Source organism: Teichococcus deserti (assembly GCF_001982615.1).
Taxonomy (GTDB): Bacteria; Pseudomonadota; Alphaproteobacteria; order Acetobacterales; family Acetobacteraceae; genus Pseudoroseomonas; species Pseudoroseomonas deserti.
Genome location: NZ_MLCO01000016.1, coordinates 1 through 55,009 on the forward strand (window position 1 = coordinate 1; position 55,009 = coordinate 55,009).

The 55,009-nt window shown below is 70.8% G+C and carries 54 protein-coding genes (1 of these 54 cut by a window edge); 23 read left to right on the forward strand and 31 right to left on the reverse strand.

Features of this window, described 5'->3' with window-relative positions:
- From BKE38_RS32760 to BKE38_RS02455, 6 genes are all read left to right on the forward strand, one after another.
- A partial coding sequence (locus tag BKE38_RS32760; protein WP_207553466.1) for a hypothetical protein occupies positions 1-326 on the forward strand: 326 nt, incomplete at its 5' end.
- Positions 304-1,512, forward strand: a complete 1,209-nt coding sequence (locus tag BKE38_RS02435) for an ABC transporter substrate-binding protein (protein ID WP_207553467.1) — start codon at positions 304-306, stop codon at positions 1,510-1,512. The genes BKE38_RS32760 and BKE38_RS02435, both read left to right, overlap by 23 nt.
- 7 nt (positions 1,513-1,519) lie before the next feature.
- Complete coding sequence (locus BKE38_RS02440) at positions 1,520-2,392, forward strand: branched-chain amino acid ABC transporter permease (protein WP_242662138.1); 873 nt, start codon at positions 1,520-1,522, stop codon at positions 2,390-2,392.
- Between the two features lie 41 nt (positions 2,393-2,433).
- Positions 2,434-3,327: a branched-chain amino acid ABC transporter permease gene (locus BKE38_RS02445; protein WP_165694094.1), complete on the forward strand. Its 894-nt coding sequence runs from the start codon at positions 2,434-2,436 to the stop codon at positions 3,325-3,327.
- The gene (locus BKE38_RS02450; protein WP_076955783.1) at positions 3,324-4,073 is read left to right on the forward strand and encodes an ABC transporter ATP-binding protein; all 750 of its coding nucleotides are present in this window, start codon (positions 3,324-3,326) and stop codon (positions 4,071-4,073) included. Before BKE38_RS02445 ends, BKE38_RS02450 begins: the two co-directional genes overlap by 4 nt.
- Positions 4,070-4,771: an ABC transporter ATP-binding protein gene (locus BKE38_RS02455; protein ID WP_076955784.1), complete on the forward strand. Its 702-nt coding sequence runs from the start codon at positions 4,070-4,072 to the stop codon at positions 4,769-4,771. The genes BKE38_RS02450 and BKE38_RS02455 overlap by 4 nt, the downstream gene beginning before the upstream one ends.
- Here BKE38_RS02455 and BKE38_RS02460 read toward each other — a convergent pair.
- The 8 genes from BKE38_RS02460 to BKE38_RS02495 all read right to left on the reverse strand — a co-directional run bounded on the left by BKE38_RS02460 (position 4,745) and on the right by BKE38_RS02495 (position 13,411).
- Positions 4,745-5,572 carry an alpha/beta hydrolase gene (locus tag BKE38_RS02460; RefSeq protein ID WP_076955834.1) on the reverse strand — a complete coding sequence of 276 codons (828 nt, stop codon included), beginning with the start codon at positions 5,570-5,572 and terminating at the stop codon, positions 4,745-4,747. The two genes, BKE38_RS02455 and BKE38_RS02460, sit on opposite strands and share 27 nt — an antisense overlap.
- A gap of 4 nt (positions 5,573-5,576) precedes the next feature.
- On the reverse strand, positions 5,577-6,338 hold the full coding sequence (locus BKE38_RS02465) for a 2,3-dihydro-2,3-dihydroxybenzoate dehydrogenase (protein WP_076955785.1): 762 nt from the start codon (positions 6,336-6,338) through the stop codon (positions 5,577-5,579).
- A gap of 17 nt (positions 6,339-6,355) precedes the next feature.
- On the reverse strand, positions 6,356-7,474 hold the full coding sequence (locus tag BKE38_RS02470; RefSeq protein ID WP_076955786.1) for a YncE family protein: 1,119 nt from the start codon (positions 7,472-7,474) through the stop codon (positions 6,356-6,358).
- Between the two features lie 38 nt (positions 7,475-7,512).
- On the reverse strand, positions 7,513-7,836 hold the full coding sequence (locus BKE38_RS02475) for a DUF3325 domain-containing protein (protein ID WP_076955787.1): 324 nt from the start codon (positions 7,834-7,836) through the stop codon (positions 7,513-7,515).
- Positions 7,833-9,395 carry a PepSY-associated TM helix domain-containing protein gene (locus BKE38_RS02480; protein ID WP_076955788.1) on the reverse strand — a complete coding sequence of 521 codons (1,563 nt, stop codon included), beginning with the start codon at positions 9,393-9,395 and terminating at the stop codon, positions 7,833-7,835. The genes BKE38_RS02475 and BKE38_RS02480 overlap by 4 nt, the downstream gene beginning before the upstream one ends.
- Positions 9,392-9,688, reverse strand: coding sequence for a DUF3649 domain-containing protein (locus tag BKE38_RS02485; protein ID WP_242662139.1), 297 nt, complete (start codon positions 9,686-9,688; stop codon positions 9,392-9,394). Before BKE38_RS02485 ends, BKE38_RS02480 begins: the two co-directional genes overlap by 4 nt.
- Before the next feature lie 27 nt (positions 9,689-9,715).
- Positions 9,716-11,956: a TonB-dependent siderophore receptor gene (locus BKE38_RS02490; protein ID WP_083747249.1), complete on the reverse strand. Its 2,241-nt coding sequence runs from the start codon at positions 11,954-11,956 to the stop codon at positions 9,716-9,718.
- A 477-nt stretch (positions 11,957-12,433) separates the two neighbouring features.
- Positions 12,434-13,411: a Bug family tripartite tricarboxylate transporter substrate binding protein gene (locus BKE38_RS02495; RefSeq protein WP_076955790.1), complete on the reverse strand. Its 978-nt coding sequence runs from the start codon at positions 13,409-13,411 to the stop codon at positions 12,434-12,436.
- Positions 13,412-13,535: 124 nt separating this feature from the next.
- On the opposite strand from BKE38_RS02495, the gene BKE38_RS02500 reads away from it, so the two are divergent.
- From BKE38_RS02500 to BKE38_RS02515, 4 genes are all read left to right on the forward strand, one after another.
- On the forward strand, positions 13,536-14,225 hold the full coding sequence (locus tag BKE38_RS02500) for a GntR family transcriptional regulator (RefSeq protein WP_076955791.1): 690 nt from the start codon (positions 13,536-13,538) through the stop codon (positions 14,223-14,225).
- Positions 14,216-15,322, forward strand: coding sequence for an isocitrate/isopropylmalate dehydrogenase family protein (locus BKE38_RS02505; RefSeq protein ID WP_076955792.1), 1,107 nt, complete (start codon positions 14,216-14,218; stop codon positions 15,320-15,322). The genes BKE38_RS02500 and BKE38_RS02505 overlap by 10 nt, the downstream gene beginning before the upstream one ends.
- Before the next feature lie 122 nt (positions 15,323-15,444).
- Complete coding sequence (locus BKE38_RS02510) at positions 15,445-16,755, forward strand: autotransporter strand-loop-strand O-heptosyltransferase (protein ID WP_083747250.1); 1,311 nt, start codon at positions 15,445-15,447, stop codon at positions 16,753-16,755.
- Positions 16,756-16,767: 12 nt separating this feature from the next.
- Entirely contained in the window at positions 16,768-18,654 is a 1,887-nt protein-coding gene (locus BKE38_RS02515; RefSeq protein ID WP_076955794.1) for a Hint domain-containing protein, read from the forward strand.
- 9 nt (positions 18,655-18,663) lie between these two features.
- Here BKE38_RS02515 and BKE38_RS02520 read toward each other — a convergent pair whose 3' ends face one another.
- A complete protein-coding gene (locus BKE38_RS02520; RefSeq protein WP_083747251.1) occupies positions 18,664-20,289 on the reverse strand; it encodes a putative bifunctional diguanylate cyclase/phosphodiesterase in 1,626 nt (541 codons plus the stop codon).
- Between the two features lie 202 nt (positions 20,290-20,491).
- Here BKE38_RS02520 and BKE38_RS02525 point away from each other — a divergent pair, with 202 nt between their 5' ends.
- Together BKE38_RS02525 and BKE38_RS02530 are read left to right on the forward strand one after the other, a co-directional pair.
- Positions 20,492-20,803, forward strand: coding sequence for a hypothetical protein (locus BKE38_RS02525; RefSeq protein ID WP_076955795.1), 312 nt, complete (start codon positions 20,492-20,494; stop codon positions 20,801-20,803).
- A gap of 114 nt (positions 20,804-20,917) precedes the next feature.
- The gene (locus BKE38_RS02530) at positions 20,918-22,207 is read left to right on the forward strand and encodes a DEAD/DEAH box helicase (RefSeq protein ID WP_076955796.1); all 1,290 of its coding nucleotides are present in this window, start codon (positions 20,918-20,920) and stop codon (positions 22,205-22,207) included.
- Between the two features lie 99 nt (positions 22,208-22,306).
- Here the strand turns inward: BKE38_RS02530 and BKE38_RS02535 are convergent, their stop codons facing one another.
- The 4 genes from BKE38_RS02535 to BKE38_RS02550 form a co-directional block, all read right to left on the reverse strand.
- Positions 22,307-23,104 carry an enoyl-CoA hydratase/isomerase family protein gene (locus BKE38_RS02535; protein ID WP_076955797.1) on the reverse strand — a complete coding sequence of 266 codons (798 nt, stop codon included), beginning with the start codon at positions 23,102-23,104 and terminating at the stop codon, positions 22,307-22,309.
- 47 nt (positions 23,105-23,151) lie between these two features.
- Complete coding sequence (locus BKE38_RS02540) at positions 23,152-23,934, reverse strand: SDR family oxidoreductase (protein WP_076955798.1); 783 nt, start codon at positions 23,932-23,934, stop codon at positions 23,152-23,154.
- Between the two features lie 4 nt (positions 23,935-23,938).
- Positions 23,939-24,922 (reverse strand): Bug family tripartite tricarboxylate transporter substrate binding protein, encoded by a 984-nt coding sequence (locus tag BKE38_RS02545; RefSeq protein WP_076955799.1) that lies wholly within the window; start codon positions 24,920-24,922, stop codon positions 23,939-23,941.
- 136 nt (positions 24,923-25,058) lie between these two features.
- The gene (locus BKE38_RS02550) at positions 25,059-25,874 is read right to left on the reverse strand and encodes an enoyl-CoA hydratase (RefSeq protein ID WP_083747252.1); all 816 of its coding nucleotides are present in this window, start codon (positions 25,872-25,874) and stop codon (positions 25,059-25,061) included.
- A gap of 103 nt (positions 25,875-25,977) precedes the next feature.
- On the opposite strand from BKE38_RS02550, the gene BKE38_RS02555 reads away from it, so the two are divergent.
- Together BKE38_RS02555 and BKE38_RS02560 are read left to right on the forward strand one after the other, a co-directional pair.
- Positions 25,978-26,667, forward strand: coding sequence for a GntR family transcriptional regulator (locus tag BKE38_RS02555; protein WP_076955800.1), 690 nt, complete (start codon positions 25,978-25,980; stop codon positions 26,665-26,667).
- Positions 26,668-27,090: 423 nt separating this feature from the next.
- Entirely contained in the window at positions 27,091-27,318 is a 228-nt protein-coding gene (locus BKE38_RS02560) for a hypothetical protein (protein WP_131829475.1), read from the forward strand.
- A gap of 59 nt (positions 27,319-27,377) precedes the next feature.
- On the opposite strand, the gene BKE38_RS02565 is transcribed toward BKE38_RS02560, so the two are convergent.
- The 5 genes from BKE38_RS02565 to BKE38_RS02585 all read right to left on the reverse strand — a co-directional run bounded on the left by BKE38_RS02565 (position 27,378) and on the right by BKE38_RS02585 (position 33,058).
- Positions 27,378-28,955 carry an ABC transporter substrate-binding protein gene (locus BKE38_RS02565; protein WP_076955838.1) on the reverse strand — a complete coding sequence of 526 codons (1,578 nt, stop codon included), beginning with the start codon at positions 28,953-28,955 and terminating at the stop codon, positions 27,378-27,380.
- A gap of 25 nt (positions 28,956-28,980) precedes the next feature.
- Positions 28,981-29,736: an SDR family NAD(P)-dependent oxidoreductase gene (locus BKE38_RS02570; protein WP_076955802.1), complete on the reverse strand. Its 756-nt coding sequence runs from the start codon at positions 29,734-29,736 to the stop codon at positions 28,981-28,983.
- A gap of 10 nt (positions 29,737-29,746) precedes the next feature.
- The gene (locus BKE38_RS02575) at positions 29,747-30,580 is read right to left on the reverse strand and encodes a polysaccharide deacetylase family protein (protein ID WP_076955803.1); all 834 of its coding nucleotides are present in this window, start codon (positions 30,578-30,580) and stop codon (positions 29,747-29,749) included.
- 28 nt (positions 30,581-30,608) lie between these two features.
- The gene (locus BKE38_RS02580) at positions 30,609-32,213 is read right to left on the reverse strand and encodes an ABC transporter substrate-binding protein (protein ID WP_076955804.1); all 1,605 of its coding nucleotides are present in this window, start codon (positions 32,211-32,213) and stop codon (positions 30,609-30,611) included.
- 83 nt (positions 32,214-32,296) lie between these two features.
- A complete protein-coding gene (locus BKE38_RS02585) occupies positions 32,297-33,058 on the reverse strand; it encodes an SDR family NAD(P)-dependent oxidoreductase (protein WP_076955805.1) in 762 nt (253 codons plus the stop codon).
- A 122-nt stretch (positions 33,059-33,180) separates the two neighbouring features.
- Here BKE38_RS02585 and BKE38_RS02590 point away from each other — a divergent pair, with 122 nt between their 5' ends.
- The 5 genes from BKE38_RS02590 (at position 33,181) to BKE38_RS02610 (ending at position 38,175) form a co-directional block, all read left to right on the forward strand.
- Positions 33,181-33,975, forward strand: a complete 795-nt coding sequence (locus BKE38_RS02590; protein ID WP_076955806.1) for an IclR family transcriptional regulator — start codon at positions 33,181-33,183, stop codon at positions 33,973-33,975.
- 79 nt (positions 33,976-34,054) lie between these two features.
- Positions 34,055-35,137, forward strand: a complete 1,083-nt coding sequence (locus tag BKE38_RS02595) for an ABC transporter ATP-binding protein (protein ID WP_076955807.1) — start codon at positions 34,055-34,057, stop codon at positions 35,135-35,137.
- Between the two features lie 25 nt (positions 35,138-35,162).
- A complete protein-coding gene (locus tag BKE38_RS02600) occupies positions 35,163-36,461 on the forward strand; it encodes an ABC transporter substrate-binding protein (RefSeq protein WP_076955808.1) in 1,299 nt (432 codons plus the stop codon).
- A 17-nt stretch (positions 36,462-36,478) separates the two neighbouring features.
- Entirely contained in the window at positions 36,479-37,354 is an 876-nt protein-coding gene (locus BKE38_RS02605) for a carbohydrate ABC transporter permease (protein WP_367595161.1), read from the forward strand.
- Complete coding sequence (locus BKE38_RS02610) at positions 37,351-38,175, forward strand: carbohydrate ABC transporter permease (protein WP_076955809.1); 825 nt, start codon at positions 37,351-37,353, stop codon at positions 38,173-38,175. Before BKE38_RS02605 ends, BKE38_RS02610 begins: the two co-directional genes overlap by 4 nt.
- Before the next feature lie 34 nt (positions 38,176-38,209).
- Here BKE38_RS02610 and BKE38_RS02615 read toward each other — a convergent pair whose 3' ends face one another.
- The 6 genes from BKE38_RS02615 to BKE38_RS02640 form a co-directional block, all read right to left on the reverse strand.
- On the reverse strand, positions 38,210-39,016 hold the full coding sequence (locus tag BKE38_RS02615; protein ID WP_076955810.1) for an MBL fold metallo-hydrolase: 807 nt from the start codon (positions 39,014-39,016) through the stop codon (positions 38,210-38,212).
- Positions 39,017-39,291: 275 nt separating this feature from the next.
- On the reverse strand, positions 39,292-39,642 hold the full coding sequence (locus BKE38_RS02620) for a hypothetical protein (protein WP_076955811.1): 351 nt from the start codon (positions 39,640-39,642) through the stop codon (positions 39,292-39,294).
- Between the two features lie 175 nt (positions 39,643-39,817).
- A complete protein-coding gene (locus tag BKE38_RS02625) occupies positions 39,818-40,831 on the reverse strand; it encodes a Bug family tripartite tricarboxylate transporter substrate binding protein (RefSeq protein WP_076955812.1) in 1,014 nt (337 codons plus the stop codon).
- Positions 40,832-40,904: 73 nt separating this feature from the next.
- Positions 40,905-41,795 (reverse strand): isocitrate lyase/PEP mutase family protein, encoded by an 891-nt coding sequence (locus BKE38_RS02630; protein WP_076955813.1) that lies wholly within the window; start codon positions 41,793-41,795, stop codon positions 40,905-40,907.
- A 33-nt stretch (positions 41,796-41,828) separates the two neighbouring features.
- Positions 41,829-42,329, reverse strand: coding sequence for a LeuD/DmdB family oxidoreductase small subunit (locus BKE38_RS02635; RefSeq protein WP_076955814.1), 501 nt, complete (start codon positions 42,327-42,329; stop codon positions 41,829-41,831).
- Positions 42,326-43,609: a 3-isopropylmalate dehydratase large subunit gene (locus BKE38_RS02640; protein ID WP_076955815.1), complete on the reverse strand. Its 1,284-nt coding sequence runs from the start codon at positions 43,607-43,609 to the stop codon at positions 42,326-42,328. The genes BKE38_RS02635 and BKE38_RS02640 overlap by 4 nt, the downstream gene beginning before the upstream one ends.
- 219 nt (positions 43,610-43,828) lie before the next feature.
- Between BKE38_RS02640 and BKE38_RS02645 the strand changes: the two genes are divergently transcribed.
- The 3 genes from BKE38_RS02645 to BKE38_RS02655 all read left to right on the forward strand — a co-directional run bounded on the left by BKE38_RS02645 (position 43,829) and on the right by BKE38_RS02655 (position 47,628).
- On the forward strand, positions 43,829-44,947 hold the full coding sequence (locus tag BKE38_RS02645) for a LacI family DNA-binding transcriptional regulator (protein ID WP_106409111.1): 1,119 nt from the start codon (positions 43,829-43,831) through the stop codon (positions 44,945-44,947).
- A 143-nt stretch (positions 44,948-45,090) separates the two neighbouring features.
- Complete coding sequence (locus tag BKE38_RS02650) at positions 45,091-46,434, forward strand: NAD(P)/FAD-dependent oxidoreductase (protein ID WP_076955817.1); 1,344 nt, start codon at positions 45,091-45,093, stop codon at positions 46,432-46,434.
- 60 nt (positions 46,435-46,494) lie between these two features.
- Complete coding sequence (locus BKE38_RS02655; protein ID WP_076955818.1) at positions 46,495-47,628, forward strand: serine hydrolase domain-containing protein; 1,134 nt, start codon at positions 46,495-46,497, stop codon at positions 47,626-47,628.
- Between the two features lie 6 nt (positions 47,629-47,634).
- Here BKE38_RS02655 and BKE38_RS02660 read toward each other — a convergent pair whose 3' ends face one another.
- Positions 47,635-49,110, reverse strand: coding sequence for an amidase (locus BKE38_RS02660; protein WP_076955840.1), 1,476 nt, complete (start codon positions 49,108-49,110; stop codon positions 47,635-47,637).
- Between the two features lie 135 nt (positions 49,111-49,245).
- Between BKE38_RS02660 and BKE38_RS02665 the strand changes: the two genes are divergently transcribed.
- The gene (locus BKE38_RS02665) at positions 49,246-49,962 is read left to right on the forward strand and encodes a hypothetical protein (protein WP_076955819.1); all 717 of its coding nucleotides are present in this window, start codon (positions 49,246-49,248) and stop codon (positions 49,960-49,962) included.
- 25 nt (positions 49,963-49,987) lie between these two features.
- Here BKE38_RS02665 and BKE38_RS02670 read toward each other — a convergent pair whose 3' ends face one another.
- The 6 genes from BKE38_RS02670 to BKE38_RS02695 form a co-directional block, all read right to left on the reverse strand.
- Complete coding sequence (locus BKE38_RS02670) at positions 49,988-50,719, reverse strand: maleate cis-trans isomerase family protein (protein ID WP_076955820.1); 732 nt, start codon at positions 50,717-50,719, stop codon at positions 49,988-49,990.
- Entirely contained in the window at positions 50,712-51,629 is a 918-nt protein-coding gene (locus tag BKE38_RS02675; RefSeq protein ID WP_076955821.1) for a polysaccharide deacetylase family protein, read from the reverse strand. The genes BKE38_RS02670 and BKE38_RS02675 overlap by 8 nt, the downstream gene beginning before the upstream one ends.
- A 32-nt stretch (positions 51,630-51,661) precedes the next feature.
- The gene (locus tag BKE38_RS02680; protein WP_076955822.1) at positions 51,662-52,153 is read right to left on the reverse strand and encodes an ureidoglycolate lyase; all 492 of its coding nucleotides are present in this window, start codon (positions 52,151-52,153) and stop codon (positions 51,662-51,664) included.
- A 255-nt stretch (positions 52,154-52,408) separates the two neighbouring features.
- Positions 52,409-53,098, reverse strand: a complete 690-nt coding sequence (locus tag BKE38_RS02685) for an alginate O-acetyltransferase AlgF (RefSeq protein ID WP_076955823.1) — start codon at positions 53,096-53,098, stop codon at positions 52,409-52,411.
- Positions 53,098-54,087: an alginate O-acetyltransferase AlgX-related protein gene (locus BKE38_RS02690; RefSeq protein WP_076955824.1), complete on the reverse strand. Its 990-nt coding sequence runs from the start codon at positions 54,085-54,087 to the stop codon at positions 53,098-53,100. The genes BKE38_RS02685 and BKE38_RS02690 overlap by 1 nt, the downstream gene beginning before the upstream one ends.
- Before the next feature lie 454 nt (positions 54,088-54,541).
- Positions 54,542-55,009: the 3' portion of a FadR/GntR family transcriptional regulator gene (locus BKE38_RS02695; protein WP_076955825.1), read on the reverse strand. 279 nt of this gene lie beyond the right edge of the window; the window shows 468 of its 747 coding nt (coding positions 280-747); its start codon lies off the right edge, out of view; the stop codon is at positions 54,542-54,544.

A 55,009-nucleotide genomic window follows, 5' to 3' on the forward strand; every position in this document is an offset into this window, starting at 1 on the left:
CCATGCCCTTGTCCCCCGCTCCCAAGCTCTCGCGCCGCGGCGCCCTGGCGCTGCTCGGCGCCGCGGCGCGAGAGCTTGGGAGCGGGGGACAAGGGCATGGCGTCGGGTCCTTCCGGACAGTCCTGAGAATGGTTCTCATTATCGATGGATCGGCGGGCTTCGGCAACCGCCTCGCGCCGCCGCATGACGACACCGACATGGCAGGGCCGGGCCGCCCGGCTTGCCAGGGCCAGACGCCGCTGTCAGAAGAGCATGCAAATCATTCGCAGACGGCGAAGGTTGCCAGCCGGCCGGGGATCATTGATGCCGAAGCATTGCCAAAATGACATCCGTCCCGGCGCCTCGCTGGGCCGCCGCGGCCTGCTGGCGGGCGCTGCCGCCCTGGGCCTCGCGCGGCCTGCAATCGCGCAGGCGCAGCCCTTGCGCATCGGCATGGTCACCTCCCTCTCCGGCCCCTTCACCGCGCTGGGCGAGAGCATGCGGGCCGGCATGCAACTGCTGCTGGCGCAGTCCGGCCAGGCGATCGCCGGCCGCCGCGTCGAGTTCCTGGTCGAGGACGACCAGGCCCGCCCCGAGGAAGGCGTGCGCAAGGCGCGCAAGCTGATCGGCCAGGACAGGGTCGACCTGCTCTGCGGCGTCATCAGTTCCGGCGTGGCGCTGGCGCTCCGCGACGTGGTCACCGAGGCGCGGATGCCGACCTTCCTGCTCGGCTCGGCCAACGACCTGGCGCGCAAGGCCGCCAGCCCCTTCATCCTGCGCCCGACCAAGACCAACTGGATGCTGGGCGACACCGCCGCCCGCTGGACCTATGAGAAGGTCTCGAAGTCGAAGGTGCTGACCGTCGGCTCCGACTATGCCGCGGGGCGCGAATATATCGGCGACTTCGCCGAGGGCTATCGCCGCCTCGGCGGCGGCATCGGCCGGCAGCTCTGGACACCGCTGGGCAGCGCAGACTTCGGCCCGCTGCTGACCACCATCGCCTCGGAACGCCCCGAGGTGGTCTATGGCTTCTTCGCCGGCAGCGACGCCGTGCGCTTCCTGCGGCAGTGGAAGGAATACCGCCTGGCCGGCCGCGTGCCGCTGGTCGGCACCGGCGCCTTCTTCGACCAGGAGGACGTGCTGCCGGCGGTGGGCGATGCCGCGCTCGGCGCCGTGAACACCTTCCACCAGTCGCCGACCGCGCCCGCCAGCGCCGCCTTCATCGAGGCCTATCGCGCGACCGGCAAGCCGCTGCCCGGCGAGTTCAGCACCACCGGCTATGTCTGCGGCCAGGTGATCAAGGCGGCGCTGGAGCGCAGCAACGGCGACCTCGCCGATTGGGAGAAGACCCGCGCCGGTCTGTTCGCCGCGCCGGTCGAGACCGCCTTCGGCCCGATGCCCTTCGACCCGCGCAATGGCCAGGCCATCCTCGACATCCATGTCAACGAGGTGAAGCGCGGCGAGGATGGCCGCATGGTCAACACCGTGCTGCACACCTACCGCCAGGTGCGCGACCCCGGCATCCCCGCCTGAACGCAGCATGATGGGCTATGCCGCCATCCAGGTGCTGAACGCGCTGTCCTTCTCGGCGCTGCTGCTGCTGACCGGGCTGGGCCTGTCGGTGGTCCTCAGCCTGATGAATTTCGTCAATCTGGCGCATGGTTCTTTCTATCTGCTGGGCTCCTACATCGCGGTCCACTGGCTGGCGTCCGGCGCGCCCTGGTGGATGGCCTTTCCCGTCGCCTTCCTGGCGACCGCCCTGGCCGGCGCGCTGCTGGAACGCTTCCCGCTGCGCGCCTTCTACGCCCGGCCGCATCTGATGCAGGTGCTGCTGACCTACGGCCTCTCCGTCATCTTCGCCGACCTGATGCGCTGGGGTTTCGGCGCGCAGATCCTCTCGCCTGAGCTGCCGGAGATGCTGCAGGGCGTGGTCTTCCTCTTCGACATGCCCTTCCCGCTCTATCGCCTGTTCATCATCGGCGCCGGCTTCGCGATGGCCCTCGCCTTGTGGCTGCTCTTCGACCGGACGATGTGGGGCGCCGTGGTGCGCGCTGCCGTCAGCGACCGCGGCATCGTCGAGACGCTGGGCATCGACACCCGCCGCCTCTTCGCCGCCGTCTTCATGCTCTCGGCGGGGCTGGGCGGCCTCAGCGGCGCGCTCGGCGCAGGCATGCTCGCCGCCTATCCGGGACTGGACGAGGAGGTGCTGATCCTGGCGCTGATCACCGTCGTCGTCGGCGGCCTGGGCAGCTTCGGCGGCACGGTGCTGAGCGCGCTCGTCGTCGGTTTCGCGCTGACCTTCAGCAAGGTCTGGTTCCCGGAATTCGCCAACCTCGCCGCCTTCTCGGCGATGATCGCGCTGCTGCTGGCGCGTCCCAACGGCCTCGTGGCCCCGCCGCTGCGCCAGCTATGAGTCTTTCCCGCCTTGCCCTCCCGATGGCCGGGCTTGCGGCCATGGCTGCGGTCGCGGCCCTGTCCGGTGATTTCCAGCTGCGCTTCCTGGCGGAAATCCTGCTCATCGGCACCGCGGTGCTGAGCCTCGACCTGCTGATCGGCTTCGGCGGCCTCATCTCGCTCGGCCATGCCGCGCTGTTCGGATCGGCCGCCTATGCCGCCGCCATCGCCGCCCAGCATCTCGGCGCCTCGCTGCCGGTGATGCTCGGCATCGGCATCGCCATGGGCACGGCGGTCGCCGCGCTGATGGGCCTGGTCATCCTGCGCGCCGGCAGCCTTTTCCTGCTGATCCTGGCGCTGCTCTTCGGCCAGATCGTCTGGGAAATTTGCTTTCATTGGCGCGAGGTCACCGGCGGCGCCGACGGGCTGCGCGGGCTGCCGCCGCTCTCGCTCGGGCCCTGGGCGCTGGGCGATGCCCGCTCGCTCTTCGTCCTTGCCGGGCTGCTGGCGCTGGGCAGCCTCGGTGTCGCGCGCAGCTTCGTGGCCTCCCCGCTCGGCCGGGCGTTGATCGGCACGCGGGAACAGCCGATCCGCATGCAGGCGCTGGGCTACACCCTGTTCTCCGTGCGCTTCCGCGCGCTGCTGGTCGCCGGCGCCATGGCCGGCGCGGCGGGTTCGCTCTACCCCTTCGTCAACCTCTATGTCGGGCCGCAAAGCGTGCACTGGACGCTGTCGGCGACGATGATCATCATGCTGGTGATCGGCGGCGTCGGCTCGCTCTGGGGCGCCTTTCTCGGCACGGCGGTCTATCTGGCGCTGCAGACCTATGTCGGCGCCTGGACCGACCGTTGGCAGCTCTGCGTCGGCTTGCTGTTCGTGCTGACCGTGCTGGTGATGCCGCAAGGGCTCGCGAGCGGGTTTCTCCGGCTGACCCGCAAGGGACGCACGCCATGACCGCGCTGCTGCAGGTCGAGGGCGTCGGCAAGCGCTTCGGCGAGTTCGCCGCCATCAGCGATGTCACGCTCGATCTGCGCGGCGGCGAGACGCTGGGCCTGATCGGCCCGAACGGCGCCGGCAAGACCACGCTGTTCAACATGATCACCGGCTTCCTCAAGCCCGACGCGGGCAGCCTGCGCTTCGACGGCGCCGCCATCGATCGCCTGGCGCCGGCGCAGCGCGTGGCGCGTGGGCTGGTGCGCAGCTTCCAGAAGCCGATGCTCTTCCCGGCCCTCGCCTTGCGCGAGAACATCGCCATGGCCGCGCGCCAGCATGCCGGGCGTGGCCTGTCCTGGTGGGGTGGCGCCCGCGCCACCCGCGCCGCCAATGACGAGGCCGATCGCCTGCTGATCGAGGCCGGGCTGCAGCACCGCGCCGAGGCCCGCGTCGCCGACCTGGCCTATGGCGAGCAGCGCATGGCCGACCTGCTGATCGCCCTCGCTTTGCGGCCGCGCCTGCTGCTGCTGGACGAGCCCACCGCCGGCCTGGCGCCCGACGAGGCGCGCCGGCTGCTGGCCATCATCCGCCGCCATGACGAAGGCACCTCGGTGATGCTGATCACCCATGAGGTGGAGATCGCCTTCGCCGCCTGCGACCGCATCGCCGTGCTCAACCTCGGAAGGCTGCTCTGCCTCGACACGCCAGCGGCGGTGCAGGCGCATCCGGCGGTGCGTGAGGCCTATCTCGGGGCGCTGGCGGCATGATGCTGGAGCTCGACAAGCTTTCCGCCCATTACGGCGCCGTCGAGGTCTTTTCCGATGTCTCGCTGCGCATCGGGGCCGGCGAGAAGGTGGCGCTGCTCGGCCGCAACGGCGCCGGCAAGACGACGCTGGTGCAGGCGCTGTTCAATCTCGGCCCGCGCCTGTCAGGCACGATCCGCCTGCAGGGCGAGGCCGTGCAGGACTGGCCGACGCATCGCATCGCCCGCCGTGGCATGGCGCTGGTGCCGCAGGGCCGCGGGTTGTTCCCGACGCTGTCGGTGTCAGAGAATCTTCGCCTCGCCACGCTGCGCCAGCCGCGCGGCGCATGGACACTCGAAAAAATCTTCGAGACCTTCCCGCGGCTGGCGGAGCGGCGGCATGCCTCCAGCAGCGCGCTCAGCGGCGGCGAGCGTCAGCTGCTGGCCATCGGCCGCGCCCTGCTGACCCAGGCGCCGCTGCTGGTGCTGGACGAGGCGAGCGAAGGCCTGGCGCCGATGATGGCCGAGGAGATCATCGTGCAGCACGTTGGCAAGCTGGCCGAGGCAGGGCTGACCGTGCTGCTGGCCGAGCAGAATGCCGCCCTCGCCCTGCGGCTCTGCCCACGCGCGCTGGTGCTGGCCGGGCGGCGGCTGGTCTTTGACGGGCCGTCGGAAGCGCTGCTCGCCGACCGCTCGCTACTCCAGGAACACCTGGGCGTCTGACGCCAGAAGAAAACGCAGCGCCCGCATCAGCCCGAGCGGCAGCATCGAGGCATGCGTCTCGCCCGGGCAGGTCTCCGCATGAACCCGCGCCTGCGGCAGGCAGGAGCCGAGCGTGGTCGCCATGTCGCGCAGGTTGCTGACCATGGCGCGCCGCCCGCGCCGCGCGGCGCTGTCCTCGGCGCCCGGCAGCCCGGCTTCCCAGGGCGCCAGCCCTTCTTCCCATTCGCCGACAGCGAGGAAGACATCCGGACGGGCATCGGCGGCCGTGGCAAGCCCGCGCAGCAGCCGCGGCCGATCCCACCAGATCGACGGGCTCAGCGCGCCATAGCCGCTGAACAGGGCGCTGTCATGCGCCAGAAGATCCAGCACCAGATTGCCTGCCAGCGAATGGCCGATGATGATCTGCCGCGCCGGATCGATCGGCGCCTGCCGCGCCACCAGCGGCCGCGCGACGTCGCGCAGCATGTCGCGGAAGGCGTCGCGCCCGCCGGACTGGCCACGATGCGGTTCGGCAGCCGGCGGCCCGGCGGTATAGTCGAAGCTGCGGCGGGCGCGGTCGAAGCCGTCCTCGGTCGGATAGGCGATGCCGGCCAGGATGGCGGGCGCCATGCGCGTCACCTTCTGCCGCGCCGAGGCCATGCGCATCGTCTCCAGCGCCGTGCCGAAGCACGCATTGGCGTCCAGCAGCCAGACCACGGGAAATCCGGCTTCCGGCGGCGGCGACTCCGGCACCGCCAGCCAGAGCTGCCAGCCGCCCGGAATGTCGAAAACCTGCGTGCCCGACAGCGAGACCGGCGGCATCGCCTCAGCCCCGCAGCGTCGCGCCGCCATCGACCAGGATGTCGGTCATGGTGACATGCGCGGCGCGGTCGGACAGCAGGAACAGCACGGCATCGGCGACGTCCTCGGGCGTGGCCAGCTTGCCCAGCGGAATGCCGGTCTTATAGGCCTCGGGCAGGCCGGCGATGACGCGGGCGGCGCCATGCTCGTCGGCCCACATGCCCGTCTGCATCGGCGTCAGCGTCGAGCCTGGCGCCACGATGTTGCAGCGGATGCCATGCGGCGCCAGCTCCAGGCCGAGGCAGCGGGTGAACATGCTGGCCGCCGCCTTCGACGCCGCATAGGCCGCCATGCCGTGCCGCGGGATGCTGGCGGCGTTGGAGCTGACGGTGACGAAGGCGCCGGCCTTGCGCGGCGTCATGCGCCGGGCCAGGGCGCGCCCCAGATGGAACACGCCCTGGGCATTGATGGCGAAGACGCGGTCCCAGTCGGCATCGCTGGTCTCGGCGACCAGGCCGGTGGCCAGCACGCCGGCGACGCTGACGCCGTAATGGATCGGGCCCCATTCGGCCTCAACCCGCTCGACCAGCGCCTCGACGCCGGCGGCATCGGCGACGTCCAGCGGCGCGCGCCAGACGCCGTCCAGGTCAGGAATGCCCTCGATACCGCGGTCGGTCGCGACGATGCGCGCGCCTTCCTCGTGCAGCGCACGGACCAGGGCGGCGCCGATGCCGCCCCCTGCCCCCGTCAGGAAGGCGATCCGCCCCTCGATGCCGCTGGCCCGCATGGCGCCGCTCCTGCTGCTCAGAAGGCGATGCGCGCCACGCTCTCGGCCGAGTTGCGCGGCACGTCGCGCCCGTTCTTCACCGAGACATAGAGCATCTTGCCCGCTGCGTCGAAGGCCAGGCTGTTCGGGTGCTTCGGCAGGGCGACGGTCGCGCGGCTGGCCAGCGTCCTGGCGTCCAGCACGGCGATGGCGCCGTCCTCGCGGGAGGCGACGAAGACGCGGCCGCCGGCCTCGTCCAGCAGCAGCGACAGCGGGCCCTTCGGCGCCGGCCCTTCGGCGACCAGGCGGCCATCGGCGGGATCGATGCGCGCGACCCGGTTGCCCGGATGCTTCGAGGTGAAGCCCGGCTGCATCTTCGCCTGATAGCCCGGCATGCTTTCCAGCCCCTGGTCCACCGCCAGCACCTGGCCGGTGGCCGCGTCGAATTCCAGGTTCATCGGCTGCTCCAGCCCGCCGGCGGCGACGTCCTTGGCCAGCGTCACCGCCTTGGCGTCGACGGTGTAGAGCCGGCCCAGCAGCGAGGAGAGGAAGACGCGCTGATTGGCCGAATCGACGGCGATGCCGATGGCGCCCGGCCCCATGCCCGTGACAGTGCCCTTCAGCGTCATCGCCTTGGCATCGACAACATAAAGAACACTGTTCTCGGTGCTGAAGCCGGGGATGTAGAGGGTGGCGCCCGTCGCATCGAGGCGCAGCTCGCGCAGGCTATAGGGCGCGCTCTCCTTGCCGTCGGCGGCGCGGACCTTCTCGGCCAGGCGCAGCGTGCCGACCAGCTTGTTCGCCGCGATGTCGATGACGCTGACCGAGGCCTCGGTGCTGTGGCCGACATAGAGACGGCCCGACGCCTCGTCGAGCGCCACGCCAAAACCCTTGAGCGGCAGCGGGATCTCGGCCTGCACCGCCAGCGTCGCCGGATCGAGGCGCAGCACCCGGCTGTCGACCGAATTCTCGCCGAAGCCGCCGGAGGCCGCGACGAAGACCGCCTTCTGCCGCGCGCTATAGGCGAGCTCGTAGAGGCCGACGCCGATCTCGCGGCGGGTCACGGCCGGCTCGGCGGCACGGGCCGGGACGGCGAGCAGGCCAAGGCCAGCGAGGCCCAGCAGCGGCCGGCGGCCAAGGGCGGGAACAGTCGGCATGGCGAAATCCTTTCGTTCATTCCGTGGCCGTCGAGGGCTCAAAGCAAGGCGAGCAGCCCTGCCGGCAGCGGCGCGGCGCCGAGGCACAGCGCCACCCGCGGGGCATAGCACAGCAGCAGCGCCAGCGGCATGGCGCTCGCGGTCAGCAGCCCTGTCCAGACGACAAGGCCAAGGCCCCAGCCGAAAGCGGCGACCGGCGGCAGCAGCGACAGCGCGAGCAACGCCCAGCCGCCCCAGAAGCACAGCCGGGCGCGCAGCACGGGAATGCGGCGGACCGCGAAAACCTGTTCGTGGTGGCGCTCCATGGCGAGCGACAGCGCCAGGAAGCCGGCATAGGCGAGCGCCAGGCCGAGCAGCGTCATGGCGCCGCCTCCGCCGTGCGGGTGCTGTGCGCGGGGCGCCGCGCGGCGGACGGCGCATGGCGCGCGACCTTCATGGCGATCGCGCCCAGCAAGCCGCCGCACACCAGCAGGCCGAGGTCGAAGCCCACGCGCAGCCAGTCGCCCGCCATCGCCGAGGCCAAAAGATGCGCGTCCGTGACGAGGAAGTTCAGCACCGGCAGTAGCGCGAAGGCCACGGCGCCGGCGGCGAACTGCTCGACCCAGGCGCGGCGCCCGCGGCGGAACAGCGGATGCAGCAGGCACAGCGCCCAGACCGCGAAGAAGGCATGGATTTCCCACGCCGCGCGCTGCGGCAGGTCGAGCGGCAGCAGACGGTTCGCCCAGAAGAAGCCGGCCATGGCCAGCGGCAGGCCGGCGATGGCGGCGACGTTCAGATGCTCGACCAGATGCGTGCCGAAGCCGATGCGGCCGGACTTCAACGCCTGCTGCCGCTGCTTCACCGCCCAGAGGATGCAGCCCGTCGCCACCATCACCGTCCCCGCCAGCCCCGCCAGCAGGAACAGCGCGCGCAGCGCCGGGCCGGCGAAGCGCGCCAGATGCAGGCCATAGACCACGCCATGCATCTGCGCCGCCGGGCCGGGCGTGGCGGATTGCGCGATGACGGCGCCGGTGACGCCGTCGAAGGTGACGCTCTGCGCGCTGGTCGAGACGCGCTCATGCCCGGCGCGGACCAGCTGCACCGTGGCCGCGGCGTCGCCCGGGTTGCTGACAGTGATGCGGCCGGGCGCGCCGCCGTCCCAGCGCCGCGCCGCCTCGGCCAGCATCGGCCCGATCGGCGCCAGCGGGGCGGCGGCATTGGCGCGCGGCCGCGGCGGCGGATTGCCGGAGAGCTCGGCGTTGAAGCCCTGGCGCGGATTGGGATAGGCGCGCTCCATGCCCCAGGGCATGGCCATGGCCATGAAGATCACCAGGCCGCTATAGGTGATCATCAGGTGGTAGGGCAGCGCCAGCACCGCCGCGACATTGTGCCCGTCGAGCCAGGAGCGCTGGCCCTTGGCCGGGCGGAAGGTGAAGAAGTCGGCGAAGATCCGCCGATGCGTGATGACGCCGCTGATGATGGCCATCAGCATGAACATCGTGCAGACGATGATGATCCAGCGCCCCCAGAAGACGCTGAGGTAATGCAGCTCGAAGTGGAACCGGAAGAAGAACTCGCCGCCGCGGGTGTCGCGGGCGGCGACGGGCTCGCCGCTGTCGGGATGCAGCGTGGCGTTGCGGAAGCCGCGGCCGCTGGATGACGGATCGCGCCAGAAGACGCGCAGCGCGTTCTCGCGCGCTTCCGGCAGGGTAATGAACCAGCTCGGCGCGTTCGGCGCCAGGCGCTGCATCGCCGCCATGGCGACCTCCGCATTGTGCGGGCCGGGGCTGACGGCGGCGAGCTCGGGCCGCATCCAATGCGAGATCTCGGGGCGCAGATAGGCGGCGGTCCCGGTCAGGAAGACGGCGAAGAGCACCCAGCCGACCAGCAGGCCGGTCCAGGTGTGAAGCCAGGCCATGCTCTGGCGGAAGCCTTCCTTCATGGCGCGTGCCCCTGCAGCCACAGCAACCCGGCCAGGATGGCCGCCAGGATGGCGATGCCGGCCGCCGCGCGCCAGGCCTGGCGCGCGGCGAAGGCGAAGACGATGCAGACAGCCAGGATGACGAAGGACAGCATGCCGCTGGTCAGCACTGCCTCGACCCGCGGCATCGGCAGGCTGGTGGCCAGCCAGGCATCGGCCAGGCCTGCCACCGCATAGCCGCCGCCGACGCCGGCGAGCAGCCGGGTCACGATCCCGGCGACGCGCCGTGCTTCCGCGGCGCGCGGCGGCCTCACCCTGTCAGCTGCCGCGGCCATGGCCGCTCAGAACCGGTAGCGCAGGCCGGCGGTGACGGTGCGGCCATAGCCGTACCAGCACCAGGCATAGCCGCTGCAGCTGTTGATGTAGCGCGTGTCGGCCAGGTTGGTGACATTGACCGAGGCCAGCATGCCCTCGAGGTTGCGGCCGAGCTGGCCCAGGTCGTAGCGCAGCGCCATGTCGAACAGCGTCGCTGCGCGCACCTTGAAGGTGTTGGCGTCGTCACCGTAGCTGGAGCCGAGGTAGCGCACGCCGCCGGCGACGCCGAGGCCCTGCAGCCGGCCCTCGGGCGCGGTGTAGTCGAGCCAGGCGGAGGCGCTGGTGCGCGGCTGGCCGGCCGGGGTCTTGCCCTGCAGCGGCACGCTGCCGCCGGAGGCGCGGCCCTCGATCGCATAGTCGATCGTGGTGCTGTTGTTGCTGCGGGTGTACTCGACATCCTGCAGGGTGAAGGCGGCGGTCAGGCGCAGGCCCTCGGCCAGGCTGGCCTTGGCCTCCAGCTCCAGGCCGCGGGTCGTGGTCTCGCCCTGCTGCGTGCTGAACTGCGGGTTCACCGCGTCGGTCGACAGCACGTTCTGCCGCAGCAGGTCATAGGCGGCGATGCTGAAGGACAGGGTGGTGCCCGGCGGCTGGTAGCGCAGGCCGACCTCGTATTGCCGGCCGGTGGTCGGCTCGAAGGGGTTCAGGAAGCGGTCGGTGCCGGACTGCGGCTCGAAGCTCTCGCTGTAGCTGACATAGGGCGCGAAGCCGTTGTCGAACAGATAGACGGCGCCGAGGCGCACGGTCGCGGCATGGTCCTTCTGCCGCGCGACCGAGGTGCGGCGCTGCGTCGCGACCGAGCTGTTCTCGGTCGTGCTGTCGGACCAGTCGAGGCGGCCACCGGCCAGCAGCACCAGCTGGCCGATCTTCACCTGGTCCTGCAGGTAGAGGCCCAGCTGGTTCTGGCGCTGGCTGCTGTAGGAGGAGAAGCCCGGCCACACGCTGCCCTGGTTGGCGTAGCGCGGGTTGAACAGGTCCTGCTGCAGCGTGCGGCGGCCGGCCGCGGTGTTGTAGGCGGCCGAGCCGGTATAGACGTCGTTCAGCAGGCGATAGTAGTCGAGGCCGACCAGCACGGTGTGCTGCGCCGGGCCGGTGCGCAGGGTCAGCTGCGCCTGGTTGTCGACGGTGAAGGCGTCGAGATTGGCGTCGGTGCCGAAGATCGAGCGCTGGGTGCGGCGCAGGTCGGCCGAGGTCAGCGAGTGATAGACGCTGCGGTACTCGCCCTGGGTGTGCAGGTAGCGGACGTTCTGGCGGAAGGTCAGCGCGCTGTTGACGCGGTGCTCGGCCAGCCAACCCATCATGTAGTTGGTGCGGTTGGAGCGCTCGAGATTCGGGTCGCCGTCATAGAAGCGCGTGCCGATGCGGCCGTTCGGGTTCGGCAGCGCCGAGCCCCAGGACGGCACGCTGCCATAGGAGGCCGATTCCGGGTCGCGCTGGTAGTGGCCGAAGACGGTGACGCTGGTGTCCGTGTCCGGCCGCCAGGTCAGCGCGCCGGAGAAGAAGTAGCGGCGGGTGCGGGTCTCGTCGAGCTCGCCGTCGCCCTCCGAATAGGAGCCGAGCACACGGCCGAGGAACTTGCCTTCGCTGTCCAGCCGGCCGCTGAGGTCGCCGGCGACGCGGCGGCTGTCGCGGTTGCCGCCCTCGACCAGGATCTCGCGGATGCGCTCGTCGGTCGGGCGCTTGGTGACCACGTTGACCATGCCGCCCGGCGGCGTGGTGCCGTAGAGGACGGAGGCCGGGCCGCGCAGCACCTCGACCCGCTCCATGCGGTAGGGGTCGATGCTGGGATTGGCGTCGCGGCCGCCGGCGATGCGCATGCCGTCCAGGAAGGTCGCCGGCGAATAGCCGCGGATCGACATCTGGTCGAGGCGGACGGCGGTGTTGCCGCGCGGCTCCACCGTGGTGCCGGCGGTGTAGCGCAGCGCCTGGGTCAGGCTGCGCGCGTTGCGGGCCTGGATCTCGTCGGCGGTGACGACGGAGATCGACTGCGGCGTCTCGATGATCGGCGTGTCGGTCTTGCTGGCGGTGGCGCTGACGCCGGCAACGAAGCCCTGCACCGGGCTGTGGCCGCGCTCGACGCCGCCCTGGACGCTGACCTCCGGCAGGGCGACGGCGCTGCCCGGGGCCGGGGCCGGGGCCGCGACGCTGCTGTCCTGGGCGAGGGCGCCGCCGAGCGGGGCAGCCACCGCCGCCGCGACCAGGGGCGCCATCAGGGCGCGCTGGCCGCGCCGGATAACCTTGGGTGCTCGCCGAGCCATAGTTCCAGTCCTTGCCAGCCAGTTGAGAATGCGACGCGTCTGCGAGGCGCCCGCATAGTCGTCCCGGTAACCTTGGGCAAGGGCTGCGGTAACAATTCGTCGAATTTTCACCGTCCGGGAAGGGCGAGGCCAAGGCCACGCCGAAGCCCATGTTGGCGGCTACGGCGGAGATCCCGCGGGAATACTCCGATCCCGCCATTTCGTGCGGGCTGTGTCAGGATCAGCGATGGGCGCGAATCGGCACCAGGCCGGCCGCGCCGGACCACGGTCAGGCCGGCTGCCCGGCCGCCTTGCCTGATGGTGCGGACCGGCATGGGCTTGGCCACTGATGGTGTTACGGCCCGTTCAGACAGGCGGCAGGGTTGTTGCGAACGATTCGCAATGAACCGCGACGGCCCGGCGGCGTCGCAACCGGGCCGTCGCGGCGGGTCAGGTGTCGAGGCGGATATTCGCCTCGCGGACGACCTGGCGCCATTTGGCGATCTCGGCGCGGATGAAGGCGCCGAACCCGGCCGGGGTGCCAGGATCGGGGAAGCCGCCCAGCTCCACCATCCGCGCGGCGACGGACGGGTCGCGCAGGATGGCGACGGCATCGGCGTTGATCTTCGCGATGATCTCTTCCGGCGTGCCGGCCGGGGCGACCAGGCCGGACCAGCCCAGCGCCTCGTAGCCGGGCAGGCCGCTCTCGGCGACGGTCGGGAGGGCGGCCAGCTGCGGCGGGCGCGCCTTGCTGGTCACGGCCAGGGCCCGGGCGCGGCCGGACTGCACCTGCGGCAGGGCGCTGGCCAGGCTGTCCATCATCAGCGGCACATTGCCGGCGATCAGGTCGGCCATGGCCGGGCCGCTGCCGCGATAGGGCACATGGGTCAGCTTCAGCCCGGCGCGATGCGCCAGCATTTCCATCGCCATGTGCTGCGCCGTGCCGGGACCCGCGGAGGCGTAGTTCTGCGCCCCCGGATTTTCCTTCGCCCGCGCCACGAAGGACAAAAAATCGGCGGGGCCGCTGCCGGGATGGGCGACCAGCACCAGCGGCAGGGTGAAGATGTTGGTGATCGCCGAAAAGTCGCGCTCGGCGTCGTAGGGCAGCTGCGCCATCACCGAGGGGTTCACACCCAGCGTGCCCGAGGTGCCGACCACCAGCGTGTAGCCGTCCGGCGCCGAGCGCGCCCCGGCCTCCATCCCCAGCGCGCCGGCGCCGCCCGAGCGGTTCTCGACGACGACGCGCTGCGGCCAGCGTTTCGACAATTCGTCGGCCACCAGGCGGCCGAAGATGTCGGCGGCCTGGCCTGGCGGGAAGGGCACGATCAGCCGCACCGGCCGGCTGGGCCAGGGCGCCTGTCCCAGCGCGGGGGTGGCGAGGGTGGCGGCGGCAGCGGCCAGCAGCGGCCTGCGAGCAAGCTTGGGCATGTCGAAAGGATCCTCCCGGGGGCCCTTCTGCCGGGGTCGGCGGGGCCGTTCCTGCTTGACGGGCGCATCCTGCCTTTGCCAACAATGCATACGCAAACGAATTCATAAATGAGGGGGGGAGTCGATGGCCCAGCCGGCCGAGCGGGCCGAGCCCCGCGCGCGCAGCGCCGCCGAGACCGCGCATGCGGCGCTGAAGGCACTAATCCTGGACAATGCCCTGCCCCCCGGCAGCCAGCGGCTGGAGAGCGAGCTGGCGCTGCAGCTGGGCCTGTCGCGCACCCCGGTGCGGGAGGCGATGGTGCGGCTGCAGCAGGAGGGGCTGGTCGCCATCACGCCGCGCCACGGCATGCGTGTGCTGCCGATCGCCGCCGGGGACATGCGCGAGATCTATGCCGTGCTGACCGCGCTGGAGCCGATGGCCGCCGAGCTGCTGGCCCGCCGCGCCGATCCTGGCGCCGGGCTGGAACGGCTGTCGGCCGCCTGCGACGCGATGGAGGCGGCGCTGGCCGCCGAGGATCGCAGCGGCTGGGCCGCGGCCGACGAGGCCTTCCACCTGGGCCTGGCCGAGCTCTGCGGCAACCGCCGCCTGGCAGGCATGGTGATGCAGGTCTGGGAGCAGTCGCATCGCGCGCGCCTCTTCACCCTGCAGCAACGGCCGCTGCCGGCGCGCAGCACCGCCGAGCATCGCCGCGTGCTGGAAGCCATCGCCGCCGGCGAGGCCGATCGCGCGCGCAACCTGTACCACCGGCACCGCGCCCGCAGCGGCGCCGAGCTGGTTTCCCTGATCGAGAGGAGTGGTCTGGCATGGCTCTGAGCAACGCGCTGCAGATCGCGCTGATGCCGGGCGACGGCATCGGCGTGGAGGTGACCGAGGCCTGCGTCGCGGTGCTGCGCCCGCTGGCCCGCCGCCACGGGCTGGGCCTCGACTTCGAAGACCTCCGCGCCGGCGCCATGGCCTATCGCGACACCGGCACGGCGATGGACGAGGCGACCTTCGAGCGGGCGAAAGCGGCGGATGCCATCCTGCTCGGCGCCATGGGCTGGCCGGGCATCCGCTATCCGGACGGCACCGAGATCGCGCCGCAGCTGGACCTGCGCTTCCGATTGGGGCTGTTCGCCGGGGTCCGCCCGATCCGCGCCCTGCCCGGCCTGCCGACGGTGCTGGCCGATCCGCGGGCTGCAGGCATTGATCTGGTCATTTTGCGCGAGAGCACCGAAGGCCTCTTCGCCGCCCGCGGCCGGGGCGAGATCATCGAGGATCGCGAGGCGCGCGACACCATGGTGATCACCCGCGCCACGACGGAGCGGCTGTCGCATTTCGCCTTCGATCTCGCCCGCCGGCGCGCGGAGAAGCGCGGGCGGCCGGGCAAGGTGACGCTGGTCGACAAGGCCAATGTCTTCACCGGCTTCGCCTTCATGCGGAAGGTCTTCTACGAGGTCGCGGCCAAGCACGGCGATGTCGCGGCCGGCGACCACTATATCGACGCCATGGCGCTGGACCTGCTGCGCCGCCCCTGGGATTTCGACGTGCTGCCGACCGAGAACATGTTCGGCGACATCCTGTCGGATCTCGGCGCCGGGCTGATCGGCGGCATGGGCTTCGCGCCCTCGGCCGATATCGGCGAGGGCCATGCGGTCTTCCAGCCAAGCCACGGCACGGCGCCGGACATCGCCGGCAAGGGCGTCGCCAACCCGACGGCCATGCTGCTCTCGGCGGCACTGATGCTGGACTGGCTGGCCAGCCGCGGCGCCGGCCCGGCCTGGGCCGAGGCCGCCGCCGAGCTCGAGGCCGCAGTCGACGCCGTCTTCGCCGGCGGCCTGCGCACGCCCGATATCGGCGGCAAGGCGGGCACGGCCGAGGTGGCGCGGGCGGTGGTGGAACGGCTGCAGGAAGGGGCGCTCACAGCCTGAGCCAGGCCATGCACTGCGGCTCAAAAACTGCGCGCGATGTCGGCTGATCTGTCAGGCACATTGCCCCCGCAGAATATTTTCGGCAAAACTCGCGGCTTCGTGTGCGGGACAGGACTGGTCTGATGAGTGAGGAAAAAGCGAAGCCTGAGGTGGCGCCTGCCGCGCCGCCCAAGCCTCCCTACGTGCCGCCGGCCGGGACGCCGGTCACCGCCGGTCCCGCTGGGTTTCGCTTCGATTTCAACCAGGGCGCCCGCCTGCTGCTGCCGCCCGGCGCGCCGCGGACGGTGCGTCTCTGGGACAGGGACACCAACAGCCTGCTGTTCCGCACCACCGGGGAAGGGCTGGTGATCAACTCCTCGAAGCGCTTCTTCGTGCGCTTCCGGGTCGAGCTCTGGGACGGGCCGGATGATTCGGGTCCGCCCAGCTTCACCCATGACTACGACGCCCGTGACCGCAAGGTGCTGATCCAGTTCCCGGTCGGCACGCTGGGCGACAGCCTGGCCTGGTTCCCCTATGCCGCCCGCTTCGCCGAGCAGCATGGCTGCCGCCTGACCTGCAGCCTGTCCGGCCTGATCATCCCGCTGCTGCGCGACGCCTATCCGCACATCACCTTCATCACGCCGGAGGAGCTGGCCGAGGGCAACCTCCGCGACAGCTTCTACGCCAGCTACTGCCTGGGCCTGTTCTTCGAGGATCCGAAGAACGCGCTGCAGCCGACCGACTTCCGCCTGGTCGGGCTGCACCGCACCGCCGGCTATATCCTGGGCGTCGATCCGTCCGAGATGGCGCCGGCGATCAGCTTCGACGACCCCGGGCCGCCGATCGACGCGCCCTATGTCTGCATCGCCGTGCAGTCCTCGACCCAGTGCAAGTACTGGAACAATCCCGATGGCTGGCGCCGCGTCGTCGCTGCGGTGAAGGCCGCCGGCTTCCGCGTGGTCTGCATCGACCAGAAGCCGGTGCATGGCCAGGGCATCATGTGGAACCACATGCCGCATGGCGTCGAGGACGAGACCGGCAACCGCCCGCTGACCGAGCGCGCCCGCTGGCTGCGCCATGCCGCCTTCTTCATCGGCACCAGCTCGGGCCTGGCCTGGCTGGCCTGGGCGGCGGGCACGCCGGTGGTGATGATCAGCGGCTTCACCCACCCGACCAACGAATTCACCACCCCCTACCGGGTGATCAACTGGCACGCCTGCAACAGCTGCTGGAACGACCCCAAGCACCGCTTCGACCACAAGGACTTCCTGTGGTGCCCGCGCCATGCCGGGACGCCGCGGCAGTTCGAATGCTCCCGGCTGATCACCGCCGAGCAGGTGCTGTCCACCATCGCCCGCGTCCCGGCCTGGCAGGCGATGCAGCGCCGGACGTCCGCGGCGACGCCCACGCCGCCGCCAGCCTCGGCGCAAGCGGTCCTGGCGGCCGCGCAGTAAGGGCAAGCAACCATGTCCGGCGCGCAGACGCTCAGCGGCAGCATGTCCGCGGTCAACATCTCCGTGGGCTCCGCCTATGAGGTGCAGGAGTTGATCCTGGTCAGCGGCGGCGCGGCCTATGGCACCTATGTCCATGGCGGCGGCACCCAGACGATCGAGGCCGGCGGCAGCGCCTCGGGCGCGACCGTCTCTGCCGGCGGGCTGCAGCTGGTCGCGGAGGGCGGCAGCGCCTCGGCCACCGAGATCCTGAGCGGCGGCATCGAGCAGGTGCAGGGCGGCGCAAGCCTCGGCGCCATGGTGCGCGGGGGCGGCCTGCAGCAGGTGCTGGAGGGCCATGCCAGCGGCACCACGGTCTTCGGCAGCCAGACCGTCACCGGCGACGGGACGACCAACGGCAGCGCCACGGACACCACGGTCAGCGCCGGCGGCCTGCAGCTGGTCGAGCGTTTCGGCGAGACCGCCGGCACCGGGATCGCCTCCGGCGGCACGCAGCTGGTGCGGGAGGACGGCTATGCCAGCGGCACGATCGTCGCCGATGGCGGCCTGCAGCGGATTGAGGATTATGGCGGCGCCGAGGGGACGACCATCGGGTCCGGCGGCATCCAGAAGGTCGGCGACCTCGGCTTCGTCGCCTATGCCACGGTGGAATCGGGCGGCTTGCAGGACGTGGCCAGCGGCGGCACGGCCATCCTGACCACGCTGACCGGCGGGCGCCAGGAGGTGCTGGCCGGGGGCAGCGCCGCCGGCACCGAGCTCGGCGCCGGCACGCAATATGTCGCCGGCTTCACGGTGGCCACCTTCATTGATGCCGGCGCCACGCAATACGTGCTGGACGGCGGCACCGCCTATCAGAACATCGTGGAAGGCGTGTCCTACATCTCCGCCGGCGGCCTGGCGGGGCAGAATGCGATCGGCCATGGCGGGTTGCAGGTCATCCTGTCCGGCGGCATCGGCTCGGACACCAAGATCTATTCCGGCGGCACCCAGGTGATCCAGGCGGGCGGCATCGCGCAGGGCTGGATCGATATGATCGGCACCGGCGCGACGCTGCAGCTCGGTGCGGCGGATGCGCTGGCGGACGGGCTGGTGATCAGCGGCTTCTCCTATGGCGACCGCATCGACCTCCAGGGGCTGAGCTACGATTCGAGCTGGAGCTGGAGCCTGCTCAGCGGCAGCACGCTGCAGGTCACCGACGGCGCCACCACCTACAACATGACCCTCGACGGCAGCTACACCGAGGACCAGCTCGACTTCAGCCGCGACAGCGGCGACGGCTCGATCATGATGACCGCGACCTGCTACGCCTCCGGCACGCGGATCATGACGATCAGCGGCGCGATCCCGGTCGAGGCGCTGCGCCCGGGCGACCACGTCACCACGATCGGCGCCTGCGGCAGCGCCTGGCAACCCATGCGTTGGCTGGGCGTGCAGACCGTGATGAAGCGCTTTGCCGACCCGCTGCAGGCCTATCCGGTGCGGATCCGCGCCGGGGCGCTGGCCGAGGGGCTGCCTTCGCGCGACCTGCTGCTGTCGCCCGACCATGCCATCCGGCTGGACGGGCTGCTGGTGCAGGCCGGCGCCCTGGTCAATGGCCGCTCCATCGTCCGGCTCGCCGCCGCCGAGCTGCCGGAGCGGTTCTCCTACTACCATATCGAGCTGCCGGAGCATGCGCTGGTGCTGGCCGAAGGGGTCGAGGGCGAAAGCTTCGTCGACAACGTCACCCGCCGCCGCTTCGACAATTTTTCTGAATTCGCCGCGCTGCATGGCGAGGCGGCGCTGCCGATCCCCGAGCTGCCGCTGCCACGGGTCAAATCGGCCCGCCAGCTGCCGGCCGCGCTGCGCGTCCGGCTGGCGGCCCGCGCCGCGGCGCTGGCAGGCGGCGCGGCGGCGGCCGCCTGAGCCTTCCCTTCAGGGCGCCAGCGCCGCCGGCCGGGAAGCGGCGCGCGGTGCCGGGCCGGCCAGCAGCGCCGTCACCGCCTCGGCCGGCATCGGCCGGCCGAACAGCCAGCCCTGGCCGATGGCGCAGCCCAGATCGTCGAGCAGCGCCGCCTCGGCCTCGCGCTCGACGCCTTCGGCGACGGTCGCCATGCCCAGGCTGGCGGCCATGGCGATGACGGCGCCGACGATGCTGCGGCATTCCGGCTGCTCGCTCATCCGGCCGACGAAGCTGGCATCGATCTTGATCTTGTCGAAGGGCAGCGCGCGCAGATGGCTCAGGCTGGAATAGCCGGTGCCGAAATCGTCCAGCGCCAGCCGCATGCCGCGCTGCTTCAGCCGCAGCAGAGCGGCGCGGGCGCGGTCCAGGTCGCCGATCAGCGCGCTCTCGGTCAGCTCCAGCTCCAGCCGCGCCGGGTCGAACCCGGTCTCCGCCAGGATGTCCTCCAGTCGCGGCGTCAGGCCTTCATCCGACAGCTGCAGCGCCGAGAGATTGACCGCGATGGTCAGCGGCATCGGCCAGTCGCGCGCCGCCAGGCAGGCGCGGCGCAGCAGCGCCTCGGTCAGCGGCCCGATCAGCCCCGCCTCCTCGGCCAGTGGGATGAAGGCGGCGGGCGAGACCATGCCGCGCTGCGGATGCGGCCAGCGCGCCAGCACCTCGAAGCCGATCAGCCGCCGCGCCGGCAGCGCCACCAGCGGCTGGAAATAGGGCTCGATGGCACCCTGCTCGATCGCCTCGGGCAACTCGGCCAGCAGCGCGGCGGCGGCCTGGGCGGCGGCCTCCATGTCGGGGGCGAAGCGGCGCTGGCTGCCGCGCGCCTCGGCCTTGGCGCGCTGCAGGGCGAGCTCGGCGCGGTGCTGCAGCAGCCCGGCCTCGGCGCCGTCGGCAGGGTGCAGCGCGATGCCGATGCTGGCGCTCAGCCGCAGCCGCTGCCCCTCCAGCCGGAAGGGCCGGCGCAGCAGCCCGCCCAGCCGCCGCGCCGCGGCCTCGGCCGCCACCCCGCTGTCGCAGGGCATCATCAGCAGGAACTCGTCGCCGCCGATGCGGGCGGCCAGCCCCGCCTCCGGCAGGGCGCCGCGCAGCCGGGCGGCGACCTGGCGCAGCAGGCGGTCGCCCAGCACCGCCCCATGCAGCTCGTTGACCAGGCGGAAGCGGTCCAGGTCGATGCGGAACAGCGCCAGCGGCGTGCCGCCGGCCAGCCGCGCCACCAGCGCCTCGGTGAGCTGGCGGCGGTTGGGCAGGCCGGTCAGCGGGTCCTCGGCGGCGGCGCGCTGCAGCTCGGCCTCGGCGCGATGGCGGCAGGCGCGCTCGCGCCGGTGCTCCCGGTCGCGGCGCAGCGCATAGGCGGCCAGGCCGAAGGGCAGGATGAAGGCCAGGGTCAGCAGCTCGTCCAGCTGCCAGTCCTCATGCGCCTCGACGAAGCGCTGGATGGTCTCATAGGAATCGCAAAGGCTGGCCAGGGCGAACAGGCCCAGGCACGCCGCGAGGATCAGCAGCAGGTCGCGCCGCGCCCGGCCCGGGCGGGGCGCCAGGCGGAAGGCCCGGCGGCGGCGGGGACGGCCGCTCGGGGCGGCGGCGGAACAGGCCTGGGGGCGCATCTCGTCTCATTTTTCGGCAATCTTCTTGCCGTCTAGCGGAGATTGCTCAACGATCGATGAAGGCCGGCGCGACGCGGCGGTGTTGCCGCCCCTTGAAGCGCCGTGGCGGCCGCCGAATCTGCGCTAGCATTGGCCATCACAGGCACCCTGCCGGAAGGATCCCCAGCTTGAGCGCCAGCATCACCGCCAGGACCCGCGCCGGATGAGCGCCGAGGCGCCGCCGGCGCCAGGGCTCGGGGTTTCCAGCCTCAGCCGGGCGCGCGAGGACCGGCTCTGGGCCGTGGTCGCCGCCATCGGCCGCCGCACCCGCATCGCCGAGATCTATCCGAGCCGCGCCGCCGCCGATGCCGATCGCAGCTGGCGCGAGCAGCAGATCCGCGCCTATGCCGGCTTCCTGCGCAGTTCCAGCATGCCGATGCCGAGCTACAGCGTGACGCCGATCCGCCGCGCCGACCTGCCGCGCGGCTGGCGCCCGCTGCCGGCCCTGGGCTTTCTGCGCGGGCAGTTCGGCTGAGGGGTTCTTTGCGTTTGACGCAGCGCAGCATGGCCCGGTAGAAGCGCGCCTCCCCTCACGCCTGCCAGCCCGAACCGGCGCAGCCCTGATCCGCGCCGGAGGCGCCGCACGACCATGTCCCCGACCTTCCAAGAGCTGGGTCTCGCGGCCTCCCTGCTGCGCGCGCTGGACGAGGCCGGCTATGTCCGCCCGACGCCGATCCAGGCGCAGTCGATCCCGCTGCTGCTCGCGGGCCGTGATCTGCTGGGCATGGCGCAGACCGGCACCGGCAAGACCGCCGCCTTCGCCCTGCCGCTGCTGCACCGCTTGGCCGCCGATCCCAGGCCCGCGCCGAAGGGCGGCGCCCGCGTGCTGGTGCTGGCGCCGACGCGCGAGCTGGTCTCGCAGATCGCCGACGGTTTTTCTCAGTTTGGCCGGCACCAGGGGCCGACGGTCACCACGATCTTCGGCGGGGTCAGCCAGTTCCACCAGGTCAATGCGCTGAAGGAAGGCGTCGACATCATCGTCGCCGCGCCGGGCCGGCTGCTCGACCTGATCGGCCAGGGGCTGTGCGACCTGTCGCAGCTCGAGGCGCTGGTGCTGGACGAGGCCGACCAGATGCTCGACATGGGCTTCGCCAAGCCGATCGAGCGGATCGTCGCGACGCTGCCGAAGGACCGGCACACGCTGCTCTTCTCCGCGACCATGCCGAAGTCGATTGCGGCGCTCGCCGAGAGCCTGCTGCGCGAGCCTGCCAAGGTCGAGATCGCGCCGCCCTCCACCACCGTCGATCGCATCGAGCAGTCGGTGATGTTCCTCGACGCCGCCGACAAGCGGGCCGCGCTGCTCTCCCTGCTGGCGACGCCGGGCATCGGCCAGGCCGTCGTCTTCACGCTGACGAAAAACATCGCCAACGAGGTCTGCGGCTTCATCACCGAGGCCGGCATCACCGCCGAGGCGCTGCACGGCAACAAGTCGCAGGGCCAGCGCGAGCGGGCGCTCGAGGCCTTCCGCGCCGGCACGGTGCAGGTGCTGGTGGCGACCGACATCGCCGCCCGCGGCATCGACGTCGACACCGTGACCCATGTCTTCAACCACGACCTGCCGGCCGTGGCGGAGAGCTATGTCCACCGCATCGGCCGCACCGGCCGGGCCGGGCGCAGCGGCGTGGCCGTGACGCTCTGCGACGCCGAGCAGCGCGCCTGGCTGCGCGACGTCGAGCGCGAGATCGGCCGTGCCCTGGATGTACAGGCCGACCACGCCTGGCATTCCGAGGCGGCGCGGCTGTCGACCCTGCGCCCGCCGGTGCTGGGCGGCGGCCCGGTCAAGGAGATCAAGCCGCAGGAGAAGCGCGAGCGGAAGGTCTGGACCGAGGAAGAGAAGCTCGCCGCCCGCGAGGCCGCCCTCGCCAGGAAGGCCGCCTGAACCAACCCGCCTTCGGAAAGACGAAGGCAGGCTGGTTCAGGACGTTGTTTGATCGCGTGATTCAGGCTTCTCGGTGATCCCGCCTCAAGCCATCACGCCCTAACGGCCCTTGAAGGCCGGCTCCCGCTTGCCCAGGAAGGCGTCGCGGCCTTCCTGGAAATCTTCCGTGGTGTAGAGCAGGCCCTGGAAATCCGCTTCTGCCTGCAGCGACTCCGCCAGTGTCCCGGTCGAGCGGTTCAGCAGCGTCTTGGCCAGGGCATTGGACAGCGGCGCCCTTGCTGCGATCTGCCGGGCGAGCGCCCGCGCCTCTTCCAGCGCTTTCCCGGGCTCGGCCAGATGGTCGACCAGGCCGAGGCCGGCTGCCTCCTCCGCCCCCATCGGCGCGCCGACCAGCATGACGCGCTTGGCCCGCCCCAGCCCCATCCGCCGCTGCAGCGTCCAGGCCAGGCCCAGATCCGGCACCAGCCCGACGCGGTTGAAGGAGCAGGTGAAGACCGCCGCGCGCGAGGCGACGACGATGTCGCAGGCCGCCGCGACCGAGATGCCGGCGCCGGCGGCATGACCTTCCACCGCGGCGATCACCGGCTTCTCGCCCTCGGCCAGCAGGCGGATCATGCGATGGCCCCAATGCAGCCGCGCCCGCCCGCCCATGCCGGTGATGCCCTGCATGCCGGAGATGTCGCCGCCGGCGCAGAAATGCCCGCCCTCGCCGGTCAGCACGATGGCGCGGACCTCTGTCTTGCCCAGCGCCGCCTCCAGATGCGCCATCATCGCCTCGCGCAGCGCCGGGGCCAGGGCGTTGCGGCGACGCGGATAGGACATGGTCAGCTCCAGCACGCCCGCCTCCAGGCGGGCATGGGTGGTGGCTTCCGCGGCTTCGGCGATCTTCTGGTCCATGTGTCTCTCCCTTGTCCCGGGGAGGCTAGACCGCCCGGCGCCCCGCGTCACACCCCACGGCTGAGGCCCCCATCGACCGCGATGGCCTGGCCGGTGACATAGGCCGCCACGGGGCTGACCAGGAAGGACACCATGGCGGCGACCTCGGCCGGGGTGCCGAGCCGGCCCATCGGGATGTCGGACGCGACGCGGGCCAGCACCTCGGCTTCGGAAATCCCCTCGTCGGCCGCCATCTGCTTCGCCCGCGACTGCCAGAGCGGCGTCAGCGCCCGACCGGGAGAGACGCTGTTCACCGCGATGCCCTCCGCCGCCAGTTCCAGCGACAGCGTCTTGGCCAGGGCCAGCACGCCGGCCTTGTGCACGTTGGAGACCACCTGATGCGCCGTCGGCTGCCGCGCCGAGACGGCGCCCAGCAGCACCACCCGCGCATCGCCGGCCGCCCGCAGCATCGGCAGCAGCGCGCGCACCGCCCGCACCGTGCCGAGGATGTTGAATTCGTAGTTCTCCAGCCAGGCCTCGTCGGAGAGGTCGCCGAAGGCGCTGCGCCGGCTGCCGCCCGCGGCACAGACCAGGGCATGCAGCGGCAGCCCGCCCAGCTTGTCCACCAGCGCCGCCAGCGAGGCCGGATCGGCCTGGTCGCAGACGATGGTCTCCGGCGCCGTGCCGGCCTCCTCCATCAGCGTCGCCGCGGCGCTGGCCAAGCGGGCAGGGTCGCGCCCGGCGATGGCGACCCGCGCCCCCTCCCGCAGCAATTGCCCGGCCGTCGCCAGGCCGATGCCGGAGGAGCCGCCGATCACCAGGGCGAACCGCCCCTGCATGCCCAAGTCCATTCGATCACTCCACCTTGGCGCCGGTGGCCCGCACGATCGGCGCCCATTTTTCCGTCTCAATCCTGATGAAGCTGGCCAACTCCGCCGGGGTACTCAGCAGAGGCTCGACCCCCTGGCCCTCCAGGGCGGCGGAGACGTCCGGGTCGGCCAGGGCCTCGCGCATCACCCCGTTCATCCGGGTGACGATGGCCGGCGGCAGGCCCTTGGGCCCGACCAGCGCGTACCAGTTCTGCACCTCGTAGCCCGGCAGGCTTTCGGCCACCGTCGGCACGTCGGGGCGGGCCTTGATGCGCTGCGCCGTCGGCACCGCCAGCAGCCGGAGCCGCCCGGCCTGCACCTGCGGCAGGGCGGTGGGCGCGGTGGAGAAGGCATAGTCCACCTTGCCGCTCATCAGGTCGGTCATCATCGGCCCGCCGCCGCGATAGGGCACATGGACCGTCTTCACGCCCGCCATCTGGTCGAGCAGCGCGCCGGCCAGATGCCCTGCCCCCCCGATGCCCGAGGAGCCATAGGTGATGGTCTCCGGCGCCGCTTTGGCCGCGGCGATGAGATCGGCCAGGCTCTTCCACGGCCGGTCCACCGGCACCACCAGAACGTTCAGCACGTTGCCCGACATGGCGATCGGCGTCAGATCGGCCTGCGGGTCGAAGGGCATGCTGGCATAGAGGCTGGGATTGATCGCCAGCGCGCCGATGGTGCCCATCAGGAAGGTGGCGCCGTCGGGGGGCGAGCGCACCACGATTTCGGTGGCGAGATTGCCGCCGGCGCCGGGCCGGTTCTCGATCAGCACCGGCTGGCCGAGCAGCGCGGTCAGCCGCGGCTGCATCACCCGGGTGCTGATGTCGGTGGCGCCGCCGGCGGCGAAGCCGACGACGATGCGGATCGGCTTGCTGGGCCAGGCTTCCTGGGCGCTGAGCAGCCCGGGCCTGGCCAGAGGCAGCGCGAGCCCCCCCAGCCCGGCGCCCAGCAGGGTGCGGCGGTCGATCATCGGACTTCCTCCTCCGGCGGCCGCGGCCGGGCCCGTCTGTCGCGGGTCCTCTGGCCGGGCCGGGTCGCTTGAACCGGAAGCTTGGCTGAGCCTGTGATTCACGCCTTTCGGCGAAGGCGCCTCAGGCGATCACAGGCTAGCTCCCGGTGAATTGCGGGGCGCGCTTCTCCATGAAGGCGCGGCGCCCCTCGATATAGTCCTGGCTGGCGAAGCAGCCGCGCACCAGGCGATCGCAGAGCGCCTCGTCCGGATCGGGCTTCAGCGCCTCTGCGACGATCGCCTTGACCGAGGCGACGGTCAGCGGCGCGTTGCCGGCGATGGTGGCGGCGTAATCCTCGACCAGCGCGTCCAGCGCGTCGTCGGGCACCACGCGGTTGACCAGCCCCATGATGCGCGCATCCTCGGCCGAGAACTTCTTCGCGCTGAAAAAGAGCTCCTTGGCGAAGGAGGGGCCAACCAGATGCACCAGGCGACGGATGCCCGGCAGGGGGTAGCCGAGGCCGAGCTTCGCGGCCGGGATGCCGAAGGTGCTTTTCTCGGTGGCCATCCGCATGTCGCAGCAGACCGCCAGCGCCGAGCCGCCGCCGATGCAATGGCCGCGAATGGCGGCGATGGTGGGCTTGGGGAAATCGGCCAGCGCTTCATAGACCTTGGCGGTCTGCGCCTGATAGGCCGCGACCGCCTCGGCCGAGCCGCGCTCGCTCTCGAACTTCGAGATATCGGCGCCGGAGACGAAAGCCTTGCCACCCGCGCCGGTCACGACCAGCACGCGCACCTCGGGGTCGGCGGCGAAATCGGTCAGGATCTGCTCGGCCGCCAGCCACATCTCCATCGAGACCGCGTTGTGGCGCTCCGGGTTGTTGAAGATCATCCAGCCCACGCCCCCCGCCTTGCGGGAAAGCATCTTGTCGGTGCCGAGCGCCGGATGGGCGGGCGGAAGCATGTCGGGCATGGCGGGCGTCTCTTTCGCGATCCGAACGGCAGGCTGCGTCGCGCCGCCGCCCCTGTCAACAGCCTGTTGACAGGCCGCCGCCCGGCGTGATGCCTTGCCGGCCATGGACATTTCCGCCGCCCCCCTCCCCGACGGCCTTCCCCTGGCCGAGCGCGCCCGCGCCGGGCTGGAGGCGCTGATCCTGGCGGGCGAGCTGGCCCCCGGCAGCCGGCTGAACGAGGTGGCGCTGGCCGCCCGCCTGGGCCTGTCGCGCGGGCCCCTGCGCGAGGCGCTGCGCGGGCTGGAGCGCGACGGGCTCGTCGCCGCCGGCCCCGCTGGCCAGGGCATGAGCGTGCGCCGCCTCGAGCCCGAGGAAATGGCCGAGCTCTACGACATGCGCGCCCTGCTGCAGGGCTTTATCCTGGCCCGCCTGGCGGAGCGGCACGCGGCCGGGCGTCTGTCGGACGAGACGATGCAGACGCTGCGCGGCGACGTCGCGCGGATGCAGGAGGATGCCGAGGCCGGGCGCGCCGCCAGCTATTACGCCCGCAACCTGGCCTTCCACGATGCGCTGCATGCGGCGGCCGGGCATCGGCGGGCGGCGGCGCTCTATGGCTCGCTGCTGAAGGAAAGCCACCTGGCGCGGCAGCGGGCGCTGTCGCAGACGGCCTCGATGCGCGAGAGCAATGCCGAGCACGCCGCCATGCTCGAGGCAGTGGCCTTCGGTGACGCCGGCCGCGCACGGCGGCTGGGCGAGGCGCATGTCTCGGAAGGCGGCAAGCGGCGGTGGCTGGAGTCGCTGGCGGGCGGGTGACCGCCCCGGCGACCAGCACGCTTGCGAACGGCCCGGGTTCGTGCGCGTCGCAGTGATTGATGTCTACGACAGCAACAAGTCCGTCGAGACCCGGGACCGGTTCAGCTTGTGCTGCGACGCACAAGTCATCACGAAACAGAGAGAACATCGGAGCGCATTGCGATTGCTGCAACTGCGCTGGTGCAGCACAGCGTCGTAATTCGTGACGATACCGTCACGTCATCTCGCGAACTTCCCTGGCTATATCAGCAAAGACGAATTCTTCCGCCTCATGGAAGCGTGAGCGCATCGCTTCTTGCTGCAGAGCACAATGATCACGCCGTGAAAATGAGGGTCAGACGGCCGACAAAACAGGGCCTGGCCGGTCATTGCGCCTCACTCCGGACCCGGCTTAACGTTTTCGACATGATCGCCTCCGTCCTCATGGATCGCCTCTGGGAGCTCGCCCTCGACGAGGACGTCGACTCCATCCGCTCCGAAACCGAGCAGTACCTGCTCGCCAAGCCTGATGCGATCAAGATGAGGGCGCACGAGGTCGAGGTGGCCTGGCTCGAGAAGATCGAGACGCCCGAGGTCAGCGGCTATGCCTCAAGCGAGCCGGAGCGCGTCGCCTTCGAGGAAGCCCGCAGCGTCGCCGCGCAGTATCTGTAGCGGGCATCAGCAAGAAACGCCGAGGGCGGCGCCGCGCGCCGCCCTCGCTGACGTCCTGATCAGGCCTTCCTGACGTTCCAGAAGACCGGGAAGCCGCGCACCACGTCCTGCAGCTTCGTCGACTGCGCCGCTGCCTGCATGAACTGGCCGGTCGGGATATAGGGCAGGTCCTGCATCGCCTGCAGCTGCAGCTTGCGGGCCACCGCCTGCTGCGCCGGCACGCCATCGGCGGCGAACCATTCGGCGACCAGCGTCTCCAGCTCCGGCAGGTTGGGCCAGCCATACATAGCCTTGTCGCCATTGCCGCGCAGCGCCAGCTGCAGCGCCGGATTGACCATGTCGACACCGGTCAGCGCCGTCATCAGGCAGCTCCAGCCGCCCTTCTCCACCGGCTCGCGGCTGAGGCGCCGCGCCGTCAGCGTGCCCCAGTCGGACATCTGCAGGTCGACATTCATCCCCGCCTTGCGCAGCATGTCGGCGGCGACCTCGGCCAGCGTGCCGATGAAGGCCGGATCCGAGGCGCCGAGCAGCACGACCTTCTCGCCCTTGTAGCCGGCGGCGGCGAGCTCGCGCCTGACCTTCTCGTAGTCGCGCGGGCCCTTGAAGACCTCCATCCCCGCATCGCTGGCCATCGGGCTGCCGGGCGTGAAGAAGCCGATCGGCGCGTGCCACATGCTGCTGTCGGCGCCGGCCACGGCCTGGACGAAATCGGCCTGGTTCACCGCGCCCAGCAGCGCGCGGCGGATCGCCGGATTGTTGAAGGGCGGCTGCAGGTGGTTCATGCGCATCAGCGTGATCATGCCGCTCTGCTCCTGCACCGCCACCTTCAGGGTGCGGGCGCGGGCGAGAAGCGGGATCACGTCGTTGGCGGCGAATTCCAGCCAGTCCTGCTCGCCGCTGCGCATCGCCGCGGCCGCCGTCGCGCCATCGGGAATGGTGGTCCACTCGACGCGGTCGACATGCACGACCTTCGGGCCGGCGGTGCCGTCGGCGACGCCGCCGCTGCGCGGGACATAGCCGTCGAAGCGGGCATAGGCGACGCGGGCGCCGGAGACGCGCTCATTGGCCAGGAAGCGGAAGGGGCCGCTGCCGACCATCTCGGTGACCTGGGTGAAGGGATCGGTGCTGGCCAGCCGCTCCGGCATCATCACCGGCACCAGCGAGGGCATCTTTCCCAGCGCTTCCGGCAGCAGCGGAAAAGGTGCCTTCAGGCGGAACTGGATGGTGCGGTCGTCGGGGGCGGAGAGCTCTTCCGTCGCCGCCATCAGCCCCTGGCCGAAGGCATCGCGCACGGCCCAGCGGCGGATCGAGGCCACGCAGTCGCGCGCCAGGACGCGCTCGCCGTCATGCCACTTCAGCCCCTCGCGCAGGGTCAGGCGCCACAGCTTCCCATCGTTCTCGACGACATGGCCCTCGACCATCTGCGGCGTGACGCGGAACTGCGTGTCGGTGCCGTAAAGCGTGTCGAAGATCATGTAGCCGTGGTTGCGCGTGGCATAGGAGGCGTTGATCACCGGGTCGAGCACGGTGAGGTCGGTCTGCGGGATGAAGCGCAGCACGCGACTCTGCTGGGCATGGCCAACAGCGGGGGCGGCCAGCACAGCGGCGCCGGCGGCAAGAAAGGTGCGACGCTTCACGGCATCGATCTCCAGGGGAAAAAGGTTAGGGCGCCGCGGGGGCATTGCGCGCCACCAGCCAGCCGCCATCGACCACCAGCACCTGGCCGGTCATGAAGGAGGCGTCGTCGGAGGCGAGGAAGGACACCACGGAAGCGATCTCTTCCGGCTTGCCGGAGCGGCGCAGCGGCGTCGGCACCAGCATGTTCTGCACGTAATGCGGGTTCTGCAGATGGTTCACCGTCATCGGCGTCTCGATCACGCCCGGGGCGATGGCATTCACCAGAATGCCCTCGGGGCCGACGTCGCCGGCCAGCTGGCGGGTGAATTGCGCGACGCCGGCCTTGGCCACCGCATAGGCGGTGGTGTTGGGATAGCCGACCAGGCCGAAGATCGAGGAGAGATTGACGATCCGCCCGCCCGGCCGCGTCAGATGCGGGAGCACGTCGCGGGTGACGCGCAGCACCGCCTTCAGGTTGGTGTCGACGAAGCGGTCGATGAGGTCGTCGTCGGAGTCCGACAGCTTCCTGGCGCCGCCGATGCCGGCATTGTTGACCAGGATGTCGATGCGGCCATGCGCGTCCAGCGCTGCCGTCGCCAGCTGCCTGCCGGCATCGGCCGCGTTGATGTCGAGCAGCAGATGCGCCGCCCCCAGCGCCGCGGCGGTCTCGGCCACGGCCGGGTTGCGGTCGGCCAGCAGCAGCCGGGCGCCGTCGGCGGCGAGGCGAGCGGCGGTCGCAGCCCCGATGCCGGTCGCCGCCCCGGTGACGATGGCGACGCGGCCTTCAAGCTTGTTGCTCACAGCGTTCCCCTCAGCCGGCCTGGCGGGCGCGGAAGTCGCGCTGGATCTGGTCCAGCGTGCAGAACTCGGCGCCGCGCTGGGTCAGCCCGTCGATCAGCTTCTCGAGGAAGATCATGCGATGGCCGCGGCCGACCACATAGGGGTGGAAGGTATAGACCAGCATGCCCTGCTCGGTGGTGCGCTGCATGTAGTCGAAATCGGCCAGCCAGTTCTCCAGCACGTCGTTGGCATTGGCCAGGCCCGGCATGACGCCGGCCTTGGTGCGGAAGAACTCGAAATGCGGATGGTCGTCCAGCGACCAGCTGATCGGCACTTCCACGAGATTGGTGGTCTCGCCGAAGATCAGCGGGCCGTCGACCGAGACCTTGTCGCCGCGGCGGGCGAAATAGGCCTCGCAGTCATGGCCCATCATCGAGCTGTCGTATTCGCAGCCATGCTCCAGCACCAGCTCGATGGTGCGGTCCGACAGGTCCCAGGCCGGCGAGCGATAGCCCTTCGGCCCGGCGCCGGTCAGCGTCTTGATGCTCTCCACGGCGCGGGCGAATTCCTCCGCCTCGACCTCGGCGGAAAGCTCGGCGGGGGGCACGTGGCTCCAGCCGTGATGGCCGACCTCGTGGCCGGCCTTGACGATGCGGCCGCAGATCTCCGGATAGGTCTCGATCACCACGCCGGGGATATACCAGCTGCCCTTGATGCCGCGGCTGCCGAGAAGATCGAGAATGCGGCCGGCGCCGATGACGCAGAACTCACCGCGGGAGATCGGCGTCGGCGTCAGCATCCCCCGCGCGGCGAAGCCGGAGAAGGCATCGAAGTCGAAGGACAGGCAGGCGATATGGCGCGGCATGGAGCAGGCCTCCTAGGGAGAAGAAAAATCAGCGGGCGCGGCGGATGTTCCACAGCACGGGGAAGCCGACATCGATCACCCCCTGCAGCTCGCTGCGCCACACTGCCGGGGCGGAGAACTGCCCGGTCAGGGGAAAATTGACATTGGCGAGCGCCCGGCGGTTGATCTCGGCGGACAGCGCGCGGCGGCCTTCCAGGTCGCTTCCGGGCATGGCCTCGAAGCGCTGCAGCAGCGGCGTCAGCGCCTCGTCGCAATAGTTCCAGGGCGCGCCGCCAGTGCAGTTGTAGCCGATGCCCATGTTGCTCAGCGGATCGGCCAGGTCGAAGCCGGTATAGACCACCGGCACCGCGCTCCAGCCGCCGCGCTCGACCGGCTCGCGGCTCGACCAGCGCTGCGCCACCACGGCCCAGTCCATCAGCTGCTGGTCGACATTCAGCCCCAGCCGCTTCATGCGGTCGACCACCACCATGGCCATCGGGTTGATCAAAGGCGAGGTCGCCGAATGCAGGAAGACGACGCGCTCGTTGTTGTAGCCGGAGTCCTTCAGCATCTGCCGCGCGCGCTCCAGGCTCGGCTGGCGGATGCTCTCCGACCCCGCCTCGCTGGCATAGCGCGTGCCGCAGAGCGTCATCGACTGGCAGATCGGCAGCGCCATGCCTTCCGGCAGGCCATGCGACGCGACGATCTCCGACTGGTCCAGCGCCATCTGCAGCGCCTGGCGCACCTTGATGTTGTCGAAGGGCGGCTGCGCGTGGTTCAGTGCCAGCCCGCCCATGATCTGGGCGATGCCGCGGGCGCCGGCGATGGTCAGGCGGCGGTCGCGGGTCAGCAGCGGCAGGAAGTCGACGGGCGCGTATTCGAGATAATCGACCTCGCCATTCTGCAGCGCCGCGGCGCGGGTCGCGGCATCGGCGATGTTGATGAACTCGGCGCGCTCGACATGCACCTGCTTGGCCCCGGCCAGGCCATCGGCCGGCTCGGCGCGGGGCACGTAGCGCGGGTTGCGGCGGAAGGTGGCGCGCTCGCCCGGCACCCATTCATTGGCGATGAACAGGAAAGGGCCGCTGCCGATGATCTCGGGCACGGGCGTGGTCGGCGGGGTCGCCGCCAGCCGCGCCGGCATCATGAAGGGCACATGCACGCTGGGCTTGGCCAGGGCGTCCAGCACCCCGCCGAAGGGGCGCGACAGCACCAGGGTGAATTGCGTCGCGCTGTCCGCCGTCAGCGAGGCGGTCGCCGCCAGCAGCCGCCGGCCCGTGGAATCCCGCGCGCCCCAGCGCTTCAGCGAGGCGACGCAGTCTTCCGCGGTGACCGGCTTTCCGTCATGCCACTCCAGGCCCGGGCGCAGCGTGAAGCGCCAGGTCAGCCCATCCTCGCTGGCGGTCCAGCCTTCCAGCATCTGCGGCCGCGGCTCGCCCTTGCTGTCCTGCGCCACCAGCGTGTCGAAGACCATGTAGCCGAAGTTGCGGGTGATGAAGGAAGGGCTGGTGATCGGGTCCAGCACCTGCAGCCCGGCGCTGACCACCAGGCGCAGCGGCTTCTCCGCGGCGCCCTGCGCCATGGCCGGCGCCGCCAGGGCCAGCGCCACGGCCGAGGCCAGCAGCCCGCGCCGAAACGTCTTTGCGAATTCCATCCGAAAGCTCCCCCAGACCCGTTGCAGCCGCAGGCACTCTTCCCTGTCGGGCGGGGGATCTCTGTCCCCTCGCCCGGGTCGCGTCACGCCAGGCGGCCGCCATCGACCGGCAGGCAGACCCCGGTGACGAAGCTGGCGGCGTCGCTCAGCAGATACAGCACGGAATCGGCGACCTCGCCGGCCTGGCCGAAGCGGCCCAGCGGATGGCGGGCGCGGAACAGCGCCATGCGCGCCTCCTGCGCCGCCGCGTCGCCGGCGGCGGCGAAGGTCGCGGCCAGCATCGGCGTCTCGATCGAGCCCGGGCAGACGCTGTTCACCCGGATGCCCTGCGGCGCATGCGCCAGAGCGAGGCTGCGCGTCAGCATCACCACCGCGCCCTTGCTGGCCGAATAGGCCTGCAGCTGGGCGGAGCCGGTGAGGCCCGCGGCCGAGGCCATGGTCACCACCGCGCCGCCGCCGGCCCCCTGCATCTGCGGAATGAAGGCCGCGGCCGCCGCCCAGGTGCCCTTGACGTTGACGGCGAAGGTGCGGTCCCAGTCTTCCTCGCTGGCCTCGATGGCCGGGCCGGTGGGGCCCAGGATGCCGGCGCCGGTCACCAGCAGCGTCGCAGGGCCGAGCCGCTCCAGCCCTTCGGCGGCGGCGCGCTGCAGGTCGCCGGCGCGGGTCACGTCACCCTGGACGGCGATGCTGCCGGGGCAGTCCTTCAGCGTCTCGGCCAGGCCGCCGGCGTCGCGGTCGAACAGCACCAGCCGGGCGCCCTCCGCCGCCAGCCCAAGGGCGACGGCGCGGCCCAGGCCTGATCCTGCGCCGGTGATGGCGCCGACGCGCCCCGCGAAACGCTGCATCCCGAGCCTCTTCCCCATTGCCGGAGACCAGCGCCGCCCGCCGGCGCTTCCACCCTGCGAAAACCGCTGCTATATCGCTCAGCAATACTGTCGAATTGCCGGGAAAAGGTTAGGAAGCACGGATGAAGGTGTCAACGGCGCAAGCCGCCGCCGCGCCGCCGGCGGGGGTCGATGACCGGCTGTTCCTGCAGGGCGTGCAGCGCACCATGCAGCTGTTGGAAGCCTTCGGCCGGCAGCCCCGGCCGCTCAGCCTGGCCGAGCTGGCCGCCGCCGCCGGGCTGGACAAGAGCGCCACGCAGCGCATCGCCCACACCCTGCAGGCGCTGGGCTACCTGGAACGACAGCCGGGCGGGCTGGCCCCGGGCAAGAAGCTGCTGGACCGCGGCTTCGACTTCCTGCGCGCCGAGCCGCTGATCGAGCGCGCCGTGCCCGTGCTGCACGAGCTGCGCAAGTCGATCCCCGAGCGCGTCGATCTCAGCCTGTTCGACGACACCAGCGTCATCTACGTCGTGCGGCTGCAGAGCAAGCGCGAGACCTTTTCCGCGACTTTGGTCGGGCGGCGCATGCCCACCTTCTGCTCCTCCGGCGGCCGCGCCATCCTGGCCGCCCTGCCGGAGGCCGAGGCGGAGGCGGTGCTGGCGCGCTCCGACCGGACGCCGCTGACGCCGTCCACCATCACCGACCTGCCCGGCATCCGCGCCAAGCTGGCTGAGGCCCGCCGCGACGGCTTTGCTCTCTGTCTGGAAGAATCGCTGCGTGGCGAGATCACGCTGGGAGCCGCGGTGCGCGATGCCGGCGGCCGGCCGGTCGCCGCCATCCATGTCGCCGCCTCGCTGGCGGAATGGGAACCCGCCGCCTTCCGCCGCCTGGCGCCGCTGGTGCTGCATGCGGCGGAGGCGCTCAGCCGCATGCGGTAAGCCCGCGCAACCGGACCTTCACCGAACTGCAACGCAACCGTCATCGGCCCGACGCACGAAGCCGTTACCTCGCGCCGCCATGACAGCGGCCCCTGCTTCCGCGGACGCCATCCGCCTCGACAGCCTGCGCAAGCAGTTCGGCAGCACCACCGTGCTGCATGACATCCATCTGCGCGCGGCGCGCGGCCGCTTCGTGGTGCTGCTCGGCCCCTCGGGCTGCGGCAAGTCGACCCTGCTGCGCGTCATCGCCGGGCTGGAGCGCGCCGATGGCGGCCGCGTCGTGCTGGACGGCCGCGATGTCGCCGAGCTGCCGCCGGCGGCGCGCGGGCTGTCGATGGTCTTCCAGTCCTATGCGCTGTTCCCGCATCTCGATGTCGCCGAGAACATCGTTTTCGGCCTGCGCGCCCGTCGTGTCGCGGCGGCCGAGCGCGAGGCCCGGCTGGCCCGCGCCGCCTCGCTGCTCGGGCTGGAGAAGCTGCTGAAGCGGCGCCCCTCGCAACTGTCGGGCGGGCAGCAGCAGCGCGTGGCGCTGGCGCGCGCCATCGTCGCCGAGGCGCCGATCTGCCTGATGGACGAGCCGCTTTCCAACCTCGACGCCAAGCTGCGCGGCGAGATGCGGCGCGAGATCCGCGCGCTGCAGCAGCGCCTCGGCCTGACCATGGTCTATGTCACCCACGACCAGGCCGAGGCGATGAGCATGGCCGACCAGGTCGTGCTGATGCGCGACGGCCATATCGAGCAGGACGCGACCCCGGCCGAGATCTATGCCCGCCCCGCCAGCGCCTTCGTGGCCTCCTTCATCGGCACGCCGCCGATGTCGCTGCTGCCGCTGGTGGCGCATGCGGGCGGCGCCGGCATCGCGGGACTGCCCGACCACTTGCTGGCGCCGGCTTCCGCCGCCGGCGCGCTGCTCGGCATCCGCCCGGAAGAGGTGGTGCCGGCCGAGGACGGCCTGCCCGCCTGCGTCACCGCCGCCGAATTCCTGGGGGCCGAGACGGTGCTGGCCTGCGCCCTGGGCAGCGGCGGCGCCCTGCTGCAGGCGCGCATCCCCGGCCACCACGCCCTGCCGCCGGGCAGTCCGGTCCGGCTGCGTTTGCCGCCCTTGGCGCATCTGTTCGACGCCAACAGCGGCAAACGCCTGCCGCTGCCTCCCTTCGCCTGATCCCGACCCAACCGGAGACCTGCCGATGTCGATCACCCGCCGCGCCGCAATCGGTGCCTCCCTGGGCGCCCTGGCCGCTTCGCCCTTCCTGGCCGCCCCGGCTGTCCGCGCCCAGGCGCCGGTCGAGCTGACCTTCAACTATCCGATCGCCGTCGGCGGGCCGATCGCCAGGATCATCGACGGCTATTGCGACGATTTCCAGAAGGCCAATCCAGGGATCCGCATCCGCCAGGTCTATACCGGCAGCTACCAGGACTCGATCACCAAGGCGCTGACCGCGGCGCGCGGCGGCGACGCGCCCGACATGGCCTGCCTGCTGTCGACCGACATGTTCACCCTGATCGACGAGGACGTCGTGGTGCCCTGGGACGGGCTGCCGGGCGCCGAGACCTCCTGGATGGGCAGCTTCTATCCGGGCTTCATGGAGAACAGCCGCACCGGCGGCAAGACCTGGGGCATTCCTTTCCAGCGCTCCACCATCGTCATGTACTACAACAAGGAGGCCTTCAAGGCCGCCGGGCTGAACCCCGAGGTGGCGCCGGCCAGCTGGGCCGAGCAGGTCGAGTTCGCGCAGAAGCTGACCCGCCGCTCGGGCGACACTGTCAGCCAGTGGGGCATGCAGATCCCCTCCTCCGGCTTCCCCTACTGGCTGTTCCAGGCGCTGACCACGCAGAACGACGTGCGCCTGATGAACGAGGCCGGCAACCAGACCTTCTACGCCGACCCGAAGGTGGCGGAGGCCCTGCAGTACTGGCTGGACCTGGCGCAGAAGCACAAGGTGCATCCGACCGGCATCGTCGAATGGGGCACCACGCCGCGCGACTTCTTCGAGCGCAAGGTGGCGATGATCTGGACCACCACCGGCAACCTGACCAACATCAAGACGAATGCGCCCTTCGAGTTCGGCGTCGCCCAGCTGGCCGCCGGCCGCAAGCCCGGCAGCCCGACCGGCGGCGGCAACCTGTACGTCTTCAAGTCGGCGAGCGAGGCCAAGCGCGCCGCCGCGGTGAAGTTCGCCCGCTTCCTGACCGAGCCGGAGCGCGCGGCGCAGTGGGGCATCGACACCGGCTATGTCGCGACCTCCCCGGAAGCCTGGGAGACGGCGAAGATGAAGGACTACGTCGCTGCCTTCCCCGCCGCCGCCGTCGCCCGCGACCAGCTGCGCCATGCGGTGGCCGAGCTCTCCACCCATGAGAACCAGCGCGTCACCAAGGCGCTGAACGACGGGCTGCAGGCGGTGCTGACCGGCCGCAGCCAGCCGCAGCCGGCCATGGCCGCGGCCCAGGCCGAGGCCGAGCGCATCCTGCGCCGCTACCGCGGCTGATCCCAGAGACCGGGCCCATGCGCATGCCACGCTTCCTGCATGCCTGGCTGATGCTGGGCCCGGCCTTGCTGCTGCTCGCGGCCTTCACCCATGTGCCGGCGCTGGCCACGCTGTGGCACGCGCTGTTCTCGACGCCGACGCCGCGCCGGCCGGCGGTTTTCGTCGGCCTCAACAACTACGCCGCCCTGGCCGAGGACCCGATCTTCTGGCAGGCGCTCTGGAACAATCTGCTCTATGCGCTGGGCACGGTGCCGATGTCGATCGCGCTGGCGCTGGCCATGGCGCTCTGGGTCAACGGGCGGCTGCGCGGCCGCACAGCCATGCGCATCGCCTTCTTCACCCCGACCGTGCTGCCGATGATCGCCGTCGCCAATCTCTGGCTGTTTTTCTACACGCCCGACTACGGCATGATCGACCGGCTGACGCGGCTTCTGCTCGGCTGGGGACCGACCAACTGGATCGGCTCGCAGGAGACGGCGCTGGGCGCCATGATGGCCATCGCCGTCTGGAAAGAAGCCGGCTTCTTCATGATCTTCTACCTGGCGGCGCTGCAGGCCATCCCGCCCAGCCTGCTCGAGGCCGCGTCGCTCGAGGGCGCATCGCGCGGACGGATCTTCTGGCGCGTCACGCTGCCGCTGCTCGGGCCCACCACCCTCTTCATCGCGGTGAACGCCGTGATCAACAGCTTCCGCTTGGTCGACCACATCCTGGTCATGACCCAGGGCGGGCCGGACAATGCGACGGCACTCCTGATGACCTACATCTACGAGACCGGCTTCCGCTTCTGGGACACGGCGCAGGCCTCGGCGCTGACCGGCGTGTTGCTGGCGGTGCTGGCGGTGATCGCCGCGCTGCAATTTTCTCTCCTTGGCCGCCGGACGCATTACCGGTGAGGACGTCTTTTGCATCACGTCTGGGCCTGACGCTGGAGACGGCGGCGGCCTGGCTGCTGGCCCTGCTCTGGGCGGCACCGGTGCTCTACGCCGTCTGGGCCGCCTTCCATCCCACGGGCTATGCGACACGCTTCGAGCTGACCGCGCCGCTCACCCTGCAGAATTTCGTCTCCGCCTGGGACGCGGCGCCCTTCGGCCGCTACTTCCTCAACACCGTCCTGCTGGTCTGCTTCGTCACCGGCGGGCAGTTCGTGCTCTGCACCCTGGCGGCCTTCGTCTTCGCCCGCAGCCGGTCGCGCTGGATGAGCGCGCTGTTCGCCATCGTGCTGGTGCAGCTGATGGTCATGCCCGACATGCTGATCGTCGAGAACTACCGGACCATGCGCGCCCTCGGCCTGGTCGACACGGTCTTCGGCATCGGCCTGCCCTATCTCGCCTCCGCCTTCGGCATCTTCCTGCTCCGGCAGACCTTCCTGCAGATTCCGGCGGAACTGGAAGAGGCCGCACGCCTCGAAGGCTGCGGGCCCTGGGCGATCCTGTGGCGGCTCTACGTGCCCTTGGCCAAGCCGACCTATCTTGCCTATGGCCTGACCTCGGTGGCCTATCACTGGAACAATTTCCTCTGGCCGCTGGTCGTCACCAACAGCGTCAACACGCGGCCGCTGACGGTGGGGCTGGCGGTCTTCGCCTCCACCGACCAGGGCATCGACTGGGCCATCATCAGCGCCGCCACCCTGCTGACCGCCGCGCCGCTGCTGCTCGGCTTCCTGCTGTTCCAGCGGCAGTTCGTGCAGTCCTTCATGCGGGCCGGCATCAAGTGACCGGCATCAAGTGACTGGCATCAAGTGACCGGCGTCAGGTAGGGGGCGCCTGCAGCAGCCGCAGATAGCGGGCGGCGGATTCGGCCACCATGGCCTCGCCGCCCTCCGCCACCTCCTGGCCCAGGAAGGCGCCGTAGATCCGCTGGTAGCGCCAGAGCGCCAGCCGCTCGGTGAGCTGGCGCAGCCGGGCGGCCGACAGCGGCAGCATGTTCGGATAGCTCCACTGGAAGGAGACGCCGCGCGCCCCCGGCGTGACCTGGACGATGTCGCCGACCAGCAGAACGCCCTCACCCTCCGCCCAATGCAGCACCGTGCCGCCGGCATAATGCCCGCCGGCGCGGATCAGCGTCAGCCGGTCTGCCAGCGGCAGGCTGTCGCCGTCCCAGAACCGCAGCCGGTCGTCGGGACGCACCACATGGGCGCGGTCGGCGGCATGCAGATGCACCGGCACATCGAAGGCGGCCGCCCAGTCCTGCATGGTCGTGTAGTAATGCGGATGCGACAGCGCGATGCCGGCCAGCCCGCCCAGCGCGGCGATGATCTCCTGCGTCGCCCCGTCCAGCAGCGCGATGCAGTCCCACAGGATGTTGCCCTGCGGCGTGCGCAGCAGGAAGGCCCGCTGGTTGATGGCGAAGGCTGGCACCGTCTGCAGGCTGTAGAGGCCCGGCTGGTGCCGGCGCCAGGCATTGCGGTGCCCGGCCGCCAGCGCGGCCCGCGTGGTCCAGGCCTGGCCGCCGGCGGGGACATATTGCCGTTCCTCCTCGCAGATCGGGCAGGCTGCCGGCGGCGCCCCGGACGGCGCGAAGGAGGTCCCGCAGGTGGCGCAAAGAAAGGTCGGCATGGCGTCGGAGCTCCCACGCGCGTCCCGTCCTGGGGCGCGGCGCGCGCGGGGACGCTTCAGATCAGGATATCGCCTTGCACCGGATGGCCAAGGCCCAGCGGCGCGATCGTGGCCGGTCCGCCGATCGCCTCGAGGCGCAGCGCCAGCCCGCGCCCGGTCGGCACCTGCTGGATCTCGCCGGACGGAGTGGCCGCGCAGGTCGATCCTGTTGATGCCGGCCTCGAAGCCGTGGATGGTGTTCCGGCCGAGGTTGGTGCCTTCCGGGCCGTGGACCATCAGATAGCGGAACAGGAAGGTGTCGGCGCCCGATCCGCCCAGAGATGGCCCATGGCGCCGCCGTCGAGCAGGTCGGCGCCATCATTGCAGATGCCCAGGCCAGCGCTGCTTGGACTGCCCCAGGGCAGGCTCTGCCCGTCGCCGCGGATGACGCCGTCGCCAGCGCCGCCATAGACCACGCCGCGGCCCCAGCCGCCGCTGATGCTGTCATTGCCGCGTTTGGCGAAGTCGATGGGGAAGCCAGAAGGCTGGCCCCCGGTGGCATTGCCATCCGCCTTGATGGCGTCGCCTTGCCGATGGTGGGCCAGCAGGAAGATGTCGTTGCCGCCGGAGCCGTTGTAGATCGTCATCCTGGTCAGTCTCCCGGTTGCGCCTGGCCGGCCCGGCCTTTTGCCAGCCGCAGGGCGCGCGGGAGATTGCAAGGGATTTTCGATCCTGGCCGGCAAGGGTCTTGCGCTTTCGCGCGTGTTTCCCGGGAACTGCGCCACACATCGAATGCCTGCGGCGCAGCTGCTCGGATCGGTCTCACTCGACCCGGATGCCGCCTTCCTGGATGACCGGGCCCCAGCGGTCATATTCGCGCTTCAGGAAGTCGGCGAATTGCTGGCGCCCGCCGCCGACGATGGCGCCGGCCTGGTTCTCCTCGACGTTGCGCCTGATCTCGGGCAGCGCCGCGATGCGGGCGAAGACGTCGTTGACGCGGTCGGCCAGGGCCGGGTTCATCCCGGCCGGCGCCGCCACGCCATACCAGATGGCCACGTCGAAGCCCGGGATGGTGTCGCGCATCAGCGGCGCCTCGGGCGCCTGCGGGCATTTTCCGCCGCCCACCGCGATGACGCGCAGCTGGCCGCTGCGCACCATGCCCAGCACCGAGGAGAGGCTCGGGAAGCAGAACTGCGTCTCGTTGCGCATCACCGCCAGCGCCGTCTCCGAGCCGCTGCGATAGGGCACATGCACCATGCGGATCTTCGCCTGACGCTCCAGCAGGGCCATGAACAGGTGGCTGCCGTTGCCGACGCCGGCCGAGGCGTAGATCAGCGTCTCCGGCGAGGCCTGGGCGGCCTTGATCAGCTGGTCCAGGGTCTGCTGCGGCGTCTGCGGGTTGGTCACCAGCGCGGCATGCAGGTTCACGCCATGCATGATGGGCGTGAAGGCGGTCATGGGGTCGTAGCCGAGCTGCCGGTTCAGCAGCCGGCCGATCGAGTTGGCGCCGATATCGGCCATCATCAGCGTATAGCCGTCGGGCTGCTGCCCGGCGGTATAGGCGCCGGCCACCATGCCGCCGGCGCCGGCGCGGTTCTCGATGACCAGCGGCTGGCCATTGGCGAATTCGGGGAAGCGCTGGCCGAAGCTGCGCGCCAGGGTGTCGACCGCGCCGCCGGCGCCGAAGGGCACCACCATGCGCACCGGCCGGTCGGGCCAGCTGGCGGCGGCGGTATTGCCCAGCGCCGGCGTGGCCAGGGTGGCGGCCGGCAGCAGGCCGGCCGCCACCCTTCCCAGCCCCCGGCGTGAGAACTTCGTCGAGATGAGCTCGTTCATGGGACGTCCCTGTTTTTTCTTGGGCAGGCAGGCGCAGCGCCCCGGCCGCCAACAGCGGCCGGGAACGAAGAAACTATTCGGCGGCCTTGGCGGGCTGGTCGCGGGTCCAGCGGCGGTCGAAATCCCAGACCTCGGGGAAGCCCATCAGCTCGTTCATCTTGGCGAAGTCGTAGATGACGTCGTCGCCGATGCCATGCGTCACGCCTTTCGCCTTCAGATGCGCATAGGAGCGCTCGAGCGCGGCGGCAACAGTCAGAAAACCCAGCGCCGGATAGATGGCGATGTCGTAGCCGTAGCTCGCCAGCTTCTCGGCCGAGAGGATCGGGGTGCGGCCGCCGCCATCGACATTGTTGGCCAGCAGCGGCGCGTCGATCTCCTGGCCGATGCGCTTCATCTCGTCCTCGGTCTCCGGGCTCTCGATGAAGACGATGTCGGCGCCCGCCTTGCGGAACAGCTTGCCCCGGCGGATCGCCTCATCCAGGCCGAGCGTCGTGCGCGCATCGGTGCGGGCGATGATGAGGAAATCGTCGCTCTTGCGGGCTTCGGCGGCGACCTCGATCTTCAGCGCCATCTCCTCGGCCGGGATGACGCGGCGGCCCGGGGTATGGCCGCATTTCTTCGGCACTTCCTGGTCCTCGAGCTGGATCGCGGCGATGCCGGCGGCCTCGTAGCCCATGACCGTGTGACGCACGTTCAGCAGTCCGCCATAGCCGGTGTCGGCATCGGCGATCACCGGCGTCGCCGACCCTTGGGCGAAGCGGCCCATGCGGCTGACCATGTCGCTGAAGGTGGCGATGCCGGCATCGGGCACGCCCAGATGCGAGGCGACGGTGCCGTAGCCCGTCGCGTAGAGCGCGGAAAAGCCCATGCGGTCGGCGATGCGGGCGGAGATCATGTCGAAGATGCCGGGGGCGACGATGAACTGCTTCGCCGCCAGCGCTTCCTTGAGACGCTTGTCTGCCATTTTTCTCGTTCCAGTCCTGGTCGTGAAAGAAATCTAGGCGGCGGCGCCCAGCGCCTGGCGCACGCGCGGCACCAGCCCGCCGGCGGCCAGGATGGCGCGCACCTCCGCGCCCAGCGGCGCCGCCGTCCAGTCGCGGCCGCCTTGCGCGATCGCCATGGCGTCCAGGTCGATGCTGGCTTCCTCGCCTTCGCGCAGCGACGCTGCGGCCTCGGCGCAGAGCAGCACCGGCAGCCCAAGGTTCACCGCATTGCGGAAGAAGATGCGCGCGGCGCTGACGGCGACGATGCCGGCGACGCCTGCCGCCTTCAGTGCGATTACCGCATGCTCGCGCGACGAGCCGCAGCCGAAGTTGCGCCCCACGGCAAGAATATCGCCGGGGCGGACGCGATGGATGAAATCCGGGTCCAGCCCTTCCAGGCAATGCTTGCCCAGCTCCTCGGGCTTGCGCAGCGCCAGGTAGCGGCCGGGCAGGATGACGTCGGTGTTCACCTCGTCGCCGAAGCGATGCACACGGCCGGTGAGAAGCGCGCTCATGCCGCCACCTCCATCGCCATCACCTCGTCCGGCGGGCAGATTTCTCCGGCGACCGCGGCGGCGGCGGCCACCCAGGCATTCGACAGGAAAACCTGGCTGTCGGGATGGCCCATGCGGCCGCGATAATTGCGGTTGGTGGTGGCGATGGCGGTCTCGCCCGCCGCCAGGATGCCCATATGGCCGCCGAAGCAGGCGCCGCAGGTCGGCGTCGAGATCGCAGCGCCCGCCGCGGAAATCACCTCGAGAAGCCCTTCCGCCATGGCCTGGCGCCAGATCTTCTGGGTCGCCGGCACCACCACCATGCGCACCCCCGGCGCCACCTGGCGGCCGCGCAGGATGGCGGCGACCTGGCGCAGATCGGTCATGGTGCCGTTCGAGCAATTGCCGACATAGACCTGGTCGACCCGCTGCCCGCGCAGGGTTCCGACCGCGACGCCCGAGGCCGGCGACGGCGGCCGCGCCACCATCGGCGCCAGGGCGCAGAGGTCGATGCGGATCACCGCGCGGTAGGCCGCGTCGGCATCCGGCATCACCGCCTCCACGGGCGCCATGCCGCGGCGCTGCATGTCGGCCAGCGACTGCGCGTCGCCTTCGAAGACGCAGCAGTCGGCGCCGGCCTCGACGGCCATGTTGGCCACCGCCATGCGCTCATCCATGCCGAGGGCGGCGATGCCCGGCCCGCCGAATTCCAGCGCGGCATCGGCGGCGCCGTCCGAGCCGATACGGCGGATCAGCTCCAGGATGACATCCTTGCCGGTGACATAGGCGCCAGGAGCGCCATGCAGCTCGACACGGATGCTGTCGGGCACCCGCATCCACAGTTTTCCGAGTGCCAGCGCGCCGGCCAGGTCCGTCGAGCCGAAGCCGATGCCCAGCGCGTTGAAGGCGCCCGCCGTGCAGGTATGGCTGTCGGCGCCGAAGACGATGCTGCCATGGCCGACCATGCCAAGCTCGGCCAGCAGCGTGTGCTCGATGCCGCCGCGGCCGGGCTCGTAGAAATGCGCGATGCCGTGGCGGCGGGCGAAGTCGCGCGTCATGGCAATGGCGCCGGCCGCCGTGACGTCAGGGGCCGGCGCGAAATGGTCGGCCACCAGCACGATGCGCGCCGGGTCGAAGGGGCGCTCGGCCCCCATGGCGTCGAACTGCTCGAAGGCCAGCGGGCCGGAGACGTCGTTCAGCAGCACGACGTCGGGCCGCACGGTGACGATGCTGCCCGGCACGGCCCGGCCTTCCACCGCATGGGCGGCCAGGATCTTCTCGGTGATGCTGCGGCCGCTCATGGCCGCGCGACGCCCATCGGCATGCCGCTTCCTTCCCGTCCCTGCAGCGCGCGCCGGGAGGGGCCGGGCGCGCTGTCTCCCACGATGACGCGACCGGTCTCGGGGCCAGTGCGTTGTGCAATCGTTAGCATGGATTCTCCGCAAGCAAAGCCGATTCGAAGAGTTGCTGCAGCGCGGCATCGTTTGCACCACGTTTCCGGCCATGCTAGCCGGAGGGGCATGGACCAAGCCGCCGCCCCTCCGCGCCGCCCTGCCCGCTCTGCTGCGGCCAGGCCGGGGTCAGGGCGCGCCACCATCGCCAGCCTGGCGCAGCGGGCAGGCGTCGCGGCCTCCACCGTCTCCCGCGCGCTGCGCGACGATGCGCGGATCTCGCCCGAGGTGCGGGCGCGCATCACGGCCCTCGCCCAGGAGGCCGGCTACACTCCCAACATCCTGGCGCGCAGCATGGTGCTGGGGCGCTCAGGGCTGATTGGCCTGGTGCTGGGACCCGTGGAAAACCCCTTTTATGCCGAGCTGATGCAGCAGGCGGTGCGGCTGGCGGCGGCGCGCGGCTGCCGGCTGCTGCTGCTGCATGCCGGCCCCGGCCCGATCGAGGACGCCACCACCGAGGCGCTGCTGCAGTATCGCGTCGATGGCTGCCTGGTGACCTCGGCCGAGCTTTCCTCCAAGGCCGCGGCGATCTGCGCGGCGAACAGCGTGCCGCTGGTGATGATCAACCGCGTGGCGCGCGAGCATGGCTCGGCCGTCTCCTGCGACAACCGCGCCGGCGCCGAGGTGCTGGCCGAGCTGCTGCTGCAGGCCGGGCACCGTCGGCTGGCCGTCGTCACCGGCAATGCCGCGACCTCGACGGGCCGCGAACGCACCGAGGGCTTCTGTCAGTCTGTCGCCGCCGCCGGTGGCGAAGCACCCGCCCTCTTCACCGGCGGCGCCAGCCATGCCGCGGGCTTCGCCGCCGGGCAGCGCATCGCCGCCCTGCCCGCCGCCGAGCGCCCCGACGCCGTCTTCGCGGTGGCCGATATCCTCGCCATGGGCGTGATCGACGCGCTGCGCGAGGCCGGGCTCAAGGTTCCTGGCGACGTCTCGGTCGTCGGCATGGACGGGATTTCATTGGCCCAGCGCCCGCCTTACCGCCTGACCACCCTGGTGCAGCCGCTGGAGGCGATGGTCGCGCGCGGCCTGGACCTGCTGCTGACCGGCATCGAGCACGGTGCTGGCGCCGCGCCGCAGGAACGCGTGCTGCTGCGCGGCACGCTGCGGCTCGGCGCTTCCTGCCGGCTGCCCGGTTCACCGCTTCCGCCCAGCGGAATTCCCGACGCGGCCTTGCCGGCGGCAGAGTGATCTGCCGCCCGCCCCGCTGCAAACGGCAGGATCTGCGCGGCCCGGCGCCTAGCATCATGGCGCCCCCTTGCCAGCCGCGCTGCGCTGCAGGAGGCTGCCGCCCTTTCACGCGAACCGCCGCCCAGATCAGGAATCGCCGCGCCATGTCTCCTCCCGTCGATCGCGTCCAGGATGACGCGGCGCTGCCGGCCGAAGCCGATGTCGTGGTGATCGGCGCCGGCATCGCCGGCATCACTGCCGCCTACTACCTGGCCCAGGCCGGCAAGCGGGTCGCGGTGCTGGAGAAGGGCGTCGTCGCCGGCGAGCAGTCCAGCCGCAACTGGGGCTGGTGCCGCGTGCAGAACCGCGACGAGCGCGAGATCCCGCTGGCCCAGCGCAGCATGGAGCAGTGGGAGAAGCTGGTCGCCGAGACCGGCGCCGATCTCGGCTTCCGCCGCACCGGCCTGGTCTATGTCACCGACAGCCCATCGGAGCTGGCGACCTGGCAAAAGTGGGTCGACATGGCCCGCACCTACCAGCAGCACAGCCGCATGCTGACCGGCGACGAGGCGCGCGAGCTGACGCCGGGCAACACCCAGTCGCATCGCTGGATCGGCGGCGTGCAGTCGCCGAGCGACGGCATGGCCGAGCCCGCCAAGGCCGTCCCCGCCATCGCCGAGGCCGCCCGTAGGCTGGGCGCCACCATCCACCAGCGCTGCGCCGTGCGCGGGCTGGACACGACGGCCGGGCGCGTCAGCGGCGTCTTCACCGAGCGGGGCCGCATCGCCGCCCCGGTGGTGCTGCTGGCCGCCGGCGCCTGGTCGTCGATGTTCCTGCGCCGCCACGACATCGACCTGCCGCAGTCCAGCGTGCGCTCGACCATCTTCGCGACCGAGGTGGCGCCGCAGGTGACGCCGGGCGGGCTGGCGACGCCGGGGGTGACGATCGGCCGCCGCCGCGACGGCAGCTACATCATCGCCGCCGCCAATCGCGGCCAGATCGAGCTGACGCCGCAGGGCATCCGCTATGCCCGCAAGTTCTGGCCGACGCTGATGGAGCGCCGGAAGAGCGTGACCTGGGGCTTCGGCGGATCCTTCTTCCGCGGCCCGGGCGCGCATTACGGCAAGTGGTCCTTCGACAAGCCAACGGTCTTCGAGCAGGAGGACATGCGCACCCTGGACCCGATGCCGAACACCTCGATCATCCCCGCCGCCCTCGCCAAAATTGCCAATTCCTGGCCCGACTTCGCAGGCGTGAAGATCCGGCAGAGCTGGGGCGGCTGGATCGACAGCACGCCCGACGCGGTGCCGGTGATCGACCAGGTTGCGGCGATGCCCGGGCTGTGGCTGTCGACCGGCTATAGCGGGCATGGCTTCGGCATCGGCCCGGGCGCCGGGCGCCTGACCGCCGACCTGATCCTGGGCAAGCCGCCGATCGTCGATCCGACCGCCTTCCGCTACGCCCGCCTGGTCGACGGCAGCCCCATCCGCCGCCCCGGCATGTTCTAAGTTTTTTCGGTCCTGCCGCGCCCGATGGCGCGGCAGGGCGCCCTGCTGATAGGAAGAAAAATGTCCGAGGCGAAGCCGCAGTTCCACATCCCGGCCGGCGGCGAATTTCTGCTCTTGCCGCCGACGCAGCAGGCCTTCGCCTATCGGAACGTGGACCGGATGTTCGCGACGCGCGCGGTGACGCGCGGGCCGAAGGTCCGCGAATTGCCGCGCGGGACCGAGGTCGCGCCGCGCTACGTCGTCGATGGTGTCGAGCACGGCGTGGACGCGTATATCGACCGCGCCTGCGTCTCCGGTATCCTGGCCATCAAGCGCGGCCGCATCGTGCTGGAGCGCTATGCGCTGGGGCTCGAGGAAGCCACCCGCTGGTCGACCATGTCGATGGTGAAGTCGCTGACCTCGACGCTGATCGGCGCGGCGCTGCAGGACGGCGCCATCGCCAGCCTGGACGACAAGGTGTCTTCCTATGTCCCCACGGTGCGCGGCTCGGCCTATGACGCGGTCGCGGTGCGCGACCTGCTGACCATGTCCTCCGGCGTCGCCTGGAGCGAGGACTACACCGACCGCCATTCCCACGTGAACCGCTACAGCCAGAGCCTGGGCGACAAGGTGCCCGGCGGCGTGCTGAAGCTGCTGGGCGAGCTGAAGCCGGAACACACCCCCGGCACGCGCTTCCTCTACAACACCGGCGACACCTATCTGCTGGGCTGCCTGCTGTCGGCGGCGGTGGGGACGACCATCGCCGACTATATGACCCGCCGCATCTGGACGCCGCAGGGCATGGAGTTCGACGCCTTCTACACGCTGGAATCCGACGGCGGGCAGGAGATCGGCGGCAGCCGCGCCGGCATGACGCTGCGCGACCTCGGCCGCTTCGGGCTCTTTCTTCTCGAAGGCGGCCATGGCGTGCTGCCGGAGGGCTGGCTCGCCGAGGCCTCGCGTCCCGCCTTCACCCTGAACCCGACGGAGAATTCCTTCGGCGCGACCGGCTATGGCTATAGCTGGTGGCTGCAGGACGGGGTGATGGCGGCGGTGGGCTTCGCCGGCCAGAGCCTCTGCCTGGACCCGGCGGAGGAGCTGGTGGTGGTCACCCTCTCCGCCCGGCCGCAGCCGCCCTATGCAGCGGCCTACACCGTCGACATGAAGGCCGAGCGCGCCGCTTTCCACGCCGCGCTCACCGCCGCCCTGCGCTGAGCTGCGTCAGGCGGTGACGTGGACCCCGGGGCGGCGCCCCTGGTTCCACGCGCCGCCCAGCGCGCGCTCGATCTGCGCCGAGAGCTGCAGCAGCAGCCCGTCGCCGCCCTGCTTGGTCTGCGCCTGGATGCCCAGCGGCAGGCCATGCGCCTGCTCGGCCATCGGCAGCGAGATGCCGGGGATGCCGCAGAGATTCGACAGCGGCGTATAGGCGAAGAACTTCCAGAGATTGCCGAACCAGTCATGCACGTCGGGGTTGTCGCTGATCGTCAGATATTCCGTCGTGCCCACCTTCGGCGTCGGCAGCGCGGTGATCGGGGTGAGGAGAATGTCCCATTCCTCGAAGAAGGCGCCGAAGGCCCGCGAGGTCGCGTTGAAGGCCGCCTGCATCTTCGTCCGCTCGGAATAGGTGGCGTCGATGCCGGCCTGCCAGATGCGGATGTTCATCGGCTCGATCAGCTCCGCCGGCGGCGGCGCGCTGCGGCCGACCTGGGCCAGCAGGGTCTCGATGGTCTGGGCGAAGTTGGTGATGTAGCAGGTGGTCTGCGCGGCATAGGCGGCGCGGAAATCGACCTTGGGCACCACCCATTCGACATGATGGCCGAGGCCTTCCAGGAAGCGCCCCACCCGCTCCAATTCGGACACGAATTCCGGAATGGCGCGGTAGTCGCCCCATTCATGCGACAGCGCGATGCGCAGTTTTTTCGGGTCCCGCTTGATGAGCTCGGCATAGGGTTCCGGCGCGGTCCAGTAAGGCATGAACTCGCCCGGCGCGCCGCCGCGGCAGGCATCGATGAAGCTGGCCATGTCGCGCACGGTCCGCGTCTGGCAGCCCTGGGTGGAAACCACGCCCATCAGGTCGGAGCTGTAGGGCGCAACAGAAAGAACGCCGCGCGACGGCTTCAGCCCGATATTGCCGCAGACGCCGGCCGGGATGCGGATCGAGCCGCCGCCATCGGTCGCATGCGAGATCGGCGTGACGCCCGCGGCCACCGCCGCCGCAGTGCCGGCCGAGGACCCGCAGGTGGTGTAGTCCAGGTTCCACGGGTTGCGGGTGACATACATGGCCGGGTTCTCGGCCGAGCTGCAGACGCCGAATTCCGGCGTGGTGCTGCGGCCGATGATGTTCAGCCCCGCGCGGCGCAGCTGCCCGGTCAGGAAGCTGTCGGCGGCGGCACGGTTGCCGCGCATCAGGAAGGAGCCCATTTCCTGCAGCCGGCCCTTCAGCGTCGGGCCCAGGTCCTTCATCAGGTAGGGCACGCCGGCGAAGACGCCGTCCGGATTCATGCCGTCCTTGAAAGGATCCGCGACGACGTCGTCGAAGACCTCGACGACGGCGGAGAGGGCGGGATTGACCTTGGCGATGCCGGCGGCGGCCTGGGCCGCGAGCTCGGCCGGCGTCACCTGGCCGGCGCGCACCAGCCCGGCCAGCGCCGTCGCGTCATGCCCGGCCCATTCTTCCCAGCTCATCGCCAACGTCATCGCGGCCATCCCTTTGCGTCTCGCAGAAGGCGGCGAGCCTAGACCGGCGCCGCACCCGGTCAAGGTGGGGCCACACCGCGATCGTGAAGCAGCCCCGGCTGGCGCCCGCCGCGCCGTGCCGCTTAGGTCAGGCTGATGTCGACCGAGACCACGCCGCCGCCGCCCAGGGACCAGCCGGGCTTCAACCCGCTCTGGCTGGTGCTGGGGCTGGCGGTCGTCGTGCTGCTGCCTTTCGGGCCGATGCCGCTGCTGGCGGCAGGCGTCGCCGGGATGTTCCTGTTCCAGCAGCTGGGCCAGATCCCGGGGCTGCTGGCGGTCGGGCTGCTGTTCCTGCTGGCCGGGCCCGAGCCGCTGGGGGCGCGGATGTGGCTGGCCTTCCGCTGGGGCGCCGGGACGGTGCTGGCCGCGGTGGTGCCGGCCATCCTGGTCGTGCTGGCCTGGGGCGAGGCGCTGGACGCGCATCGCTTCTTCCTGATGCAGGCGACGCTGTGGCTCGATGCGGCCTGGCTGCCGCTGGCGGCGCTGCTGGCCTGGCGGCGGCCGGCGGGCGAGACCTGGCCGAAGGCGCTGCTGGTGGCGTGCCTGGCCACCTCGCGGCTGATGATGTTCCCGCTGCTGCTGGCGGTCGTGCTGACCAGCGGCGACGCCATGCAGGTGGTCATGCTGCCGGTCTTCGGCGCCGGGCTGTGCCTGGGCATGCTGATGCTGCTGGGGCTCTGCGGCCTGGCGGCGCGGGTGCTGCAGACATCCGGCGAACGCGCACCGCCGCGGCGCATCCTGGCGGCGCTGGCCCTGCTGGCGCTGGTCGTGCAGCTGATCCGTCTGGTCGCCGGGATGCGCGCCGGCCTCTGATGGAGGATATAGGATATGTCCAATATCAGCCCAGAGCGCCGATCCGTCCCCAGGCCTTGAGGGCTGCCGGATCGGCCCCGGCGACGGCCAGGCTCTTCCAGACCACGGTGGCGATGGTGTCGTAGACGGGGAGGCCCAGCGCCGCCTCCCAGCCGGCGACCAGGGGCGCGGCGCGCAGGTTGGTGCACACCACCGCCACGGCATCGACGCCCTCGGCCGCGACGGCCTCGACCATTTCTGTCAGAGCCGGCCCTTCCACCTCACTGAAGGAAAAATTCTCCTGCAGGCCGAGATGGCGCTCGCTGGCGCAATCGATGCCGAGCGTCGCGTAGTTGGCGACGATGCGCGCCTGGACATCGGCGCGATAGGGCGTGACCAGGCCCAGCCGGCTGACACCCGTCGCCGCCAGGATCTCGTTCAGCGCCAGCATCGAGGTGGTGGCGGGAATGCCGGTCGTCGCGGTAATTCTTTCGCACAGCCGATGGTCGGCCTCGAAGCCCAGCCAGCCGGCGGAAGTGCCGTTCCAGCCGATGACATCGACCCTTGCATCGGCCAGCAGCTCGGCGGCGCGCAGGATGGCGCTGTCGTCGAATTGCGCCAAAGCGCTGTCGGACAGCGCGATCTCGGTGACGCGGAACCGCGAGAAATGCGCCGAGGCGCCGGGGACGCCGGCGACCATCGCCTGGGTCACCGGCTCCAGCACCGTGTTGGAGGAGGGCGTCAGCATCCCCAGCCGGACGCGTTTCTCGTCATTCATTGAGGCCGCGCCCGGGATAGGGGTGGGTCGCCATCCAGTGCCGGACAATGTCGATGCGCCGCGTCACCCAGACATCGTCGAATTGCTGGATATAGTCCAACAGCTTGGCCAGGCCGCGCGCCCGCGCCGGATGGCCGATGAGGCGCATATGCAGCCCGATCGACATCATCTTCGGCGCCTTCGCGCCCTCTTCCCGCAGCATGTCGAAGCCGTCGCGGACGAAGCTGAACCAGGCGTCGCCGGTGCCGACATGCCCGTTGAACTTGCCGTCGTTGTGGGTCAGCGAATAGGGCACCACGAGATGCGGCTTGCCCTCGACGGTCAGCCACCAGGGCAGCTCGTCGGCATAGCTGTCGCTGTCGTACAAGAAGCCGCCTTCCTCGGCGACCAGCCGGCGGGTGTTCACGCTGGGCCCGTAGCGGCAATACCAGCCGAGCGGGCGGTTCCCCACCGTCTTCTGCAGGGATTCGACGGCGCGGCGGATGTGCTCGCGCTCCTCCTCCTCCGACAGCTCCCAATGCTTCACCCAGCGCCAGCCATGGCAGCAGAGGTCGAAGCCGCTCTCACGGATGGCGGCGGCCGCCTCCGGGTTGCGCTCCAGGGCCAGGGCGCAGCCGAAGACGGTCATTGGCAGGCCGCGCTCCTGGAACAGCCGCATCAGCCGCCAGAAGCCGACGCGGCTGCCATATTCGAACATGCCCTCGGCGGCCAGGTCGCGGCCGCGCCCCTGCTGCCCGCCGGATTCGGTCAGGCCCCACTCGCTGTGGCCCTCGCCATCCTGGATCGAGGGCTCGGAGCCTTCCTCGTAATTCATCACGAAGTTGACGGCGAGCCTGGCGCCCTTCGGCCAACGCGGATCGGGCGGGTTGGCGCCATAGCCGCGGAAGTCGCGACGCACCTCATAAGCCATGCGCGGAAATCCCCCTCAGGACATGTCGAGACTCAGGGCAGGTCGAGATCCAGGTCGAAGGGCGGGACGGGCACGAATTCCTCGTCCCCCACCGTGCCGTCGCGCCACATCACCACGGCGAAGCGGGCGGGCACCTCCAGCACGGTCAGCGGATGGTGCCAGACATTGGCGGCATAGGTCACGCCCTGGCCGCGGCCGGCGAGGAAGGCCTCGGCGCGGTCCATATCGGGGCCACCTGTCGCGGCATGCGGCGCCACCAGCACCACCGAGCGCGAGGGACCGAGCGGGATGAAGCTCTGCGAGGAGAATTCATGCCGCTCCATGGTGCTGACGCGCAGCAACCCGCCCGGATGCGGCTCCCGCCAGGAGAAGGCGAGGCTGGGCCAGGCGCCGGCGCGGGCGCTGCCGAGGGCGCGCTCGAAATAGACGCGGCCGGGTTGGTTGGGGGGCTCCAGCACCTCGCCATATGGGGCGAAGGCTTCCGAGGTCAGCCGCTTCAGGGTCAGGCTTCCGGTCACGCTCATCCGGCCATCCTCCGCGCCGGGCCCATGGCCCGGCGATCTCACAGGAACAGGAAAGCCGCCGCCGCGGCCGCCCTCGGGGCGGCAATGGCAGAGCGACTCAGCGCGCTTTCCGGCGGTTTCCTCTGGCAGGTTGGCAGCATGTCGGTCCCGGACCGGAAGCGGAAGAGCGGGACGGCCACTTTGTCGAGAGACGATGCAGAAACAGGAAAGGGCGCCCCGGCCAAGGCGCCCTCCCTCCGGCGGCAGCCTGAAGACCTAATTCCAGCCGGCGATGGCATCCGTCGTCAGGATCAGGCGGCTGGCATTGCCGGCCGGCAGCAGCCAGAGGCTGGTGCGGGTGCCGGGCTCCAGCCGCGGCAGGGTGATCTGCGCCGGCGCCAGATTGCCGCAGGGCGCAGCGAGGCCGGTGCTGACCGGATTCAGGTCGCGCCAGGCGGCGGCGCCGAAGCCGATGTCGCGGAAGACGGCGGCATTGCCCTCGGCCAGCTGCAGGGTCGCGGCGCAGTTCGGCATCAGGTTGTGGAAGGACAGGCGGGCGCGGGCCTTGTTGAACATGACGCCGTCCGCGGCGCTGGCGATCTGGTAGCCCTGGGCGCCCTCGCCGGTGACGACGAGGGTGATATAGGCCTCGGGCTTCAGCGGGATGTCGAGCGTCTGCTCGCGGCCGCCGGACAGGACCAGGCGCAGCGGCCGGCTGGCGTCGCGCACCAGCTGGAAGGGGGTGACGCGGCCGGCATCCTCGGCGGTCGCGCGCAGCTGGGTGCCGTCCGGCAGCCGCGCCTGCAGCGGCCGGTTCAGCCCGTTGATGACGCGGACGAAGGCCGAGCCCGGCGGCGGCTGCTTGCCGTAGAGCGAATCCTGCGCGGCCACGGGACGCGACAGGCCGAGAACAAGCGCCAGGGCCGCGACGGCCCCGAGCGCCGCCGCGCGAACGGACAGAAACATCAGCCGACCACCTGCTTCATGCGGTTGAGGAAGACGTCGTCGGCCATGGCGTTCTGGCCCCAGGTCGCGCTTCGGTCCGGGGGGGATTCGAAATCGAGCTCGTGGCAGCCCCAGACGATGGCCTTGGGGCGCCCCTGCTGGAAGCCGCTGCTGCCGACATAGTCCAGCATGGTCTTGTAGGGGCCGATCTGGTGCACGTTCCAGGCCAGCGCCACACTGCGGTTCAGGTGGTAGCCGATCATCGCCGCCAGGCCGTAGCGCTGGTGGAAGAAGCTGCTGCCGACGGCGGCGACATCGGCGCGCGGCTCGTCCAGCAGCGAGGCGCCGCCGCTGGCCGCCGTCACCTGGGGGGTGATCACCGGCTGCCAGAAATGCGGGTCCTGGAAGTTCCGCTTGTCGGCCGCCGGCAGCAGGTTGCGCAGGTCGCCGGCATGCTCGTCCTCGCGATAGGTCACCGCCGAGCGCACCTGGCCGGTCTGCGGCGACAGCGCAGGGTTGCGCGCCAGCTGCATCGCCATGGCATGGGCGGCGATGGCGCAGCCGCCCGGCGTCCAATGGGTGTCGGTCTTGAAGAACAGCGGCTGGTCGGGCTGGCGCTGGCGCTGCGCCGGAAAGGCCTCGGCCAGGTTGGCGATGGTGAAGCCGGCATCCTGCAGGCCCTTCTGCCCGGCGGCGTAGCGGCCCTGGAAATCGGCCGGGAAGGCGGTGCCGGGTGGAATCATGTCGCGGTAGATGCGGGTGCGCGACGGGATCAGCAGGATGTTCAGGTCGACGCCGCCGGCGGCGAAGATGCGCCGCGTCTCGCCCAGCACCTGCAGGATGCGGCGGCGCGCCTCGGGCGGGGTCTGCCGCGACAGGTCCCATTTCGGGAAGAGCCAGCCGTCGCGGCCGCGCAGCAGCAGGTTGTCCTGGGCCCGGGCGATGCCCGGCGCGGCCAGCCCGGCCAGGCCCGCGGCGCCCAGCTGCAGCATCCCGCGCCGCCCGACCATGGCGGAGGCGTTCCGGATGGCTGTGGGCTGGATGGCTGCGCCGGCTGCGGCCCGTGCGGCCAAAATTGCGGCCCGATCCTGCCGTGATGCCTGCGCCGCCATCGTCATCTCCTTACGCGATCAACCTTATTGAGTTTTCAAAATTAGCTCAGCTGATGTCAATTGACAGAGAGGCGTCAAATTTCAGGGAACCGTATATTTTTTGGGTTGCCTGGCTCGCCAACCTTGCGCTCCGCGCAATTTCTCCCGAACCCAGTGAGCATTGGTCTCGTTTTTGTCGCTTTAATCTGATCAAGCCTCTGATTTTGACATATCATCTCGAACCATGAGATGGTCCTTCGAACTGACGAGCGGATGCGAAAAAAGCCGGCCGGGTGTCCCCGGCCGGCCTCATCCTGCACCCAAAAATGTAACGGTTAAGAAATAAGTCGCCCGATACGCCCCCTTGCGGGCATCACTCGGCGGCGTCGGCGTCCCGGTCGTCTTCCTGCTCACGCGGGACACTGCCGAAGGCGGCGCCCGGGCCCCAGGCCTGGCCGGCGCGCAACGCGTCGCGGATCAGACTGGCCACCGACTGCAGATGGTCCCACATGGCCGCATGGGCAGCGGCCGGATCGCGGGCGGCGATGGCCTCGGCCAGGCGGCGATGCTCGGCCACGCCGCGGCGGCGCGCCGCCTCGTCCACCAGCGCGGCACGCATCATCGACCACTCGCCACGGATGCGGCAGCTCTCCAGTTGCTCGAACAGCGCCAGCAGCAGCGGGTTCTGCGCCGCCTCGGCCACCGCCCGGTGCAGCGCCGTGTCCCAGCGGCCCCAGCTCTCGATATCGGCGGTCTCGCTGCCGCGGCGCACCGCCTGCTCGATGGCTGCCAGGTTCTCGGCATTGGCCTTGGCCGCAGCCAGGCCGGCCAGCTGCGGCTC

Coding starts and splice junctions, on each gene's coding strand:
- BKE38_RS02435 (WP_207553467.1), top strand. CDS start 304: ATGCCGAAGCATTGCCAAAATGACATCCGTCCCGGCGCCTCGCTGGGC.
- BKE38_RS02440 (WP_242662138.1), top strand. CDS start 1,520: ATGATGGGCTATGCCGCCATCCAGGTGCTGAACGCGCTGTCCTTCTCG.
- BKE38_RS02445 (WP_165694094.1), top strand. CDS start 2,434: ATGGCTGCGGTCGCGGCCCTGTCCGGTGATTTCCAGCTGCGCTTCCTG.
- BKE38_RS02450 (WP_076955783.1), top strand. CDS start 3,324: ATGACCGCGCTGCTGCAGGTCGAGGGCGTCGGCAAGCGCTTCGGCGAG.
- BKE38_RS02455 (WP_076955784.1), top strand. CDS start 4,070: ATGATGCTGGAGCTCGACAAGCTTTCCGCCCATTACGGCGCCGTCGAG.
- BKE38_RS02460 (WP_076955834.1), bottom strand. CDS start 5,572: ATGCCGCCGGTCTCGCTGTCGGGCACGCAGGTTTTCGACATTCCGGGC.
- BKE38_RS02465 (WP_076955785.1), bottom strand. CDS start 6,338: ATGCGGGCCAGCGGCATCGAGGGGCGGATCGCCTTCCTGACGGGGGCA.
- BKE38_RS02470 (WP_076955786.1), bottom strand. CDS start 7,474: ATGCCGACTGTTCCCGCCCTTGGCCGCCGGCCGCTGCTGGGCCTCGCT.
- BKE38_RS02475 (WP_076955787.1), bottom strand. CDS start 7,836: ATGACGCTGCTCGGCCTGGCGCTCGCCTATGCCGGCTTCCTGGCGCTG.
- BKE38_RS02480 (WP_076955788.1), bottom strand. CDS start 9,395: ATGAAGGAAGGCTTCCGCCAGAGCATGGCCTGGCTTCACACCTGGACC.
- BKE38_RS02490 (WP_083747249.1), bottom strand. CDS start 11,956: ATGGCGCCCCTGGTCGCGGCGGCGGTGGCTGCCCCGCTCGGCGGCGCC.
- BKE38_RS02495 (WP_076955790.1), bottom strand. CDS start 13,411: ATGCCCAAGCTTGCTCGCAGGCCGCTGCTGGCCGCTGCCGCCGCCACC.
- BKE38_RS02500 (WP_076955791.1), top strand. CDS start 13,536: ATGGCCCAGCCGGCCGAGCGGGCCGAGCCCCGCGCGCGCAGCGCCGCC.
- BKE38_RS02505 (WP_076955792.1), top strand. CDS start 14,216: ATGGCTCTGAGCAACGCGCTGCAGATCGCGCTGATGCCGGGCGACGGC.
- BKE38_RS02510 (WP_083747250.1), top strand. CDS start 15,445: ATGAGTGAGGAAAAAGCGAAGCCTGAGGTGGCGCCTGCCGCGCCGCCC.
- BKE38_RS02515 (WP_076955794.1), top strand. CDS start 16,768: ATGTCCGGCGCGCAGACGCTCAGCGGCAGCATGTCCGCGGTCAACATC.
- BKE38_RS02520 (WP_083747251.1), bottom strand. CDS start 20,289: ATGCGCCCCCAGGCCTGTTCCGCCGCCGCCCCGAGCGGCCGTCCCCGC.
- BKE38_RS02525 (WP_076955795.1), top strand. CDS start 20,492: ATGAGCGCCGAGGCGCCGCCGGCGCCAGGGCTCGGGGTTTCCAGCCTC.
- BKE38_RS02530 (WP_076955796.1), top strand. CDS start 20,918: ATGTCCCCGACCTTCCAAGAGCTGGGTCTCGCGGCCTCCCTGCTGCGC.
- BKE38_RS02535 (WP_076955797.1), bottom strand. CDS start 23,104: ATGGACCAGAAGATCGCCGAAGCCGCGGAAGCCACCACCCATGCCCGC.
- BKE38_RS02540 (WP_076955798.1), bottom strand. CDS start 23,934: ATGGACTTGGGCATGCAGGGGCGGTTCGCCCTGGTGATCGGCGGCTCC.
- BKE38_RS02545 (WP_076955799.1), bottom strand. CDS start 24,922: ATGATCGACCGCCGCACCCTGCTGGGCGCCGGGCTGGGGGGGCTCGCG.
- BKE38_RS02550 (WP_083747252.1), bottom strand. CDS start 25,874: ATGCCCGACATGCTTCCGCCCGCCCATCCGGCGCTCGGCACCGACAAG.
- BKE38_RS02555 (WP_076955800.1), top strand. CDS start 25,978: ATGGACATTTCCGCCGCCCCCCTCCCCGACGGCCTTCCCCTGGCCGAG.
- BKE38_RS02560 (WP_131829475.1), top strand. CDS start 27,091: ATGGATCGCCTCTGGGAGCTCGCCCTCGACGAGGACGTCGACTCCATC.
- BKE38_RS02575 (WP_076955803.1), bottom strand. CDS start 30,580: ATGCCGCGCCATATCGCCTGCCTGTCCTTCGACTTCGATGCCTTCTCC.
- BKE38_RS02580 (WP_076955804.1), bottom strand. CDS start 32,213: ATGGAATTCGCAAAGACGTTTCGGCGCGGGCTGCTGGCCTCGGCCGTG.
- BKE38_RS02585 (WP_076955805.1), bottom strand. CDS start 33,058: ATGCAGCGTTTCGCGGGGCGCGTCGGCGCCATCACCGGCGCAGGATCA.
- BKE38_RS02590 (WP_076955806.1), top strand. CDS start 33,181: ATGAAGGTGTCAACGGCGCAAGCCGCCGCCGCGCCGCCGGCGGGGGTC.
- BKE38_RS02595 (WP_076955807.1), top strand. CDS start 34,055: ATGACAGCGGCCCCTGCTTCCGCGGACGCCATCCGCCTCGACAGCCTG.
- BKE38_RS02600 (WP_076955808.1), top strand. CDS start 35,163: ATGTCGATCACCCGCCGCGCCGCAATCGGTGCCTCCCTGGGCGCCCTG.
- BKE38_RS02605 (WP_367595161.1), top strand. CDS start 36,479: ATGCGCATGCCACGCTTCCTGCATGCCTGGCTGATGCTGGGCCCGGCC.
- BKE38_RS02615 (WP_076955810.1), bottom strand. CDS start 39,016: ATGCCGACCTTTCTTTGCGCCACCTGCGGGACCTCCTTCGCGCCGTCC.
- BKE38_RS02620 (WP_076955811.1), bottom strand. CDS start 39,642: ATGACGATCTACAACGGCTCCGGCGGCAACGACATCTTCCTGCTGGCC.
- BKE38_RS02625 (WP_076955812.1), bottom strand. CDS start 40,831: ATGAACGAGCTCATCTCGACGAAGTTCTCACGCCGGGGGCTGGGAAGG.
- BKE38_RS02630 (WP_076955813.1), bottom strand. CDS start 41,795: ATGGCAGACAAGCGTCTCAAGGAAGCGCTGGCGGCGAAGCAGTTCATC.
- BKE38_RS02635 (WP_076955814.1), bottom strand. CDS start 42,329: ATGAGCGCGCTTCTCACCGGCCGTGTGCATCGCTTCGGCGACGAGGTG.
- BKE38_RS02640 (WP_076955815.1), bottom strand. CDS start 43,609: ATGAGCGGCCGCAGCATCACCGAGAAGATCCTGGCCGCCCATGCGGTG.
- BKE38_RS02645 (WP_106409111.1), top strand. CDS start 43,829: ATGGACCAAGCCGCCGCCCCTCCGCGCCGCCCTGCCCGCTCTGCTGCG.
- BKE38_RS02650 (WP_076955817.1), top strand. CDS start 45,091: ATGTCTCCTCCCGTCGATCGCGTCCAGGATGACGCGGCGCTGCCGGCC.
- BKE38_RS02655 (WP_076955818.1), top strand. CDS start 46,495: ATGTCCGAGGCGAAGCCGCAGTTCCACATCCCGGCCGGCGGCGAATTT.
- BKE38_RS02660 (WP_076955840.1), bottom strand. CDS start 49,110: ATGACGTTGGCGATGAGCTGGGAAGAATGGGCCGGGCATGACGCGACG.
- BKE38_RS02665 (WP_076955819.1), top strand. CDS start 49,246: ATGTCGACCGAGACCACGCCGCCGCCGCCCAGGGACCAGCCGGGCTTC.
- BKE38_RS02670 (WP_076955820.1), bottom strand. CDS start 50,719: ATGAATGACGAGAAACGCGTCCGGCTGGGGATGCTGACGCCCTCCTCC.
- BKE38_RS02675 (WP_076955821.1), bottom strand. CDS start 51,629: ATGGCTTATGAGGTGCGTCGCGACTTCCGCGGCTATGGCGCCAACCCG.
- BKE38_RS02680 (WP_076955822.1), bottom strand. CDS start 52,153: ATGAGCGTGACCGGAAGCCTGACCCTGAAGCGGCTGACCTCGGAAGCC.
- BKE38_RS02685 (WP_076955823.1), bottom strand. CDS start 53,098: ATGTTTCTGTCCGTTCGCGCGGCGGCGCTCGGGGCCGTCGCGGCCCTG.
- BKE38_RS02690 (WP_076955824.1), bottom strand. CDS start 54,087: ATGGTCGGGCGGCGCGGGATGCTGCAGCTGGGCGCCGCGGGCCTGGCC.